Origin of the sequence: Ancylobacter sp. SL191, from assembly GCF_026625645.1 — a bacterium.
Lineage (GTDB): Bacteria > Pseudomonadota > Alphaproteobacteria > Rhizobiales > Xanthobacteraceae > Ancylobacter.
Window position 1 is genome coordinate 2233258 of record NZ_CP113056.1, and the last position, 56836, is coordinate 2290093.

Consider the following 56836-nt stretch of genomic DNA (forward strand, 5'->3'; position numbering starts at 1 on the left):
TGAGGGGGTGCTGGAACTGCTTCAGGACCAGCGTCACACCTCGCTGAAGGATCCGCGGGCCCTTGCTGCCGCCCGCGCCTGCCATGAGGCGATTTTCGCCGCGATCGCCTCTCACGATCCCGACCGCGCCGAGGCGACGATGCGCCAGCATCTGCAGGATGTGGAAACCTATTATTGGGCCGTTCGCGGCCAGACATCGTGAGGGTTCCGCAGAGAGCCCCCGACATCCAGAACACGCGTCCAAAGCGACGCGCTTGGGAGAACGCCAGATGTCCTATTTCGAGGTGGTGGACCGCCGCTTCACCCGCTTCATCATCCCGGTTTGTCAGCTTGAGAAGCTCTATACCGGCACCCTCTGGGCGGAAGGGCCGGTCTATTTCGCGGATGGCCGCTTCCTGCTGTTCAGCGACATTCCCAATGACCGGATCCTGCGTTGGGACGAACTGACGAACACCGTCGCGACGTTCCGTTTTCCGGCCAACCACACCAATGGCCATACGCGCGACCGCCAGGGGCGGCTGGTCAGCTGCGAGCATGGAGGACGGCGCGTCACGCGCACGGAGTGGGATGGCTCGATCACCGTCCTCGCGGACCGCTATGAGGGAAAGCGTCTAAACTCTCCCAACGATGTCGTCGTGAAGTCGGACGGCACGATCTGGTTCACCGATCCGCCCTATGGCATCCTCACCGACTACGAGGGCAACAAGGCCGAGAGCGAGATCGGGCGCTGCAACGTCTATCGCGTCGATCCCCGCGATTGCAGCCTCGCCATTGTCGCCGATGATTTCGACAAGCCGAACGGCCTTGCTTTCACGCCCGACGAGCAGCACCTGCTCATCGCCGATTCCGGCCGGTCGCACGGCGCGGAAAAGCCCCACCATGTCCGCCGCTTCGCTGTCTCGCCGGACAATCGCGTCACCGGCGGAGAGGTGTTCGCCGAGATTGACCCCGGCATTCCCGACGGCATCCGCTTCGATACAGAGGGCAATCTCTGGGTGTGCGCCGGCGACGGGGTTCATTGCTACGATCCCGTCGGCGATCTGCTCGGCAAGATTTTGATCCCCGAGGCGGTGGCCAACATCACCTTTGGCGGGCCGAAGCGGAACCGGCTGTTCATCGCCGCCACCACCTCGCTCTATGCCGTCCACGTCAATGCGCGCGGCGCCCAGACGCCTTGAGCAGCACTCTCAGGCTCGCGGGCGCTGATATCCGGCGATGTCGGCGCCCCGGAGTCCATATCAAAGACATGGAGCAGACGAGGCCTCACCCGTGATCGTGGCTGTGGTCATGATCGTGCCCATGGTCGTCCTGCGGCAGCGTGAGGCCGAAGACGCGGGTGAGGTCGGCGACTTGCTCGGGGGAGAGGTAGCGCGGGTTGAGGCCGCGCAGCAGCAGATAGAGCTTGGCGGTTTCCTCGAGTTCCTCGGTCGCGAAGACGGCTGCTTCCAGCGTCTCGCCGGCGACGACCGGGCCGTGATTGGCCAGCAGCACGGAGGAATAACGTCCCGCGAGGCCGCGAATAGCGTCGGCCACCGCCGGGTCGCCCGGCCGGTAATAGGGCACGAGCGCGGTCTGCCCGGCCCGCATCAGATAATACGGCGTCATCGGCGGCAGCACCGCCTTCGGGTCGATCTCGGGCAGCATCGACAGCGCCACCGAGTGGCTGGAATGCAGATGGACGATAGCGCGCGCGCTCGTGCGCGTCTCATAGAGGGCCGCGTGCAGCGGAATCTCCTTCGTCGGCGCATCGCCTGAGACCAAGCGTCCCTGCGCATCGAGCCGGGTGATCCGCGCCGGGTCGAGGAAGCCGAGCGAGGCGTTGGTCGGCGTCACCAGCCAGCCGCCATCATCGAGCCGCAGGCTGATATTGCCGGAGGAGCCGGGCGTTAGCCCGCGCTCGAACAGCGAGCGCCCGAAGCGGCAAATGTCATCGCGGAGCTTGGCGTCAGTCATGATGGGGCCTCGGGGCAGGGGAGAGGTGTGTGTCGGTCATGCCGTCGCGCCTTCGATGAGCTCGAAGCCCAGATCGACCGTCTGGGGTGGCGCGCCCGTGGCGATGAGATGCGCGCCGGTCTCGCCGATCTTCAGGCGCGGCGTGCGGATGGTCGACAGCGGCAGCGGGGTGAATCGGGCGATGTCGAGGCCGTTATAGCCGAACAGCGCCAGTTTCTCGGGAATGGCGATGCCTTTCGACTGGCACAGGAAATAGCCGCCCAGCGCCATGTCGTCATTGGAGAAGTACACCGCGTCGAGGCGTGTGCCCCGCTCCAGCAGGCGCGTCAACCCGGCCTGCCCGGCCTCCACCGAGGATGGGGCGGGGGAGATGTCATGATCGGCCAAAGAGATGCCCTGCTCGGCGAGGGCCGCGGAGAAGCCGGCGAATCGCTTGGCCGCGCGGCGGTCGCGTTCGAGATCGTGGCCGACATAGCCGATGTTGCGGTAGCCGCGCGACAGCAGGAACGCGGCGCTGGCGCGGCCGGCCTGCACGTTGGAAAAGCCCACGACGATGTCGATGCCCTCGCCGTCGATGTCCAGCAGTTCGGCGATGCGTACGCCACTGTTGCGCAGCATCGCCGTCGTGGCGGGGCTGTGCTCGAGGCCGGCGAGGATCAGTCCGGCGGGACGCCAGGACAGCAGCGAGCGAACAATGTGTTCCTCGCGCTCCTGCTGGTACTCGCTGAGACCGATGACCGACTGGAAGCCCGCCGCATCAAGCGCCCGGTTGGCGCCGCTCAGCACGTCGGAAAACACGATATTGGCGAAGGATGGCACGACGATGCCGATCAGCCGCGAGCCGGTCGAGGCCAGCGTGCCGGCGATGCGATTGGGTGTGTAGCCGAGCCGCTCGGCGGCTTCCGCCACCCGCTTGCGGGTCTTTTCCGAGAACGAGCCCTGGCTGCGCAGCACGCGCGAAGCGGTGCTTTCGCCGACCCGGGCTTCGCGCGCCACGTCGCTGAGGGTCACGGCAGCAGAAGGCCTTGCGGTCAGGCGCGCATCGTCATCGGTCATCGTCCGTCCCCGTTCCCGCACGGGCCATCGCCCCACGAGCGGACATGGTCGTAGCACGATCCCGGCCGGACCTTCGAGCCGCGCCGAGGCGCCATCCGTCCATGACAGTTCCACGAAAAATCCTGTTGGCAGCGCTGCCAATTGTTGATACTGCAAAATGGAAGCGCTGCCAAATGTCATCGCATGGAAGAAGTCCGCGTCAAGCGGTCCGGTTTTGGCTCTTACGGGCGGCATGTGATCGCCCGCGGCTCCTGGGGAGTGAACCATGAACGCCACGACGCAAGCGCTCGCCAGCGCGGGCCTGGACCAGCGCGATCTCGAGAAGCGGGCCTATGGCAAGGTCTTCTGGCGGATCGTTCCGTTCCTGATGCTCTGCTACGTCATTGCCTATCTCGACCGCGTCAATGTCGGCTTTGCCAAGCTGCAGATGTCGCAGGATCTGGGGTTCAGCGAGACTGTCTTTGGCTTCGGCGCCGGCATCTTCTTCCTCGGCTATTTCCTTTTCGAGGTGCCGAGCAACATTCTGCTGCACAAGATCGGCGCCCGCGTGTGGATCGCCCGGATCATGGTGTCCTGGGGCATCCTCTCGGCCTGCTTCATGTTCGTGACCAGCGCGCCGATGTTCTATGTGCTGCGCTTCCTGTTGGGCGTGGCCGAGGCCGGCTTCTACCCGGGCATCATCCTCTATTTGACCTATTGGTATCCCTCGCACCGCCGCGCGAAGATCATCGCCGTATTCATGTCGGCGATCCCGATCTCCGGCATTTTCGGCAATCCGCTCTCTGGCTGGATCATGGACGCCTTCCATGACAATGGCGGCATGGCCGGCTGGCAGTGGATGTTCCTGATCGAGGCGATCCCGGCCGTCCTGCTCGGCATCGCGGTCTATTTCTGGCTCGACAACAGCATCCGCGGCGCGAAGTGGCTCTCCGAGGAGGAGAAGCAGCTGCTTGAGAAGGAAGTCGCCGAGGACGCGCGCACCAAGGCGACGCCGCCGTCGGTCGGCGCCGTGTTCACCGACGGGCGCGTCTGGCTGATGTGCCTGATCTATTTCTCCTTCGTCACCGGGCAGTATGCGCTGACCTTCTGGCTGCCGACGCTGGTGAAGGCGACGGGCGTGGTGGGCAATTTCAACATTGGCCTCATCAGCGCCATTCCCTTCCTGTGCGCCGTGGTGACCATGATCCTGGTCGGCCGCAGCGCCGATCATCACCGCGAGCGGCGCTGGCATCTCATCATTCCGGCCACGCTGGGGGCGATCGGCTTCATCGTCGCGGCGACGTCGAGCAGCACGGTGATCGCGATCGCCAGCCTCTCGGTGGCGGCGGCCGGCGTCATCACCTGCGCGCCGCTGTTCTGGTCGCTGCCGACGGCGTTCCTCTCGGGCACGGCGGCCGCGGCGGGCATTGCCTTCATCAATTCGGTCGGCAATCTGGCGGGCTTCGTGAGCCCCTATCTGATCGGCTTCCTGAAGGACTTCACCGGCTCGACGCAGGTCGGGATGTATGTGCTGGCCGGCTTCCTTGTCATCGGCGTCATCGCCGTGCTGAGCACGCCCGCCAAGCTCGTCAACCGCTGATCGAGCGGGGCTCGCCCGACCCCGGTGGGCTCCGATCCTTCCCTGTATTTCCTCTTCCTGCACTTCGCGAGGATCTCATCGTGACCGACGGATTCGCTCCTTCCGCGCCGGCTGAAGCGGCCGGCTCCACCCCCGCCGCCGTGCCGCTCCGCGTCGCGGTGATCGGCCTCGGATCCATGGGCTTCGGTATGGCCACCTCGCTCCGGCGGGCCGGCTTCGATGTGACAGGTTGCGATGTCAGCGCGGCTTCTGTGGAGCGCTTCGTCGCCGAGGGCGGACGGGGCGCCCGCACGCCGGCTGAAGCGGCCGCCGGGGCTGATGTCGTGGTGTCGGTGGTGGTGAACGCCGCTCAGACTGAGGCGATCCTGTTCGGTGCCGGAGGCGTCGCGGAAACGCTGCCGGCCGGCAGCGTCTTCGTGTCCTCCGCCACCATGGACCCGGAGATCGCCCGCGCGCTCGCCGCGAAGCTTGAGGCGACCGGCCGCCTCTATCTCGACGCGCCGATCAGCGGCGGCGCCCAGCGTGCGGCCAATGGCGAGCTCACCATCCTCGCTTCCGGCACGCCCGCCGCCTTCACCCGCGCGCGCCCCGCGCTCGATGCGATGGCCGCCAAGCTCTATGAGCTGGGCGATGCCGCCGGGCACGGCGCGGCCTTCAAGATGATCAATCAGCTGCTCGCCGGCGTGCACATCGCCGCCGCCTGCGAGGCCATCGCCTTCGCCGCCCGGCAGGGGCTGGACATTGCCAAGGTCTATGAGGTCATCACCCAGTCCGCCGGCAATTCCTGGATGTTCGAGAACCGCATGCCGCATGTGCTCGACGGCGATTACACCCCGCGCAGCGCGGTCGACATCTTCGTCAAGGATCTCGGCATCATCCAGGACATGGCGCGCGGTGCGAAGTTCCCGGTGCCGGTGTCCGCTGCCGCGCTGCAGATGTTCCTGATGACCTCGGCCGCCGGCATGGGCCGCGACGACGACGCCTCCGTCGCGCGCCTCTATGCTCAGGTCACCGGGACGGCGCTTCCCGGCGACACGTCGCGCTGACACAGGCAAGGTTCCTCCGATGCCCCGTTTCGCCGCCAACCTCTCGATGATGTTCACCGAATGGGCTTTCCTCGACCGCTTCGACGCGGCGGCCGAGGCGGGCTTCACCGCGGTGGAGTATCTCTTTCCCTACGAGTACCCGCCCGAGGCGATTGCCGAGCGGCTCGCCCGCAATGGCCTGACGCAGGCGCTATTCAACCTGCCGCCGGGCGACTGGGCGGCGGGCGAGCGTGGCCTCGCGGCGCTGCCCGAGCGCTTCAAGGAGCTGGAGGCTAGCGTCGAGACCGCGCTGGTCTATGCGCAGGCGACGCAGGTGAAGCGGCTGCACCTCATGGCGGGTCTAGCCGATCGCCACGCCCCCGAGGCCTGCGCCGCCTATCGCCGCGCGGTGATCCATGCCGCCGGCCGGCTCGCCGAGCAGGGGATCGACCTCGTGCTCGAGCCGATCAACGGCCGCAACATGCCGGGCTACTTCCTCAACGACTTCAACGACGCGGCCGCGCTGATCGCGGAGCTGGCGCTGCCGAACCTGAAGCTGCAATTCGACCTCTATCACCGCCAGATCATGCATGGCGACGTGACGGTCGCGCTGGAGCGGCTGATGCCGATCACCGGCCATGTCCAGATCGCCAGCGTGCCGGAGCGCCATGAGCCGGGCTCGGGCGAGCTGAACGACGCTTTTCTGTTCGAGCAACTCGACCGGCTCGGCTATGACGGATTCATCGGCTGTGAATACAACCCGCGCGCCGGCACCGTCGCCGGCCTGAGCTGGTTCGCCCCTTACGCACGGAGTCGCAAATGACCCTCGCCCTTGGCTGCATCGCGGACGACTACACCGGCGCGTCGGACCTCGCCAACACGCTTACTCTGGCCGGCCTGCGGACGGTGCAGACCATTGGCGTGCCGGCGGATGATCTCGTCCTGCCGGAGGTCGATGCCATCGTCGTGGCGCTGAAGAGCCGGTCGATCGAGGCGTCGAAGGCCGTCGCGGCCTCGCGCGCGGCCGACCGCTGGCTGCGCGCGCGCGGCGCCTGCCATGTGCTGTTCAAGATCTGCTCCACCTTCGATTCCACCGATGCCGGCAATATCGGCCCGGTGATGGACGCGCTGCGTGCCGATTCCGGTGACGCCATCGTCCTTGTCACGCCGGCCTTCCCGCAGAACCGGCGCACCGTCTACCAGGGCAATCTGTTCGTCGGCTCCGTGCCGCTGAACGAGAGCCCGTTGAAGGATCACCCGCTCAACCCGATGCGGGACGCCAATCTGGTGCGCGTTCTCGCCCGCCAGAGCGCCTCGGCGGTCGGGCTTGTCGATCTTGCCGTCGTGCAGAAGGGGGCCGGCGCCATTGCGGCCCGGCTGGCGGAGCTTGCCGCCGGCGACGCGGGCGCGGCCATTGTCGATGTGGTGGAGGACAGCAACCTCGAAGCCATTGGCCATGCGGCGCTCGGCCAGAAGGTCTCTGTCGGGGCCTCCGGCTTCGGGCTCGGCCTGGCGCAGGCGCTGCTCGCCTCCGGCAGGGGCGCCGCCGGCGCGCCGGCAAGCGGGGCTCTGGGCGAGCCGATCGGCGGTCCCGCAGCCTGCCTCGCCGGCAGTTGCTCGCAGGCGACGCTCGAACAGATCGCCCGTGCCGAGACCTTGATGCCCGTGCTGCGTCTCGATCCCGAAGCACTGATCACCGCGCCCAACCCGGTTTCGCCTGCGTTGGCCTGGGCGCTGGAGCGCCTGCCGTCCGGCCCGGTGCTGATCGCCACCAGCGCGACGCCGGACAGCGTCGCGGCGCTGCAGGCCAAGCATGGACGCGACAAGGCGGGACACGCCATCGAGCAGGCGCTGTCGGCCATCGCCGCCGGTCTGGTGGCGGCGGGCGTGCGGCGGCTGGTCATCGCCGGCGGCGAGACCTCCGGCGCCGTCGTCGACCGCCTCGCCATCCCCGCCTTCCTCATCGGCCCGGAGATCGCGCCGGGCGTTCCCGTGCTGCGCACCGCCGGCACCGGGCAGCCGGACATGCTGCTGGCGCTGAAGTCCGGCAATTTCGGTGGGCCGGACTTCTTCGCGGACGCGCTCAAGCTGATGCCCTGAGGCTGACGTCCCGTCGCCAGCACCCGGCGGGGGCCGCGCAGCCCGCCGGTATCGGGGCATCGGAACAGGGCGCGCATGACCTCACGGCTGAGTGAACGGGCTTGCCGGAGGGCGGGTTTGCTTGCCAGTCCGGCCTTCCGCCGGTTATCCCAGCGCAGCACGAGGCCAGAGGCTGCCTGCCGGAGAGGCGTCTCCGGTTGGCCGCCGCGCATGGAAAAGTCCGACATGATCGACAGAAACGGTGAGAATGCCGGTGTGCGGGCCGCGCTGGGGCGCGACCGGGCGGTGATGCTCAGCCGCCGCTCCTTCCTCGCCGGCTCGGCCATCGGCCTCGGTGCGCTGGGGCTCGCCGGCTGCGCCAAGCCGGAGGGCATGACACTCGCCGAGGCGGCCAAGGTCTATGGCCCGGTGCCGGAGGAGAAATTCCCGATCCCGGCGGTCGATGTCACCAAGGTCAATCCGAAATATTTCCGCCGCACCGTCCGCTACGAGACGGAGGAGGCCCCCGGCACGATCATCGTCGATCCCACCAATTACTATGTCTACCGGATCGAGGAGGAGGGCATGGCGACCCGCTACGGGGCGAATGTCGGTCGCGCCGGCTTCCTGTGGAGCGGTGACGCCTATGTCGGGCGCAAGAGCGAATGGGCGACCTGGACACCCCCAAGGAGATGATCCAGCGCCAGCCGGAAGCGGCGAAATATGCCGGCGGCATGCCCGGCGGCCTCGACAACCCGCTCGGCGCGCGCACGCTGCATCTCTACCAGAACGGCGTCTACACGCTCTATACGATCTACGCGACCAGCGACCCGGAATCGATCGGCTCCGGCGTCACCAGCGGCTGCGTCGGTCTGCTCAGCCAAGATATGATCGAGCTCTATAACGAAACCCCGGTGAAGACCAAGGTCGTCGTCCTGCCGGCCTAAGGCCCGCTCCTCGCCGGATGGCGGGCGGCGACATAGGCGGCCGCATGGGCGGTGAAGCGCTCGAGAATGCGGCCGCGATGCGCGCCCGCGCGCGCCGCGAGGACGACCCCCAGCGGGCGCACCGGGTTGTCGATCTCCAGTGTCGTCACGCGGCTCCCGTCATAGGTGATCGGGGAGGGCGGGCGCATGACCAGGAGGGTGAAGCCGAAGCCGGCGCCCACCGCGCTGCGCGCCGCCTCCAGCGAGGTCGCGACATAGGCGATGCGCGGGCTGATGCCGATCTCCTGCAGCAGATCCTCGAAATAGCCCCGGCTTCCCGGCCCGTCGAGCATCACATAGGGCTCGTCCGCGAGTTCGGTGATGTCGAGGGAGGCGCGGTGAGCGAGCCGGTGGTCGGTGGGCAGCACCACATAGGGGCGGAGCGCGGCGAGTTCGGTGAAGGAAAGCCCCGCCGGATCGCCGCCGCGATCATAGGTGAGGGCGAGATCAATCGACCCGTCCCGCAGCGCGTCCGCTAGGTCGGCAAGCGGCATCTCGCGTTGGCGCACCATGACGGCCGGCGCCAGCGCGGCGAAGCCCCGGATGAGGCCGGCGGCGTAGAAGGGTGCGAGCGTCGAGAACACGCCGAGCCGTATCTCGCCCGCCGCCTCCGCCGCCAGCGCGGCGGCCTCGCGCTCCAGCTGCTGCGCCTGCTGCTCCAGACGGGTCACATGATCCAGAAAGATGCGGCCATGCAGGGTCAGCGTCAGCCCGCGCGCATGGTGACGCTCGAACAGCACGAGGCCGGTCACGTCCTCCAGCTTGTCGAGCGCCTGCGCGACGGAGGGTTGGGAGATGTTCAGCGCCCGCGCGGCCTGCGCGATACCACCCTGTTCGGCGATGGCCCGGAAATAGGCGCATTGGCGCAGCGTGTAGCGAACCATATTCTTTAAGCCTCAAACGCAGGACGAATGAGTTTTTACCGTTTTTAGAGCGGGTGCAATCTGGCGGGTGACGCGCGGGCCCCGCGGACGGCGCGTTTCACTCCCGGCACGCCAAGGATGCCCGCCATGTCGCTGATACAGCCCGTCGCCGAACTGCTCGAAGCCGCCGGCCGGCCCTTCACCGATGCCCGCGCCATGCCGCCGGGCGTCTATACGAGCGCCGATTTCCTCGCCCGCGAGATGGAGGCCATCTTCGCCAGGGAATGGGTCTGCGTCGGCCGTTCCAGCCGGCTCGCCGAGGTCGGCGACTATCTCACCTATGAGCTTGCCGGCCAGCCGGTGGTCGTGCTGCGCGACAAGGAGGGGCTGCGCGCCTTTTCCAATGTCTGCCTGCACCGCATGTCCACCCTGCTGGAAGGGAGTGGCAACCGGCGGGCGATCGTCTGCCCCTACCACGCCTGGACCTATGGCCTTGATGGCCGCCTGCGCGGGGCGCCGTTCATGGGCGAGACGACGGGCTTCTGCAAGGAGGACTACGCGCTGCCCGCGATCCGCTGCGAGGAATGGCTCGGCTGGATCTACATCACCCTCGACAAGGACCGCCCGAGCGTCGCCTCGGCCCTGGGCGGGCTGGAGGCGATGATCGCGCCCTACCAGATGGAAAACTATGTCGAGTGCTTCCGCGAGACCCATGTCTGGGACACCAACTGGAAGGTGCTCGCCGAGAATTTCATGGAGAGCTACCACCTGCCGGTCTGCCACGCCGACACGGTGGGCGGCCATTCCAAGCTCGAGGAGATGGAGTGCCCGCCCGGCCTCGCGGCGTTCAACTATCACTGGATCACCAAGGAAGCCTCGCTCGCCATTGGCAATGCGCATCCCGACAACACGCGCCTTGAGGGCCGCTGGCGCAAGACCACCGCGCTGCTCGCGCTCTATCCCAGCCATCTGATCACGCTGACGCCGGGCTATTTCTGGTATCTCTCGCTGCACCCGCGCGGGCCCGGTCAGGTTGAGATCCTGTTCGGCGGCGGCCTGTCGCCGGAGTTCATGGCGGACCCACGCGCCGACGACTATGTGACGACCCTCAAGTCGCTGCTCGACATGGTGAATCTCGAGGATCGCGGCTGCACGGAAAAGGTGTTCCGGGGCCTGAGCGCGGACACCGCGCGGGCAGGCCATCTCTCCTATCTGGAGCGGCCGATCTACGATTTCATGCATTACATCGCCGAGCGCGTCGGCGGCTTCGACCGCTCCTTCGCGCTGGCGGCGGAGTAGGGAAAGGGCCTTGGCAGCCGATCTCAAGGACGAGGCTCGTGCCGAGGTCGCGTCAGGCTCCTGCCCGCCGAACAGGCAGTGCCTGCCTCAATCTTGGCTGCCACCCATCCAACAATGGGTGCGCCCGCAGACAAGTCTTCCCGGACACGCTGCGCGACACTTTGCTCCTCAGTTCCGACCGCCGCGCCATTCGCACGCGGAAGCAGAGGAGAAGGTTCAGTGGCACTCAATCTCGACACGCATTCCAGTGCTCGTGGTGGCTCGCTCGCCGCCCGGCTGCGCGGGGCGCTCCTTGGCGTCATGGGTCTCGCGCTCGCCACCGGCGGTCTCGCCGCCGGCCTGCCGCAGAAGGCGCAGGCCGCGACCCCGGCCGCCTGCGCCGCGCTGCAGGCCAAATATCCCGAGCTCAAGGGCAAGACGCTGGTCAACGCCATCAACCCGCACACGCCGGGCTATGAGACCATCGACCCGAAGGATCCGACCAACTATATCGGCTTCGACATCGACCTCGGCGAAGCGATCGGCGACTGCCTCGGCTTCAAGCTCACCTACAAGGCGGTGACCTTCGCCGCCCTGCTGACCACGTTGCAGGCCGGCCAGGCCGACATCGTCATCTCCGACATCTACGCCACCAAGGACCGCGCCAAGGCGGCGGACTTCATCACCTATCTCAAGGTGTTCGACGGCGTGCTGGTCGCCAAGGGCAACCCGAAGAAGATCGACGGCATCAATCTCTCGCTCTGCGGCGCGGTCGCGGCCGAGAACACCGGCTATGTCGAGGTGCCGCTGATCCAGGCGCTGGAAGCCGAGTGCAAGAAGGCCGGCAAGCCGGCGCCGGAAATCCTGCTCTTCGATAACAACGCCAACTGCATCCAGGCGATCCTCGCCGGGCGCGCCGACACCTACATCAACGACGTCAACACGGTCGATGGCGCGGTGAAGGCCTATCCGGACAAGCTGGAGAAGGCGACGGCGGTGACGCTGCCCTACTCGGTCGGCATTGCCGTGCCGCGCAACAATGTTCCCTTCCGTGACGCGGTGATGGCCGCGCTCACCGAAATCCAGAAGACCGGCCTTCAGGCCGAGCTGATGAAGAAGTGGAACCTTCCGGCCGAGCAGCTTGAGAGCCCGACCCTCGTCCTCGCGGACTGACACGCCCCCGCGTTGAGGCCACGGGCGGACGCGCCGCCCGTGGCCTTGTCGGCATCACGCCCTGTGCCACAGCCCGGAAAGGCCGATGGATCTCTTCCTTCACTATCTGAGCATGCCGTATCTGATCGACGGCGTTGGCTACACGCTGCTGATCACCGTGCTGGGGCTTCTCGGCGGTCTCGCGATGGGCGTCGTTCTCGCCGCGATGCAGCTCAGCCGATTCCGCACGCTCGCCATCATCGCGCGCGGCTACTCCATCATCTTCCGCGGCACGCCGCTGATCCTGCAGATGGTGTTCTGCTACAATGCCTTGCCGATGATCGGCATCAAGCTGACGGCCATCTCGGCGGCGGGGTTGGCCCTGGCGCTCAACGAGGCGCCGTTCATCGCCGAAATCCTGCGCTCCAACGTCATTGGCGTCGATCGCGGGCAAGTGAGCGCCGGTCAGGCGCTCGGCATGACGCCGGCCGCCATCATGCGCCGGGTCATCGCGCCGCAGGCGATCCGCTCCATGGTGCCGGCGCTTGGCAATGAGGCGGTGAGCGCGCTGAAGAATTCCTCGCTCGCCTCGGTCGTCGCGGTGCAGGAGCTGACCCTGCGCTCGACGCAGCTTGCCTCCGCCACCTTCGATTTCTTCTCCATCTTTTTTGCCTCGGGGCTGATGTATCTCATCCTCACCGGGGCCCTGGCGGTGATCCAGATCGTCGTCGAGATGCTGCTCGACCTCGACCGCCCGCCGCCGCGCGAGCAGCTGCGCCGCTTCCTGCGGGCGCTCATGCCGGGCCGCGCGGAGGCCCCGGCGGCCATCCCCGGGGTGACGTCCCCAGACGTCGCTGCCGAGATACTCGCCGATGTGGCGGCCGATCCACTTCCGCCGGTCTCACCGCGGGCGGCCGTGGTGCCGGTCGATCGGGAGGCGCGCGCCCGCCGGATCGCCGGTAACAACATCGCCGTCGAGGTCGCCGGGCTGCGCAAGCGCTATGGCAACCAGACCGTGCTGGATGGCATCGACCTTACCGTGCGCGCCGGCGAGGTGGTGGCGCTGCTCGGCCCCAGCGGCTCGGGCAAGTCCACCCTGCTGCGCTGCATCAACCGGCTGGAGGGCTGGGAGGATGGTGCCATTCGCGTCGGCGGCCGCCGGCTCGGCAGCGACGAGGCCGGGCGAGCGCTCTCGCCGCGCGGCGTGGCGCAGATGCGCGCCAGCGTCGGCGTCGGCATGGTGTTCCAGCAATTTAACCTCTTTGGTCACCTGACAGCCAAGGAGAACATCGCGGGGCCTCTACGCTGGGTGCAAGGCCTTACCCGGCTCGACGCCGACCGGCGCGCGCAAGAATTGCTGGAGCGCGTCGGTCTCGCCCACCGCGCCCATGCGCTGCCGCGCCATCTCTCCGGCGGTCAGCAGCAGCGCGTCGCCATCGCCCGCGCCGTGGCACCGGGACCGAGCGTGCTTCTGCTCGATGAGCCGACTTCGGCGCTCGATCCTGAGCTGGTGGGCGAGGTGCTGGAGGTGATCCGCCGCCTCGCGGTGGAGGATGGTCTCGCCATGATCATCTCCACCCATCAGCTCCAGTTCGCCGGCGATGTGGCGGACCGCATTCTCTTCCTCGCGGGTGGCACCATCGTCGAGGAGGGCCCGGCCCAGCAGGTGCTGCGCGAGCCGCGCCACCCGCTCACCGCACGCTTTCTCAACACCATGGCCGCCGACTGACCGCCGGTCCGCTCCGTGTCCGGGCGCCTCAGCCCGGCGCCGACCTTTGCTCCATGAGGCCCGACATGACCAAGCATCACCTGCCCGCCACTCCTGACACCGTCCATTGGGGCTATTTCAGCCGGACGCTCGCGCCCGTGCTCACCATCAAGTCGGGCGATAGTGTCGTCGTCGAGAGCATCACCCACCATGCCAATGACGATTATGACCGCATGATCGCCGGCGATCCGGCCGCCGAGGAAATCTTCCTCTGGACCAAAGACCAGAAGACGATGCGCCGGCGCGGGGCGGGGGCGACGGACGGGCCGTTCACCTATGGTGCTGGCGAGGGTCTCGGCGTCCATCTGCTCACCGGGCCGATCGCCGTCGATGGCGCCGAGCCGGGCGACATTCTTGAGGTGCGCATCATCAACACCTGGCCGCGCCCGAGCGCCAACCCGGCCTATAAGGGCCGCTTCTTCGGCTCGAATCCTTCGGCCAATTGGGGCTTCCAGTACAAGGATCTGATCGAGGAGCCGAAGCCGCGCGAGGTGGTGACGATCTATGAGCTGGACATGGGCGAGGCGTCCGTCTCCGCGCTCTATTCCTACCTTTGGACGCCGCAGACCGACCCGGACGGCATCGTCCATCCCACCATCGACTATCCGGGCGTGCGGGTCGATCACGCGACCATTGTGAAGAAGGACGGTATCCTGTCCGGGATCAAAGTGCCGGCGCGGCTGCATTTCGGCACGATGGGCCTTGCCCCCGCCGAGGCGGATTTCGTCTCCACCATCCCGCCCAACTACACCGGCGGCAACATGGATGACTGGCGCATCGCCAAGGGCGCGCGGATGTATTACCCGGTCGCGGTCGAGGGCGGCCTGTTCTCCTGCGGCGACGCCCATGCCTCGCAGGGCGACAGCGAGCTTTCCGGCACCGCCATCGAGATTTCGCTCACCGGCGAGTTCGAATTCATCCTGCACAAGAAGGCGGCGCTGGAGGGGACGATCCTCGAAGGCCTGACCCATCCCCTGCTGGAAAACGACGATATCTGGTCGGTCTATGGGTTCAGTGTGGCGAACTATCTGTCCGAGCTCGGCCCCGACCATCAGACCGAGATCCTCTCGCGCGGCAGCCTCGACAGCGCGATGCGCGACGCCTTCCGCAAGCTGCGCCGCTTCCTGATGACCACGCAGAAGCTCTCCGAGGACGAGGCGATCTCGCTCATGTCGGTCGCGGCGGATTTCGCGGTGACGCAGGTGGTGGACGCCAATTGGGGCGTGACCGGCTCCATCCGCAAGAGCCTGTTCGCCGGGCGTTGACCTGCGTCCCGGCGCTTGAGATGGCATATGGCGGGGGCATGATCCTTGCCTGACTGGCCTCATGACGAGGTCCGACCGATGAATGCCGAGCCGTTCACCAGCGAGTCCTATGCCGAGGGCGCGCGCGAGCGCGCCTGGCAGGAGGTGCTCGGCGGTTTCGGGCTGCAGGCACTAGGCGCGCGGTTGGGGACGCCATCGCACGCCCGCGCGCTCTCGCGCCTATCGGCGCTCGGTGTGCGGCTGGGAACGCTGTCGGCGGACGCACAATCGCTGCGCCCGCTCGCCGGGCGCAGCGGGCTGCCGCTCCTGCTGATGCCGGTCGAGACCACGCTGGTGCTCACTCTTGCGGGCGAGACGCAGATCGTGCCCGCTGGCCATGTCGTCCTCGCCCCGCGTGCGGGCGACTGGCAGGTTCAGTTTCAGCGTGGCCTGCGGGCGCTGGTGTTGTCCGTTCCGGCGGAAGCCTTTCGCGGCCGCAAGGTCGCTCAACTCGCCGCCTGCCCGCCTCGGGTCTTCGCTCCCGAGGGGCTGGCGGATGTGCTTGCGCGGACGGTCCAGTCCGGCGCGGGCGCGCTCGACCGGCTCGGTGAGGCGGAATGGGAGACGGTGGCGCAGAGCGCCGCCGAGCTGCTGCTCGCGCTGACGGCGGAACTCGCGACCACCCGCGCGGATTCTTCCTCAAGCCGCGCTGCCCTGCTGCAGCGCATCTACGCCACTGTCGAGCGCAGCATCGGTCGGGAGGATCTGTCCATCGCCGAGGTGGCGCGGGCCGAGGGCATTTCCGAGCGCTATCTGCAGAAGCTGTTCGAGGGTACGGGGGAGAGCTTCAGCCATTATGTCCGCGAGCGGCGCCTGCAGCGCGCCTGGCACGACCTCGCCAACCCCGCCGAAGTGGCGGTGCCGATCTCCGAAGTCGCCTATCGCTACGGCTTCGCTGACTCAGCCCATTTCAGCCGGCTGTTCCGCGAACGCTTCGGCCTGCCGCCGCGCGAGTTGCGCCGGCGCGAGGCCGAGCGGCACGACCATGAGGCGCTGCCGAGCGGCCAGCGCGGTTGGCCGCAGCAGGCGCTGGTGCAATTGCGGGCGCGCCAGACCAAGGCCGAGCCGGACACGCGCCGCAATCCGGTTCTGGAGCGCACCCTGCCACCCGACGTACCCGAGGCGCCGGCGCATCACTATCTTCCGATCAATGCGCAGCATGTGCATTGGGGCTATTTCAGCCGCTCGCTCAAGCCGCTGCTGGAAATCGCGTCCGGTGACATCGTTACCGTCGAGACGCTGACCCAGCACGCCTCCGACGACCCCGAGCGCATGATCGCCGGCGATCCCGGCGCGGAAAGCGTCTTCCACTGGACAGCGACGCAGAAGGCGGTGGACCGGCGTGGCGCGGGGCCGATGGATGCCTCCGTCTTCGGGCGCGGGGCCGGGGAGGGGTTCGGCGTGCATATCTGCACCGGGCCCATCGCCGTGCGCGGTGCCCAGCCGGGCGACGTGCTGGAGGTACATATTCTCGACATTGAGCCGCGCCCCTCGCGACATCCGGCCCATGCGGGGCGCGTCTATGGCAGCAGCGTCGCCGCCTGGTGGGGCTTCCACTATTCCGAGTTCCTGAGCGAACCGCATCCGCGCGAGACGGTGACGATCTACGAGATCATCACCGACACGCCGGAACCCCATGCGCGGGCCGTCCATGCCTATCGCTGGGAGCCGCAGACCGATCCGGCTGGCGTGCGCCACGCGCTTTACGACTATCCCGGCGTGCCGGTGCGGCCGGGCACCGTGACACTGCAACAGGGCGTTCTCGAAGGGGTGCGGATTCCGCTGCGACCGCATTTCGGCGTCATCGCGGTGGCGCCGCGCGAGGCGGAGCTGGTGGATTCCGTGCCGCCGGCCTATTTCGGCGGGAATCTCGACAATTGGCGGCTCGGCAAGGGCGCCACCGTCTATCTGCCGGTCTCCGTGCCCGGCGCGCTGCTCTCGGTCGGCGATCCCCATGCGGCGCAGGGCGATGGCGAACTTTCCGGCACGGCCATCGAATGCTCGATGACCGGCACCTTCCGCGTCACGCTGCACAAGAAGGCGGATACCGCCGGCACGCTTCTCGCCGACCTCACCTACCCGCTGATCGAGACGCCGGAGGATTGGGTGCTGACCGGGTTCAGTCACCCCAACTATCTCGCCGAGTTCGGCGCGGACGGCCAGAGCGAGGTCTATTCCAAATCCTCGCTCGACCTCGCCATGCGCGACGCCTTCCGCAAGGTACGCCGCTTCCTGATGACGACGCGCGGCCTCAGCGAGGACGAGGCGATCGCCCTGATGTCGGCCGCCGTCGATTTCGGCATCACCCAGGTGGTGGACGGCAATTGGGGCGTCCACGCCATTCTGAGCAAGCGCCTGTTCGCTGACCGGAGCTGACCCGGCCGCGCCCGGATCAGGCCAGCGTGATGCCGGTGCGCGGGTCGGCCGCGAGCGTGCTCATCATCGCCGCGACCTCGTCGAGGGCGGGGCCCTCCAGATCGCGCAGCGGTGCCCGGACCTTCCCGCCGTCAAAGCCGCGCAGGTTCATTGCCGCCTTCACCATCTGCGGCTGGCCGTGCTTGCGGGCGAGCGCGCGGAACGCATACCACGCCCGGTGCAGGTCGCGGGCGGTGGCGGCATCGCCCGCCTCAAGCGCGCGGAACGTGGCGAGGATGATTTCCGGCAGTGCGCAGGAATTGGTCGAGGAAATTCCGTCAAATCCGGCCATCATCGGGCCGAGGAAGGCGAGGTCCGAGGCGCAGAACAGCTTAATGCGCCCGCCCAGCCGGTTGGCGATGCGGTCGATCGGCGTCACCGAGAGGTCGCCCTGCTTGATGCCGACGACACCCTCGATATCGGCGAGTTCCTCGATGATGTCGGGCTGCAGGGTAATGCCGATGCCCGGCGCGTTGTAGATCAGGATGCCGGTTTTCGACAGCGGCGCCATGTCCTTGAAGAAGGCGACGATCTGGCCGTCGGTGACTTCCGAGACATAGGGCGGCGTGACCATCGGCAGGCCGCCGAGATCGCCGGCCAGCGCGGTGAGGTCGCGCACGGTGCGGGCGTCCGAGCCGGCCGAGCACAGCATGACCGGCACCCGGTCGCCGACCACGGCCATGACATGGCGGAACAGATCGGCCCGCTCCTGCGTCGACATGGCGGGGAATTCGCCATAGGTGCCGCCGATGAGAATACCGTCATAGCCGAGGCCGATCACCCGCTCGACGGAACGGGCAAGGCCCGCCGTGTCGATGGAGCCATCCGCCGCGAAGGGCGTGACGGTGATGTTGAAGATGCCACCCAGGCGGGCGCGGCACTCGGCGATGTCTTTCATGGGGAAGGCCTTTCAGGGGGCAGGCGTATCAGGAGGCAAGCCGGATGCGGGTCCGGCCATGCCTTGGTGCGATGGGGGGCGCACCCGCCTCGGGCGGTTGCACCGGCAGGCAGGGTTCACTCAGGCGGCGACCTGATGCATGGCACGGTCGAGCGTTCCGAGAACCTGGCATCCGGTCTCGGTGACGACGATGGTCTCGCTCACACCCACGGTGAAGCGGCCATAGATGCGCAGCGCCGGCGGCAGGTGGAAGGCCATGCCGGGCGCAAGCTCGGTTTTCACCCCGGCGTTGAGGCTGAGAATGCCGCCCTCGCCCCAATCCGGCGCGAAGGAGATGCCGACGCTGTAGCCGAGCCGCTTGCGGAAATTGTCTGTGTAGCCGGCCGCATCGATCACCTTCTGGCAGGCGATGTGCGGCACCTCGCAGGCGACGCCCGGTTTGATCGCGTCGAGCGAGACGGCGAGTGCCTCCTGGCAGACCTTCATCATCTCGACCGCCTCGACCGGCGGCGTGCCGATCCACGCGGAGCGCATCAGCGCGGCGTGGTAGCGGTCATGCACGGCGGCCATCTCGATGAAGGCGGCATCGCCCGGTGTCAGCTCCCGGCGCTTCCAGGTGCCATGCGGCACGCCGGAGCGCGGGCCGGAGGAGACGAGTGGCTCCATGCCCATATATTCCGAGCCGGCGGCGATGGCCGCGCCCATCATGGCGGCGACGAGGTCGTTCTCGGTGTTACCCACGCGCATGGCGGCGAGGCCCGCCCTCATGCCGGCATCGACATAGGTCGCGGCGCGTACCAGCTTTTCCACTTCCAGCGGCGACTTCACCATGCGCAGCCTCTCCACCACGCCGGCGGCGTCATGGACTGTGCCGAGCGCGGCGAGCAGCGCTTCATAGGTGGTGATCGGCAGGAACCAGCCGCGCTTGTCGATGCCGACGCGCTTGGCCCTAAGCCCCTTGGCCTCGAGCTGCGCGACGAGGAAGCGCACCGGCTCGTCCGTATCCTGATAGATCGCGGCGTCGGTGATGAAGGTGTTTGCGACGAAGTTGAAATATTCGAGCTGACGGACGATGAAGACCGGATCGCCCTCGACCGGCAGCACCAGCGCCTGGAAGGTGTAATAGCCGGGCGTCTGCTGGCCGGTGAGATAGAAGATGTTCTCCGGGCCGGTGACGACCATGGCGTCGAGGCCGGCCGCGACCAGCCCATCGCGGGCGCGGGCGACGCGGGCGTCGTATTCGGCTTTCGGGAAGGCTGATTCCTGTCCCTGAACCACGCTGCTGATGGCGGTCATGTTACGAGAACTCCTTGATGAGATGCGTGGCGTTCGCATCGAAGGTCAGGCCGACGCCCGGCATGTCCGGGGCGGCGACGCGGCCATCGGCATAGGCGAGGCCGGGGGCGGGATCGTTGGTGAGGCCGTCGGCGCCGTAGAGTTCGGCGAAGCGTGGGCCGGTGGCGAGTGCCACATGCAGGGCGGCAGCGGTGGCAAGGCCGCCCTCGTTCATCTGGCCGATCATAAAAGGCACGCCAGCGGCGGTGAGGCGGCGTGCGGCGGCAAGCGTGGGAGCGATGCCCCCGAGCTTCACCAGCTTGAGATGCGCCATCAGTCCGTTGCCACTCGCGGCGATGCGGTCGACGTCCTCAAGGCCCTTCACGCTCTCATCCAGCATGATCGGCAGCGGACTGACGCGGGCGAGGCGATCGAGCGCTCCCCAGTCGCCGGGCGCGATGGGCTGCTCGACATAGGCAAGATCATGCGCGGCGAGGGCCGCGAGATGGCCGCGCGCCGCCTCCTCGCTCCAGGCGCCATTGGCGTCGGCGGCGATCTTCACCGCCTTGCCGAAGCGTGCGCGCAGCAAGGCGATGCGGCGCAGATCCTCGCCGATGTCGCCGGCGCCGATGCGCACCTTCAGGTCGCGGAAGCCGCGCGCGACATAGGCCTCGGCCTGGGCGATGAAGGTGGCGTCGTCGGAGACGAATAGGGTCTGGTTGGTAGCGTGGGCGACAGCCGTTTCCGCCGGCGCGCCGAGAAAATGGGCGAGTGGCAGGCCGGCGCGCTTCGCGGCGCGGTCATGCAGCGCGCCGTCGATCAGCATACGCACCGAGGCGCTCGCTAAGCGGAAGGCCGCTGGCGGCTCGGCGAGGAGGGTGGCGGCGTCCGGGCTGAAATCCAGCGCGCCGACGACGTCGACCGCTTCCGCCAGCACCTGCTCGGGGTCGAGGCCATTGAGATAGGCGATGTTGAGGCGCACCTCGCCCACCGCGACCGTCTTGCCGTCGTCGAGGCGTAGATAGAGGGTGTCCAGCCCGTCGATGCGGCCGGAGGAGGCGGTGTGGAGCACCAGCCCCCCGCCATAAGTCAGCAGCGCGCGATGAAGCGAGACCCGCATCTCAGGCACTCAACATATTGCGGGCAATGTCGCGGTAGATCAGCGCCGAGAGCTCGAACTCGTCCACCGGCACGAACTCGTCCGCCTTGTGGGCGACGGAGAGCGAGCCGGGGCCGATCACCACGCCTTCCGCCCCCGTGGAGCGGAAATGCACGAGGTCGCAGGCGCCCTGGAAGCCGAAGGGGCCGGCCTCGCTGATGCCGTGGGCGCGGCAGGCGGCAAGGCTGGCCTGCACAATGGGGCGATCCGGCGCGGTTTCGGTGGCGCCGCCGGTGGTCGGCTTCCACTCAAGGATTTCCGCCCGCAGGCCGAAACGCCGATGCGCTTCCGTGAGCAGCGCGGCAATGTCCGCCTTTACGGCCGCTTCATCCTCGCCGGGCACGAGGCGGCGGTCGAGCAGCAGGTCGCAGGCGCCGGGCAGCACATTGTCGGCATGCCCGCCCTGGATGCGGGTAACAGTCAGGCTGGCGCCGCCCACCAGCGGGTGGGTGCGGTGGCGCACATCGCTCTCATGGGTCTGCGCGATCAGGCCGAGCAGTTCCCCCGCGCGCAGCACGGCATTCTCGCCCAGATGCGGCGAGCCGGAATGGGCGGGCACGCCGAGCACCCGCACCAGCGGGCGCAGGCTGCCCTTATGGGCGGAATAGACGGTGTTGGAGGTCGGTTCGCCCACCACGGCAAAGTCGATGGTTGGCTTGCGCGAGGCATAGAGCTTGGCGCCTTCGCTGGCGACTTCCTCGTCGGCGACGAAGACAGCGAGCAGGGTGCCCGACCAACTCGCGCGGTCCGCCGCGAGAAGGCGCACCGCCTCCAGCATGGCGGCAAGTGGGCCCTTGCAGTCACAAGCCCCACGGCCGAACAGCTTGCCGCCCTCGGCGCGCAGCATGAAGGGGTCGGAATTCCAGCCCTCGCCGGCCGGCACTACGTCCATATGGGTGTTGAAAGCGAAGACCGGGCCGGGGCCGTTCACCAGCTTCGCTTCCACATTCACCCGGCCGGGCTTGTACTCGTCGAGGCTGACCTCGAAGCCCAGCGGCGCGAGAGCATCGCGGATGTAATGCGCGACCTCGATCTCGCGGCCGGCTGGGTTCTCGCTGCGGATGGCGACGAGGTCGGCCAGCGCGCGCGTCATGCGGGCGGCGTCGAGGGCGGGGGCAGACACCATGAGGGGCACTCGTCAGTGAAGGATCTGGTCGAGGAAGCGGCGGGCGCGCTCATTGACGGAGCCGCCGAAGAAGGCCTCGCTCGAGGCGGTCTCGACGACCTGACCGTTCTCCATGAACACGATCTTGTCGGCGGCCCGGCGGGCGAAGCCCATCTCATGGGTGACGACGAGGCTGGTCATGCCTTCCGCCGAGAGCTCGGCCATGACGTCGAGCACCTCGCGGATCATTTCCGGGTCGAGCGCCGAGGTCGGCTCGTCATAGAGCATCAGCTTCGGCTTCATCGCCAGCGCGCGGGCAATGGCGACGCGCTGCTGCTGGCCGCCCGAGAGTTCGTCCGGGAAGGCGTCCGCCTTGTCGGGGATGCGCACCTTGCCGAGCAACTCCAGCGCGAGATCATGCGCGTCGGCGCGCGACAGGCCGTTCACTTTCATCGGCGCGAGCATGATGTTCTCGGCGGCCGAGAGGTGCTGAAACAGCTCGAAATTCTGGAACACCATGCCGATGTCGCGGCGGATGCGGGCGGCGTGCTTGCGTTCGCGGGTGATGTTCGCGCCCTCGAAGAAAATGTCGCCGCCATCGGCTGGCTCCAGCAGGTTCACGCAGCGCAGCAGCGTCGATTTACCTGAGCCGGACGGGCCGATGAGCACCACCGTCTCGCCACGCGCGACGTCGAGGGAGCAGCCTTTCAGCGCGTGGAAGCTGCCGAAATGCTTGTCGATGCCGATGATCTCGAGCAGCTTCTCGCCGGTAGGGGATCGGGGCGCGACGGGCGTGGTGTCAGCGGACATCGGCGCTCTCCGTGGCCAGCAGCAGCCGGTCGACCAGCGGGCGTTTTTCGCGGCGGCGGTGCTTCTTGGGGTCGAGGCTGCGCTCCATCATCGCCTGCAGGATCATGAAGATGGTGGTGAGCGCGAGGTAGTAGACGCCGGCGGCGGTCAGCGCTTCGAGATAACGGAACGAGGCGCTGGCGGTCTGGTTGGCGACCAGCAGCAATTCCTCGACGGCGATCACCGAGACCAGCGCGCTGGTCTTCAGCATGCCGATCATCTGGTTACCCATGGGCGGGAGCACGATACGGGCGGCCTGCGGCAGCACGATCCAACGCATGACCTGCCCGGTGGTGAGTCCGAGCGCGAGTCCGGCGGTGCGCTGGCCCTTCTTCACCGCGTCGAGGCCCGAGCGCAGGATCTCCGCCATATAGGCGCCCTCGTTCAGGGCGAGGGCGATCACCGCGCTGAGAAAGGCCGACAGGCGAATGCCGAAGGTCGGCAGCACGTTGTAGATGAAGATGATCTGGAACAGCACCGGCGTGCCGCGGAACAGCCAGACATAGATCAGGGTGAAGATCTGCAGGGGACGTATTCGCGTCTCCTGCAGCAGGGCAATAACGAGGCCGGCCAGCACGCCGAAGAACAGCGCAGTGACCGTGATCAGCAGCGTCAGCAGCGCGCCGTGGAAGAAGGCGGGCGAGACGATGTAGTCGAGGACGATATCGAACGACATCATGCGCGTCTTCTCCGTGTGCTGGCGGCCTCGATAGCGGGTGGGGCGATCAGTTGAAGATCGACACCGAGGCCGGCAGGCTCCACTTCTTGATCAGCGTCGCATAGGTGCCGTCGGCGACGATTTCCTTCAGCGCGGCCTTCAGCGCTTCCTGCATCGCGGTGTCGCCCTTGCGGGTGGCCATGCCGATCGAGGTGTTGGATTCGAATTCGGTGCCGGCAGTTTCGAAGGCGCCCGGCATCTTCTGCAGGATCTCGGCCGCGCCGGGGGTGGAGTCGTAATAGGCGTCGGCGCGGCCTTGGCCGAGCGCCAGAGCGGAATCCTGCGCGGTCGGGAAGGTGAGCACCTTCACGGCGGCAAGGCCCTTGTCCTTGCAATTCTTGTCGTCGGCGCGGGCCTGGCTTTCCTGGATGCCGCCCAACGTCACGGCGATGCTTTTGCCGCACAGGCTGTCGTCGCGCCCGGTGATCTTGGCGGGGTTGCCGGCCTGCACCATCACCATGTTGCCGATCTTGAGATACGGCACGAAGTCGACCTGCTCGGCCCGGGCCGGGTTCATGTACATGGCCGAGTTGATGATATCGATGCGGCCACCCTGCAGCGCGGGAATAAGGCCCTTGAACTCCATGTTCAGCGGCTTGGGCGTGGCGCCGAGCTTCTTGCCGAGAGCCTCGATCATGTCGATGTCGAAGCCGGTCAGCTTGCCATCCTTCTGGAACTCGAACGGCGCGAAGGTCGCGGCGACGCCATAGGTGAGCGCGCCGGCCTCGACGAGGCCGGTCTTGGGCAGCTCGGCAGCCGCGGCGGCGTGCATCAGGCCGAGCGGGATAATGAACGCGGCAACCACTTTGCGGAACATGCGGATCCCCTGTGCGATCTGGATGAGGTTGGATTGGGCCGGCACTGATTGCACTAATTGATGCGGTTTATACAAAATGGCTGCGGCGCGTGAGTCAAGCTTTGGCTACTCCTTAAGCTGCACAAACTATGGGCGGCGATTGCCCAAGAGCTAGCGTCTTTGGGGTTTGTGAGGCTAGGATCGAAGGGTGGTCGTGCATTATCAGGATGAGTGATAGTGGCAAGGCCGCTTCTGTCGGCTTGTCGAAGCGTCATCTCATATTGTATGGATCGGCATATTTCATACAAATTCGGTGTTCTATGGCGCGCACGTCACGTCCGAACCGGGTTCGCCTGGCGAATCAGATCCTGGAGACCATCCGGGGCGGTCGCTTTGAGGTCGGCCATCATCTGCGCGAGCAGCAGATGGGGGACCTGCTGCAGGTCTCGCGGACCCCGGTGCGCGCGGCGCTGGCACTGCTTGCCGAGCACGGCGTGGTGGAGGCCCGGCGCAATCAGGGGTTCTTCCTCAAGGCGACGCCGGAGGAACTGCATCGCCTCAGCCTGGAAGTCCCGCTGACCGCCGATCAGGATCTCTACAGCGACATCGTCAATGATCGCCTCGCCGATCGTCTGCCGGTGTCCTTCACCCAGGCCGAGATCGCGCGGCGCTATGATGTCGACCGCATGCTGCTCCAGCGCACGCTCTCGCGCCTTGTCGACGACGGCCTGCTGGAGCGCAATGCCGGGCGCGGCTGGACCTTCCTGCCGACGCTGGATACCGGCCTTGCCCTGCAGAACAGCTATGACTTCCGCCGGACGCTGGAACCGCAGGGCCTTCTGCTGCCGACCTTCCGGCTCGATGCGGGGGCGCTGGAGCGGCTGCGCATCCAGCACCACTATCTCGAATCCCACCCTCGGATCGCTTCGGTCGATGCCCGCCAGCTCTTCGACACCGACGCCCATTTCCACGAGACCATCGCCGGCTTCAGCGGCAACATCTTCTTATTGCAGGCGATTCAGCAGCAGAACCGCCTGCGGCGCCTGCTGGAATTCGGTGGCTATGTGAACCGGCGCCGCGTGCGTGACTGGTGCCGCGAGCATCTCGCCATCCTTGATGCGCTGGCCGCCGGCGATAATCCTCGGGCGGCGGAGCTGATGCTCGCCCATCTCGGCAATGCCTATCGCGCGGTGCCGGCCTTTACCGGCACGGCGGCGGGGAGTGTTGCGCCATGACGCTGCTGCTGGTTCGCCATGCGACGCTATTGCCGGCGCTGGACGGCATGATCGCCGGGATGTTTGCGGCCGCCCGCGGTGCAACGCTGGTGTCGCTCACCAGCGGTGGGGCGGGTCATGGCCGTTTCGACTGCATGCAACATGTTCTGGCGCATGGCGAATTAGCTCCCAATGGCCTGATCTGGGCCGAGCGGGCGAGCGGGCGGGCTGTGCCCCCGCCAGTCGATCGCGGTGCGGTGGTGCGGCTGCCCGGAACGGTGGTCGTGCCGCTCAATCCGGCGCTGCCGGCCCATGAGGAGGCGCAGGCTCGCCTGCTCGCCACCGCCGCCCGCGCGGGCCGTCCGGTCGAGCTTTTCGTGGTGAGTGAGGTGGACGATGTGTACATCTTGCGCACCGCCACGGACGAAAGCGTGGTGGGGCACTGGCGCCTCGATGCCTATGGTCGCCCGGTCGCCGCCGACGCTGTGACGCCGGGCGGTGAGGCTCTGCGGGTGCTGCTGGTGGGGCCGGAGGATCACCAGCGCGAGGTGTACCCCGCAACCATCGCCGCTCTCGGCGATGCTGCCGACGCGCTGGGCGTCCCGCTTGATCTGCGCTTCATCGATCCGCGCGAGGAACCGGACTGGGACCGGGTGCTTAGGGACGCTGACGGCCTGATCCTGCCCGGTGGCTCGGACATGGAGCAGGTGCGCGGCCAGATCGACGCCGCCCGCGCCGCCATCCGCCGCGACCTTCCCACCGTCGGGCTCTGCCTAGGCATGCAGACCATGGCGACGGCGGTGGCGCAGGAGATCTGCGGCCTCAACGACGTGAACCTCGCCGAGGCGGACCCCGACGCGCAAACCAAGAGTTTCGTGCGGCTGCATGATGAGCATGACCGGCCGCTGCATCGTCTCGGCCTCCAGTCCTGCCGCCTCACGCCCGGCAGTCGCCTGGCCGCCCTGGCGGGCGTCGAGAGCCTCGACGTGCTGTGCAACCACCGTTTCGTGCTCGACCCGGCGCTGGAGCCGCGCCTTGTTGAAGCGGGGCTTGTCGTCTGCGCCCGGCAGGCCGGGAACGACCATGCCGATGCCATCGAGGTGCCGGCGCTGCGCTTTTTCCTGGCCATGCAGGGCCATCCCGAACTGTCGAGCCGCCCGGGCGCTCCGCATCCTCTGCTCGCCGGCTTCCTCGCGGCGATCCGGGGCGTCTGACCCGCTAACCAGTCGTGGCGGTTTGTTTAGTGATCCGCCGTCCCCGGTGCCGCCCATAAGTCGATCTGGCATTACATATACTGGATGATGTCTTTGCCGCAGCGGCTGGAACGCTGCGTTGCAGCATCGAATTGCGCTTGCATTGTTGAGTGATGCCCATTTAACTAAACACAAAGCTAAACGTGACCGGCCGCGCCGGAACGCGAAGGCCAACCGAGGGGGCAAAGACCCACCTCGATCTCTGGGAGGAGAGCATGCTGAAGAAGTGGATACCCCTTCTCGGGGTCGCGGCCCTATGCGGGTCGCTGTCCGTGCCGCAGGCCGCCAAGGCGGAACAGTTGACGCTGTGCTGGGCGGCGTGGGATCCGGCCAATGCGCTGGTCGAGCTCTCCAAGGGCTTCACCGCCAAGACCGGCATCGACATGAAGTTCGAGTTCGTGCCGTGGACCAGCTATGCCGACCGCTTCCTCAATGAGCTGAATTCACGCGGCAAGCTGTGCGATCTCATCATCGGTGACAGCCAGTGGATCGGCGGCGCCGCCGAGAACGGTCATTACGTCAAGCTGAACGACTTCTTCGCCAAGGAAGGCATCAAGATGGATGACTTCGTGCCGGCGACGGTGGTCGGTTATTCCGAATGGCCGAAGAATACGCCGAACTACTGGGCGCTGCCGGCGATGGGCGACGTCGTCGGCTGGACCTACCGCAAGGATTGGTTCGAGCGGCCGGAACTGCAGAAGGAATTCAAGGCCAAGTATGGATGGGATCTCGCCGCGCCCAAGACCTACACCCAGCTCAAGCAGATCGCCGAGTTCTTCCAGAAGCGGCAGATCGACGGCAAGACCGTCTATGGCGCCTCGATCTACACCGAGCGCGGCTCGGAAGGCATCACCATGGGCGTGACGAACGTCCTGTATGACTGGGGCTTCATGTATGACAACCCCAAGAAGCCCTATGACATGCAGGGCTATGTCAACTCGCCTGAGGCGGTGAAGGGGCTGGAGTTCTACAAGGCGCTCTATGATTGCTGCACGCCGCCCGGCAGCTCCAACGTCTATATGGTGGAATCGGCCGACGCGTTCAAATCCGGCCAGGTGGCGATGCAGATGAACTTCGCCTTCACCTGGCCCGGCCTCTACAAGGACGAGAAGGTCGGCGGCAACCGCATCGGCTTCTTCCCCAACCCGGCCGAGAAGTACCATTTCGCCCAGCTCGGCGGGCAGGGCATCTCTGTCGTGTCCTATTCGAGCAAGCGCGATGCGGCGCTCCAGTACATCAAGTGGTTCGCCCAGCCGGACGTGCAGGCCAAGTGGTGGGAGCTCGGCGGCTATTCCTGCCTGAAGTCGGTGGTCGACGCGCCCGGCTTCAAGAGCAGCCAGCCCTATGCGACAGCCTTCCTCGAATCCATGGCCATCGTGAAGGATTTCTGGGCCGAGCCGAGCTATGCCGAGCTCCTCCAGGCCATGCAGAAGCGGGTGCATGACTATGTCATCGCCGGCAAGGGCACGGCGAAAGAGGCGCTGGACGGCCTCGAGAAGGACTGGACCAAGATCTTCAAGGACGACGGCAAGATCTGATCCGCGCCGGCGGGGGCGCCCAAGCGCGGGCGCTCCCTGCCACGCCGACCAGCCTCACGCCGCTCATGCGACGGGCCTCCTTCGGCCCCTCCCTGGGGCGGGACCGCCGGCAGATATCCCCGCTCTTGCCGCGTCCCGCCTCTTTTTCTCATCGGCCGGCGTCACCCAGGGTGACGCGGCCCGACGGCCGGGATGCGCCTCCCGCCCCGACTAAGCTCTCATCACACCGGGTATGCTTGTGACCGCTTCCCACGAGACCCTTACAGACAAAATGACCGAGGCCGCCGTGCGTGCGACGCCGCAGGCTGTCGCCCTCCGGGTGCGCGGCCTCTCCGACAGGGCCATCGCCTGGCTCTTCATCGCCCCGACCATCGTGCTCCTGCTGGCGATCAACATCTTCCCGCTGTTCTGGGCGATCTATCTGTCCTTCACCAATTACCGGGCCAACCGGCCCAACGCGGTGGTGCAGAATGTCGGGCTCGGCAATTACGAGCGGGTGCTGAACGACCCGGACATCTGGGCGTCGATGCAGACGACGGCGCATTTCGTGTTCTGGACCATCGTGCTGCAGACGGTGATCGGCTTCAGCCTCGCCTTTCTGCTCGACCGCAAGTTCCGCGGCCACGCCTTCTGGACCACGCTCATCCTCATTCCGATGATGCTGTCGCCGGCGGTGGTCGGTAATTTCTGGCGCTTCCTCTACGAGCCGCAGATCGGGCTGTTCGCCTATGCGGTGTCGTTCCTCACGGGTATTCCGACCTCCGAGATCCAGATGCTCGGCAGCGTCAATCTCGCGCCCTGGGCGATCATCATCGTCGATACCTGGATGTGGACGCCCTATGTGATGCTGATCTGCCTCGCCGGGCTGCGCTCCATTCCCGATTACATCTATGAGGCGGCCGAGGTCGACCGCGCCTCCAACTGGCGGCAGTTCTGGTCGATCACCGTGCCGATGGCGCTGCCCTTCATCATGCTGGCGGTGCTGTTCCGCGGCATCGAGAACTTCAAGATGTTCGACATGGTGAACCTGCTCACCGGCGGTGGGCCCGGCTCCACCACCGAGGTCGCCTCCATCGCGCTGAAGCGCGCCGCCTTCGAGGCGTGGGCCACCGGCCGCTCCTCGGCCTTCGCCATCATCCTCTTCGTCGCGGTGTTCGGCCTCGCCAACATCTATGTGAAGGCGCTCAACAAGGTGAAGCAGAGATGAGCCAGTCGCCTGCATCATCCGCCAAAACGCCCCCGATGACGGCGGCCCATTCCGTCGTCGAGCCGAGCCGCACCTCCAAGCGTGTCGCCGCGACGCTGGTGATCCTCTATGCGCTGATCACCATGGTGCCGCTGGTGTGGATTTTCCTCACCAGCATCAAGTCGCCGCCGGACTCGATCTCCTACCCGCCCAAGATCCTGTTCACGCCGTCGCTCGAAGGCTATTGCAACCTCTTCACCACCCGCACGCGGCAGACGCCGGACTACATCGCCAACCTGCCGCCGCCGTCGAACCTGTGCGATGAGGTGACGCGCGAGCGCAATATGGTCATCGCCGGCCCGTCGAACTTCCTGCCGCGCTTCGCCAATTCGCTCATCATCGCCTTCGGCTCGACTTTCCTCGCGGTCGGGCTCGGTACGCTCGCGGCCTATGGCTTCTCGCGCTTCAAGGTGCCGCTGGCCGATGACCTGCTGTTCTTCATCCTGTCGACCCGGATGATGCCGCCGATCGCGGTCGCCATCCCGATCTACCTGATGTACCGCCAGCTCGGCCTGTCCGACACCGCGCTCGGCATGATCCTGCTCTACACGGCGGTGAACGTGTCGCTCGCGGTCTGGCTGCTCAAGGGGTTCATCGACGAGATCCCGCGTGAATATGAGGAAGCCGCGATGATCGATGGCTACACGCGGCTTCAGGCCTTCCGCAAGGTGGTGCTGCCGCAGGCCACCACCGGCATCGCCGCTACCGCGATCTTCTGCCTGATCTTCGCCTGGAACGAATACGCCTTCGCCGCGCTGCTCACCTCCGGCACCGCCCAGACCGCGCCGCCCTTCATCCCCACCATCATCGGCGAGGGCGGGCAGGACTGGCCGGCGGTCGCGGCGGGCACGACGATCTTCCTGGTGCCGATCCTCGTCTTCACCATCCTGCTGCGCAAACAGCTGCTGCGCGGCATCACCTTCGGGGCGGTGCGCAAATGAGCGACATCTCACGCGACGAGCCGCGCCGGCGGCGCCCGGTCTTCCTGCGGCGCGGGCCGATGGAAAACCTCGCCGTCATGGTGATCGGCATCGGCTTCCTGATGCTGTTCCAGCCCTTTTTGATCGAGCTCTACACCTATTCCTTTGTCACCCTGCTGGCGGGCACGTTCATGTTCATGATCGTGTCCAAGTTCCCGGAGTAGCCGCGATGGCGGAGATCCGAGTCGATCATTTGCACAAGGCCTTTGGCGAGTTCGTCGCGGTGCGCGATTCCACCTTCACGGTGGAGGATGGCGAGTTCCTCGCGCTGCTCGGCCCCTCCGGCTGCGGCAAGACGACGACGCTGCGCATGATCGCCGGGCTCGAGCTGCCGACCAGCGGCACCATCCGGCTCGGTGGCGAGGACGTGACCTTCAAGCGCGCCAGCGAGCGCGACATCGCCTTCGTGTTCCAGCTCTTCGCGCTCTACCCGCATATGAATGTGCGCAAGAATATCGGCTTCCCGCTGCTATCGCAGGGCGTGCCGCGGGCCGAGATCAAGCGGCGAGTGGAGGAGACGGCGAAGCTCCTGCAGATCGACCACATCCTCGACAAGTCGGTCTCGGGCCTTGCCGGCGGCGACCGCCAGCGCGTGGCGCTCGGCCGCGCCATCGTGCGCCGGCCGAAATGCTTCCTGATGGACGAACCGCTCGGCACGCTCGACGCCGAGTTCCGCGATGTGATGGTGCGGGAGCTGCGCGAGCTGCACAACCGCATCGGCGCCACCACGGTTTATGTCACCCATGACCAGATCGAGGCCATGGCGATGGCCGACAAGATCGCGGTGATGAACCATGGCGTGATCGAGCAGTTCGACACGCCGCAGGAGATCTATGACCGCCCGGCCTCGATGTATGTCGCCGACTTCATCGGCTCGCCGCCGATGAACTTCATCCGCTTCAACGCCGGCCTGCCCAAGGGCGCGCGCATTGCCCGTATCGGCGAAGCCGATGTCGTCATACCCGAGCTGCGCACCGACGTGGCGCCGGGCGAACTCGCGCTCGGGGTCCGGCCCGAGCATGTGCGCTTCTCCGACGCCTCACCGCTGCGCGGGGCGATCTATGGCAGCGAATATCTCGGCACGACGCAGATCGTCACCATCGAGACCGGCGGCGGGCGGGTGCGGGCCCGGCTTCCGGCGGAACACAGCTACACCATTGGCGAGCCGGTCGGCCTCGTCTTCGCCAGCGAGCGCCTGTCGCTGTTCGACTGTGGTTCGGGCCGGGCCGTCCGGTCGGCCCTGCATGAGGGCGCGCGCATCCGGGGGAACCATCATGGCTGATGTCACGCTCACCGGCGTCACCAAGAATTTCGGCGACAAACGTGCCGTCGACAGCCTCGACCTCACCATTGCCGATGGCGAGTTCGTCGTCCTGCTCGGCCCCACCGGCGCGGGCAAGACCACGACGCTGCGCCTCATCGCCGGGCTGGAGGCTCCCGATGCCGGCACCGTCAGCATTGGCGGGCGCGTGGTGAATGGCGAGGCCCCGGCCCTGCGCGACGTCGCCTTCGTCTTCCAGCAATACTCGCTCTACCCGCATCTCACCGTCTACGAGAACCTCGCCTTTCCCCTGCGCTCGCCGGCACGGCGGCTCGACAAGGCGAGCATCGACGCCCGCGTGCGGCAGGTGGCGGCGATGGTGCGCATCGACCACAAGCTGGAGAACCGCTCCACCCGGCTTTCCGGCGGCGAGATGCAGCGCGTCGCCATCGGTCGGGCGCTGGTGCGGCGGCCCTCGATCTATCTCATGGACGAACCGCTCTCCTCGCTCGACGCCAAGCTGCGCGGCGAATTGCGGCTGGAGCTGAAGCGCATCCAGAAGGAGATGGGCTCGACGCTTCTCTACGTCACCCACGACCAGATCGAGGCCATGACCATGGCCGACCGCATCGGCATCCTCGCCGATGGCAGGCTGGTGCAGATCGGCACGCCGCGCGAGATCTACAGCAATCCCGCCAATCTCCACGTCGCCGCGCGCCTCGGCCAGCCGCATATCAACCTCTTGCCGGCCGATCTCCTGCCCGGCCCGACACCGCCGGCGGGCACCCGCACCATTGGCGCGCGCACCGAGCATCTGGAGATCGCCCGCACGGCGGGCGGCAATGCGGCGGTTGATTGGGTGGAGCATCTGGGTGACCAGAACCACCTGCACATCACCGTGCGCGGCCACAAGATTACCACGCTGGCGGACCCCGATCTGCCCGTCGAGGCGGGCGACCAGATCAGCCTGAGCTTGAGGCGCCCGCTCTATTTCGGGCAAGACGGGCAGCGTCTCGCGTGACATGACACCGGCGTGAGCGCGCCCGGCGCCTTCAAAACGTGCCGACAGAAATCGGAAGGCAGCGATGAAACACTTCTTCAACCGCCGCGAAAGCATCGTCACCGAGGCGTTGGACGGCCTGCTGCGCACCTCGCCGCCCGGCAAGCTCGCCCGGCTCGACAGCTATCCCGACATCAAGGTCGTGCTGCGCGCGGATTGGGACAAGTCCAAGGTCGCCGTGGTCTCGGGCGGCGGGGCCGGCCATGAGCCGTCCCATGCCGGCTTTGTCGGGCGTGGGCTGCTCACCGCCGCCGTCTCGGGCGATATCTTCGCCTCGCCCAGCGTCGAGGCGGTGCTGGCGGCCATCCGTGCCGTCACCGGTGCGCCCGGCTGCCTGCTGGTGGTGAAAAACTACACCGGCGACCGCCTGAATTTCGGCCTCGCCGCCGAACGTGCCCGTGCCGAGGGTTTTGACGTCGAGATGGTCATTGTCGCCGATGACATCGCCCTGCCGGAGATCGACCAGCCGCGCGGCGTCGCCGGCACGCTGTTCGTCCACAAGATCGCCGGTCACCATGCCGAGGCGGGCGATGACCTTGCCACCGTCGCGCGCGCCGCCCGTGCCGCCGCCGCCGACATCGCCTCGCTCGGCGTCTCGCTCGCCTCCTGCTCCATTCCTGGCCAGCCGCATGAAGCGCGGCTGGGCGCGGAGGAGGGCGAGCTCGGCCTCGGCATTCACGGTGAGCCGGGTGTCGAGCGCATCGCGTTGCAGGGGGCCGAAGCCATCACCGCTCTGATGGCGGAGCGCCTTGCGGCGAAGCTCACGCCCGGTGCCGCCTATGCGCTGCTCATCAACAATCTCGGCGCCGTGCCGCCGCTGGAAATGAGCCTGATCGCCGATACGGTGCTGCGCTCGCCGCTGGGATCGCAGACGCGGCTGGTGATCGGCCCGGCGGCGCTGATGACCGCTCTCAACATGAACGGCTTCTCGCTCTCGCTGCTGCGCCTCGACGCCGCCCGCGAGCTGGCGCTGAGCACGGCGGTGGAACCGCTTGCCTGGCGCCCGGCGGTCGAGTGCGGCCCGGTGCGGGTCGTCCGCGCCCCGGCCGACCCGCGCGCGGCCACGCCGCCAGCCAGCGCCGATGCGGCCGCCGAGGCAGTGATCCGCACGGCCTGCGCGACGCTGATCGCGCTGGAGGAGGAACTGAACCGGCTCGATGCACGGGCGGGGGATGGCGACACCGGTTCCACCGTCGCCACCGGGGCGCGGGCGATCGAGGCCCGCCTTTCCACCCTGCCGCTCGCCGACCGAGCGGCGACGCTGCACGCCATTGGTGAGACGCTCGGCCAGGCCATGGGCGGATCGAGCGGCGTGCTGATGTCGATCTTCTTCACCGCCAGCGCCAAGGCGCTGCGCGAGAATGGGGATCTGCCCGCCGCGCTTCTTGCCGGGCTCGACCGCATGACCTTCTATGGCGGGGCGAGCCTCGGTGCGCGCACGCTGGTGGATTCGCTCGATCCCGCGCTCAAGGCGCTGGCCACAGCGGATGTCACCGAGGCGGCGCGGGCGGCCCATCAGGGCGCGGAGGCGACCAAGGCAATGACACGGGCCCGCGCCGGCCGCGCCTCCTATGTCGGGGCGCGTGATCTTGAGGGCTCGCCCGATCCTGGCGCGGTCGCCGTGGCGCGGGTGTTCGCAGCGCTAGCGGGTAGGGGCTAAGGGCGCGGCGGCGCGACGGGGAGGGGAGAGGATGCGGCTCGACGCCGGCGACATCGCCGAACTGATCGCGCGCTGCCATGCCGCGATTGACCGGCATGGCGACCATCTCGGCGTGCTCGACAGCGCCATCGGCGATGGCGACCACGGCGCCAATATGCGCCGGGGGCTCGAGGCCGTCTTCGCCGAGCGCGCGACCATCGCTGCCCTTCCTCTGCCGGCCGCGCTGGAGCGCATTGGGCTCGTTCTGGTGATGAGCATTGGCGGCGCCGCTGGTCCGCTCTACGGCACGCTGCTCATGGAGCTTGGGCGCGGCCTTGCCCCCGATGCCGACACGGACGCCTTCGCCGCGACGCTGGAACAGGCCATCGCCGCCGTGGCGCGCCGGGGCCGTGCCGGGCCCGGCGACAAGACGCTGCTCGACGTGCTCTATCCCGTGCAGGCGGAGATCATGCGGCATGCGGCGCCTGAGCGCATCGCGGCCTGCGCCCGGTCCGCCGCGCAGGCGACCGAGGCCATGCAGGCCCGGCGTGGGCGCGCGGCCTATCTTGGGGCGCGCTCGGTCGGCCATGAAGACCCCGGCGCCTCGAGCTGCGCGTTGCTGGCGGCCACGATTTGCGTCTATCTCGCGGAGCATCGCCCCTCATGAGCGAGACCGGCACCCCGACGCGCCCCGCCAATGTGGGCATCGTCATCGTTTCCCATTCGCCCTTGGTGGCGCGCGGCGCGGCCGACATGGTGCGCCAGATGGTCGGCGATTGCGTGCCGCTGGCGTGGACCGGAGGGAACGCGGAAGGGGGCCTCGGCACCCATGTCGCGGGCATCCAGGCGGCCATCGAAGCTGCGTGGTCGGAGGCGGGGGTCGCCATCTTCGTCGATCTCGGCGGGGCCGAGACCAATAGCGAGACGGCCGCCGAACTGCTCGGCGCCTCCCGCGCCGGGCGCATCGTGGTGTGCAACGCCCCGCTTGTGGAGGGCGCGGTGATCGCGGCGGCGGAAGCCTCCGGTGGCTCCAGCCTTGCCAAGGTCGTGGCGACGGCCGAGGAGCTGTCGCCCTGATGAGCGAACGTCACGCCCGCCTTCCGCGCGAACGCTCCGGCACGAGCTGGCAGACCGAGGTCGAGGTGACCCACGGCATCGGCCTGCATGCGCGCCCCTCGGTCACCTTCACCCGCCTCGCCAAGAGCTTTCCCTGCTCGATCGAGGTGGCGGTGGATGGCTCGGGCGAGTGGCTGAACGGCAAGAGCATCGTCAAGATCATGGGCGCGCGCATCCGGCGCGGGGCGCGGCTGCGCATCCGGGCGGATGGCTCGCGGGCCGAGGAAGCCATCGTCGCGCTCGGCGAACTGGTCCGGCGCAATTTCGACGAGGACCGCAAGCTGGGGCGGGTCGATGGCCGTGCCGGTTGAGCCGCGCCCGCGGGATCATCGCGGCACGCCGGCGTCGCCCGGTCGCGCGCGGGGGCCGGTGCATAGCGCGCGCCGTGCCGATGCCGCACTCGACGATCCCGTTTCCGGCGACCCCCGCGCCGTGCTCCGGCAGGCCGTGGCGGTGGCGGTGGACGATCTGCGCCGGCTGGCGGCCGAGGCCGCGCCCGACAGCGCGGGTATTCTCGACTTCCAGATCGAGATGCTGCTCGACGAGGAAATTCTCACCCCCGCTCTTGTTCGCATCGACGCGGGAGAGGGAGCTGTGCTGGCCTGGGCTGGCGCGATGACCGCCTATATCAATTCCTTCGTTCCCGATGACCGGGACGACGACGCCTTTGCCGCGCGTGTCGCCGACCTGACGGATCTGCGCCAGCGCGTGCTCGATGCGCTCGCCGGCCGGCCGATAGCGGATTTTCCGGCCGGGGCGATCTATGTCGGCGCGGACATGCCGCCGAGCGTCTTCCTCGCGCATGACTGGTCGGCCGGCGGGGGCATCGCGCTGGGCGCCGGAAGTGCGATCAGCCATGTCGCGCTGCTTGCCCGCGCTCGCGGCGTGCCCATGGTGGTCGGCCTCGGCGAGCTCGCGCTCGCGGATGGCGAGGGCGCCGTGATCGACGGCGATGAGGGGCTGCTGCGGCTCGCTCCGCCGGAGGTGGAGCCCGTCTCGCCAGTAATGGCTGCGCGGCTGACCGCCCCGCCTGTCGCACCGATGCCGACCGGGGGAACCTTCACGCTGGGCGTGAACATCAATTCGCTGGCGGATCTCGAGGCGTTCGATGTCGCGGCGGTGGATGGTGTCGGGCTCGTGCGCACCGAATTCCTGTTCCCGACAGCGGCCGATGCCTTGAACGAGGAGCGCCATGTCACGGCCTATGTGCAGATACTCGCCCGCCTCAAGGGGCGGCCGGTGACGGTGCGGATGCTCGACCTCGGCGGCGACAAGGCCCTCGCCGGCGTGGCGGAAGGCGGCGCGGCCTCGCTGCTCGGCCTGCGCGGCATCCGCCTCTTGCTCGCCTATCCCGAGCTTGCCCGCGTGCAGGCGCGGGCGCTGCTGCGGGCGGCCGCGCTGGGGCCGCTCAGCGTGCTCCTGCCGATGGTCACGCTGCCCGGTGAAGTCACCGCCATGGCGCAGATCTTCGCGGAGGAGGAGGCGCGGCTGGCCGCACGTGGCGTGTCCGTCGCTCGCCCGCCGCTCGGCATCATGGTCGAGGTGCCGGCCGCCGCGCTGACGCTCGACCTGTTCGGCGCCGCCGCGTTCTTTTCGGTGGGGACCAACGACCTGATGCAGTATCTCTCGGCGGCGGCGCGGGACAACCCGGCCGTCGCCCCGCTCACGGCCGGATCGGAGATCGCCTTGTTCCGCCTGCTGGATCAGGTCAGCGCGAGCGCCCGCGCGCTCGCCAAGCCGCTGTCGGTCTGTGGCGACCTCGCCGGAGAGCCGCAGGGCCTCGCGCGATTAATCGCGGCGGGTTTTCGCGACATCTCCGTCGCTCCCTCGCGGCTGGCAAGCGTGCGGGAGCTGTTGCGCGGCGCGGTCAATGCCGATGCCTGCGCTGGGGTAGCGCATGGCCCGTGAACCCAGCGACGAGGCGGTGATCGCCTACAAGACCCTGCTCGCAAGCCTGCTCGACAACCGCCCCTCCGGCACGCGGCAGCGGCTGGCGACGGCACTCGGCAAGCACCGCAGCTTCGTCACGCAGGTCACCAGCCCGACCTATGATACGCCGCTGCCCGCCCGCCATCTGCCGACGATCTTCCGCGTCTGCCATTTCAGCCCCGGCGAGCAGGAGCGCTTCCTCGCCGCCTATCAGGCCGCCCATCCCGGCCGGTTGCCGGAGCTCGGCGGGAGCGACAAACTGCGCCCGCTGACGCTGATGGCGCCGGACTTCGGCGACGAGAAGAAGAACCGTCAGTTCGACGACGCCATTGCCGAGCTGGTGCAGAAGATGGCCACGCTGATGAGCGGAGAGGAGTGACGTGAGCGCGCCCACCATCCTCCCCCGCATAGGCGCCGCGCCTCCTCGGAGGGCTGGCCGGTGAAGCGGGTCATGAACGCGCCCGACGCCTTTGTCGCCGAGGGCCTGTCCGGCTTCGTGCGCGCGCATTCCGGGCTGGTGATGTTCGGCGAGGGTGGCAAGTTCATCCGGCGGCGCGACCTCGCCTCGGCCAAGGTGGCGTTGATCGCCGGCGGCGGGGCAGGGCATGAGCCGCTGCATGCCGGCTTCATCGGCCGAGGGATGCTCGACGCCGCCTGCACCGGCCATGTCTTCACCTCGCCGACCCCGGACCAGATCGTCGCGGCGATGGACGCGACCGACACCGGCGCCGGCTGCCTGCTCTTGGTAAAGAACTATGACGGCGACGTGATGAATTTCGAGATGGCGGCGGAGATGGCGGCCGCCCGCCACGCCGTCGAGATGGTCGTGGTCGAGGACGACGCGGCGACCGGGCCGGCCGTGCGCAGCCGCGGGCGGCGGGGCGTGGCGGGCACCGTCATCGTCGAGAAGATACTCGGCGCCGCCGCCGAAGAGGGCGCAAGCCTGCCGGCATTGAAGGCGCTGGGCGATGACCTCAACACCCGCATTCGCTCCATGGGTGTCGCGCTGCGCGGCGTAACCGTGCCGAACAATGCGCGCGAGACCTTCTCGCTCGGACCGGACGAGATGGAGATCGGCGTCGGCATACATGGCGAGCCGGGGCTGGAGCGGATCGGCTTCGTCGCGGCCGACGAGATGATCCGCCTGCTCGGCGAGCGCGTGCTGGCCGAACTGCCGGCTCATCTTGTCGCGAGCCCGTTGCGGCCGCTTCTGCTGGTCAATGGCTTTGGCGGCACGCCGCCGATCGAGCTTTATCTCGCGCAGGGCATCGCGCATCGCTTCTTCGAGGCGCGTGGCATCGCGCCGGCGCGCAGCCTCACCGGCACCTTCGTCACCTCGCTCGACATGGCGGGCTTCTCGATCACGCTCGCTCTGCTCGATGAGGCGCAATTCGCGCTGTGGGGCGCCCCGGTGGCGACGGCCTGCTTTACCTGGTGAGGGCCCGGGCTCTCATTCGCCGCGTGGAAAGCGCTGCGAGTCTTCCAGAATGTTCAGGTCCATGTGGTTGCGCATATAGCGCTCGGACGCCTTTTGCAGCGGCTGGAAGTCCCAGGGGTAATAGGCCCCGTTGCGCAGCGCCGCGTAGACGACATGCCGGCGGGCCTGGCTCGCCCGCACATCCGCGTCGAAGCGGGCGAGATCCCAGCGCTCCCGCATCGCCGCCTGCAAGGTGGCGAGGACACCCGCACAGACCGGATCGGACGCGCGGTTGACCCGCTCCTGCGGGTCGTCGTCGAGATGGGTCAGGATCGGCGGGTCGAGGTCGCACAGGACGAGCTTCCACGGCCCGTCGCGCAGCGCCACGAGGGGCGCCTCGGAGCCCTCCGCGGCATATTCCATCGGCACAGGGGAGCGCGTTCCGCGCCCCTGTGCGAGCGGTACGAGGCTCTCGCCATCGGTCCACGGCATGACGCTGGAGAGGTCGATACCGGCCAGTTCCGCCAGCGTCGGCAGCACGTCGAGCGTCGAGACGGGGTGGTCGATGCGGCCGGCCGGCAGGCCCGGCGCGGCGACCATCAGCGGCACGCGCGCCGAGCCCTCGAAAAAGTTCATCTTGAACCACAGGCCACGCTCGCCGAGCATGTCGCCATGGTCGGAGACGAACAGGACCACCGTGTTCTCCGCCATGCGGCAGGTCTCGAGAATGGCCAGCAGCTCGCCGATTTTCTCGTCGATGTAGGAGATGTTGGCGAAATAGGCGCGGCGGGAGCGCCGGACATCCTCCGCCGTCACATGGCTCGCGGCATGGTCGCTCGCGCGCATCAGGCGTTGCGAATGCGGATCCTGCGCCTCGAACGGGATGGGCGGGACCACGGGATCGAGGGCCGGGCAATCCTCGTAGAGATCCCAGAAGCGTCGGCGTGCGACATAGGGATCATGCGGGTGGGTGAAGCTCACCGTGAGGCACCAGGGGCGGCCCTCGTGCCCACGCGCGAGATCATAGAGCTTTCGCCCGGCGTGGTAGGCGACCTCGTCGTCATACTCGAGCTGGTTGGTGATCTCCGCCACGCCCGCCCCGGTGACCGAGCCGAGGTTGTGGTACCACCAGTCGATGCGCTCGCCCGGCCGCGTATAGTCCGGCGTCCAGCCGAAATCGGCTGGGTAGATGTCGGTCGTTAGCCGCTCCTCGAAGCCGTGAAGCTGGTCGGGCCCGACGAAGTGCATCTTGCCGGACAGCGCGGTGTGATAGCCGGCGCGGCGCAGATGGTGGGCGAAGGTCGGGATGTCCGAGGTGAACTCGGCGGCGTTGTCATAGACGCGGGTGCGGCTTGGCAACTGGCCGGACATGAAGGAAGCCCGTGCCGGGGCGCAGAGCGGGCTCGCCGTGTAGCTGTTGGCGAAGCGAGCGGAACGGCCGGCGAGCGCGCGCAGATGCGGGGCGTGCAGGAAAGGGGCGGGGCCGTCGGGGAACAACGTCCCGTTCAGCTGGTCGACCATCAGGATGAGGATGTTAGGACGCGTCATCGCCGGCTCCGCCGTGACAGATAGGCGAACGGACACGCCGGGGCGCGCCCGTCCGCAGGTTTCAGGTGGCAGAGATCAGAGCCCGAGCGCGGCCTTCACGGCCGGCAGGCCCGGCTTGCCATCAAAGGTGGTGACACCGGCGAGCCACGGGCCGAGGACATCCGGCTGCGCCTTGAGCAGCGCCTTGGCGGCAGCGGTGGGCTCCAGCCCGTCGTCGAGGATCTTGCCCATCATGGTGTTTTCCATGGCGAGGTCGAATGTGAGGTTCCTGAACAGGGTCGCGGCGTTGGGGCACTGCGCCGACCAGCCGGTGCGGGCGAGGGTGCGCACATCCGCACCGCCAAAGTTCGGACCGAAATAGGCGTCGCCGCCGGAGAGATAGGTGATGGCGAAGGTCTCGTTCATCGGGTGCGGGGCCCAGGCGAGGAAGACGATCCAGTCCTTGCCATTCGAGGCCCGCTTCACCTGCGCCAGCATCGCCTGTTCGCCAGACTCCACCACCTTCCAGCCCTTCAGGCCGAAATCATTGGCGTCGACCATCTTCTGAATGTTGGCATTGGCCGGGGCGCCGGGCTCGATGCCGTAGATCTGGCTTCCGAACTTGTCGGCATTGGCGGCGAGATCCTTGAAGTCCTTGACGCCGGCGTCCGACACATAGCTCGGCACGGCGAGGGTGAACTTGGCGCCGGTGAGGTTGGTGCCGAGCACCTCCACCGCTTTCGCCTCGTTCAGCGCGTCGGTGAATTTCTGTTGGGCCGGCATCCAGTTGCCGAGGAAGACATCGACATTGCCGTTCTTCATCGACTCGTAGCCGATGGGCACGGAGAGCGTCTTCACGTCCTGAGCGTAGCCGAGGCCGGCGAGCACCACGCCGGCGAGGGCGTTGGTCGAGGTGATGTCCGTCCAGCCGGGATCGGACATGCGGACGGTCTTACAGCTGGGCGCATCGGCGGCCGAGGCGGCGCCGGCGGCGAAGAGGACAGAAAGGGCGCAGGCGGCCCTTGCGAAGCGATTCATCACGGAACCTCCAGAAAGGGTGAGACACACAATCGCAAGAGGCTGCCCGTCATCGGGTCTGTGGCCAGCTTGCCCCCACGGACATCAGACAGTTAAATGCTTGCCGCTGTGAAGCGGTGCATTTTCAATAGCTGACCCAATATAGGCTTATGGCTGAGCGCCTTCTCGATCTTGGCTGGATGCGGATATTCGAGGCGGTGGGACGGCGCGGCAGCCTGACCGCGGCGGCGAGTGAGCTCGGCCTGTCGCAGCCCGCGGTCAGCTACACGGTGCGGATGCTGGAGCAGCAGCTCGGCGCGGCGCTGCTGGAGCGCGGCCATCGCGGCAGCACGCTCACCGCGGCCGGCGACCGATTGCACCGCGCGGCGACCGCAGCTCTCGGCGAGATCGACGCATCGGCGCGTGCCATTCGCCGGATGAACCGCCAGCCGGTGGTGCGGCTGTTCACCGATTATGGCTTCGCCTCGTTCTGGATGATGCCGCGCGTGGCGCAGTTTCGCCGGGTGCGGCCGGATACCGAGGTGCACATCATCGCCTCGGCCGCCGCCGATCCCGGCACCGACGAGGCCGAGGATGTCGCCGTACTGTTCGGCACGCGAGCCGACTTCGGCGCCGGCGCGACGCAGCTTGTCGAGGAGCGGGTTTACCCCGTGTGCAGTCCTGGCTTTGCCGCGCGGAATGACCTGTCGGCGCAAGGGGTTGTGGCCGATGATCCGGCCAATGATCCTCGGCGCCTTGCCGGATTGCCGCTGCTGCATCTCGACAGCACGCCGCGCCCGCGCTGGTTCGGCTGGCACGACTGGTTCTCGGCCATGCGCGTGCCGCGCGAGCCTGGGTCGGGCGATCTCAGCCTCAACACCTATGGCCTCGTCGTGCAGGCCGCTATGGCGGACCAAGGTGTCGCGCTGGGGTGGGAGGGGTTGATCGACGGGGCGATTGCCGACGGCACGCTGGTCGCCGTCGGCCCACCCATCGTCCGGCCGGAGAGCGGCTACTGGCTGCGGCCCGGGCGCGAGCCCTCGGCGGCGGCGTGGGACTTGATCAACTGGATCATCGCCCAGCCGCGCTGAGGCATTTAGCGTGTTCTGATAAGGGGTTGGTAGTGGTGGGGCTGGCGCATGAGGACGAGATCCTTGCGGCGGACCACATTGGTCGGGTAGCGGCTGTCGAGATTGGTGGTGTCGACCATCGCCGCGGCAACGCCCGTTCCCTCGGCGATGATCGCCTCGCGGCGGGGGAACTCGAACGTGTCCGGGCCGAACACGCCGCTCTTTCCCTCATAGCCCCTGGCGGGATCGAAGACATTGGCGAAGGCGAAGAAAACGTTGTTTTCTCCGGCCCTTGCGCGGAAGTGGTGCCAATGGTGCGGGTCGGCGCCGGTCGGGATCGGGTAGCTCTGGGTGACTTTTGAGCCGGCATGGGCGCCGGTGAACGGGCCCCGGATCGCCGCCGGGCAGGCGATGAGGTCGCAGCCGCGCAAGGCCAGCACGCGGCCGGCTTCCGGGAAGCTGGCGTCGTGGCCGATGAGGAGTCCAATCCGGCCAATCTGTGTATCAAAAACGCTCCAGTCGTCCCCCGCGCTCGCCCAATTGCCGTCGGCCGCATCGAGGTGAAGTTTGCGGTGCGTGCCGATCAGCCCCTCGGGGCCGAGCAGCAGGGCGCTGTTGTAGAGCTGCCCGCCCGCCTCCTCGGCGAGGCCGACGACGAGATAGATGCCGAGCCGGCCCGCCAGCGTCTGAAGACGGGCGGTCGCGGGGCCGTTTACGGGCTGGGCGTTGGGCAGGTCGAAGCCGGTGAGGGCGCGTTCGGGGAACACGACCATCTCGGCCCCCTCGCTCCGGCGCGCCTCGGTGGCCAGCGCCTCGATCTGGGCGAGGTTGGCGGCGATGTCGGCGGAGGGCGTGAACTGCGCCACCGCGACGCGCGACTGACGGCCGGGCGGCAGAGGCCGGTGGCCGTAGAGGCCGAAGAAGTCGAGCGGGTTCCAGGCATAGGTGGTGGTGGGCAGCTCCATATAGAGCTCCGGCCGGCGCTGCTCGAACACCGGCTCGCCGAACATCTGGCGGGCGCGGGCACGCTCCAGGTCGATCTCTGTCACGGCCACGCCGTCGCCGCCGTCGATGACGGCCGCGAGCGTGCCGTCCGGCTCGATGACACAGCTGCCGCCGGAGAACTGCACGCCGCGCTCCAGCCCCCAGCGATTGCTCTCGATGAGGTAGCAGCCATTCTCCACCGCCCGGCTGATCCAGTAGGGCGCGGGCGTGCGTTCGGCGAGCCAGTTGGAGATGTGGCAGATGATGTCGGCCCCGCCCAGCGCGGCGAGGCGGGCGGTTTCGACGAAATGGATGTCCATGCAGATCAGGAGCGCGATGCGCCCGATCGGCGTGTCGAACACCTGATGGCCGAGATCGCCCGGCGCCGACCATTTGGGCTCGGAAATGTAGGGATGCGTCTTGCGGTGAGTGCCGACGACGCCCTCCGGCCCGATCAGCACGGCTGAATTGTAATAGAGCCCGGTCGCGGCATCGACCTCGGGCATGCCGATGACGATGTAGCAATCCTGCTGCTGGGCCAGCGCCGCGAAGCGCGCGGTGGTCGGGCCGGGGATGGTCTCGATGAAGGGCGCCACTTCCGCGCGGTCGAACCAGCAATAGCCGGTGGTGCCCATTTCCGGCGTCACGATGAGCTTGCCGCCCTCGCCGGCGGCCTCTGCGACCAGATCGAGAAGCCGCGTGATGTTGCGCTCCTTCTCGAACAGGGTCGGCTCGAACTGGACGGTGGCGACCTTCAGCGGGAGGGTCATCGCGGGACTCCGGGCAAAGGGGAGGTGTCCGGCGTCCCGCTGGTGCGGAACGCCGTGAGGGTACGAACGGAAGGGTGGGATGCGCCGTCCTGCCCGGCCCTTCGGCCGGATATGACGGCTGGCCGGCGCTCAGGGCGTCAGGTAGGACTTCAGGATCGAGGCGCCCATCGTGTATTTCGGGTCGACCATGTTGCCGAGCCGCACGCGCCCGCACTGGGTGAGCAGCATGTAGGCTTCCACCTCGTCGAAGCCGTAATCCGACGCCATCCAGCGGATGAGGTCGCGATAGGCCATGCGGGTGGCGTCTTCCATCGGGCGGGTGGAGCCGATGGACATGATGAAGTCCTCGGTCTCAAGGCGCGGCGTGTGGATGGTCCAGCCCTTGATGAGGTCGATCTGGAGGGTGGTGACGGTGGGGTGCTCCAGCGCGACGCCGCACAGCTCGCCATCGCCCTGCGTGGCGTGGCAGTCGCCGAGATAGAGCAGGCCGCCCTTGATGTTGACCGGCAGGTAGATCACCGCGCCGATGCCGACATCCGGCAGGTCCATGTTGCCGCCATAATAGTCCGGCTGCAGCGAGGTAATGGCCTCGATCTCCGGCGAGGTGCCGATGGTGCCGATGAAGGGCACATAGGGCAGGGTGATCTTGTCGCTCCACTTCGTGCCGGTCTCGGCATCGACATGCAGCTTCTTGACCTTGATCGGCAGCGGCGCGTTGAGCATCGCCGTGTCCTTGGTCGGCACGAGGCCGCCGAACTCCGGCATGATGAGCGTGGTGCCGCGAGGCTGCTCGCCGCGCGGAACGATGTTCTTGATGTAGACCGCGAGCGTGTCGCCCTTCTCCGCGCCATTGACGTAGATCGGGCCGTTCTGGGGGTTCAGATAGGGGAAGTTCAGGATGTCGAGCGGGTTGTCGGTCTCGTTCTTGATCGCGCCCTCGAAGGCGTCATGCGTCTCGGCTGAGACCACCGCGCCGGGGTCGACGGCGATCACCGGATCGACATAGGGGCCGTAGACGTAATGATACTTGCCCTGCACCTCTTCGGTGATGGCGTGGGTCGACCCCGCCTGGCCCTTGGCGAGGCCTTTGCGTGCCATGATGGACGTCTCTAGCCAGGACATTTGCTTTCTCCTTTTGGCTGTCTCGGTTCGGCAGGGGGCGTCAGACCGCCAGATGACGACGCATGGCCTCGCCATCGGCCAGGGCTTCGCGATCAAGCTCGGCGACGATGCGGCCCTTGTCCATGACGTAGCAACGCTGCGCCATGGCGCGGATCATGTCGATGTTCTGCTCCACCAGCATGATGGTGACGCCGGTGGCGCGGTTCAGCTCCACCATGATGCGGGCGATGTCCTGCACGATGTTGGGCTGGATGCCCTCGGACGGCTCGTCGAGCAGGATGAGGGAGGGATCGGCGATGAGCACGCGGCCAATGGCGAGCTGCTGCTGCTGGCCACCGGACATGGTGCCGGCGCGCTGGGCCCAGCGCTCGCGCAGGATGGGGAAGTAACCCAGCACGCGCTCTCGGTCCGCCGCTGTCACGCCCGCCTTGAGCATGGCGCCGACCGCGATGTTCTCAGCCACGGTGAGGCGCGGGAACACGTCGCGGCCCTGCGGCACATAGCCGACGCCGAGCCGGGCGCGCTTGTGGGCGGGCAGATGCTCGACCGCCTCGCCGCGATAGACGATGGAGCCCTCCATCGCGGGAACGAGGCCGATGAGGCTCTTCATCAGCGTCGATTTGCCGACGCCGTTGCGCCCGATCACCGCGACGATCTCGCCCTCGCGCACGGTGAGGTCGAGGCCCTGGAGCACCGGCTTGCCGCCATAGCCGGCGCGCAGGCCGAGGGTGGAGAGCAGCACTTCCTTACGCATGGGCGGCCTCCGGCGCATGACCGAGATAGATGGCGGCGACCCGCTCGTCGGCGACGATGGCGTCGATCGAGCCTTGAGCGAACACCTGGCCGAGATGCAGCACCGTGACCTTGTGGGCGACCTGGCGGACGAAGGCCATGTCGTGCTCGACCGCCAGCACCGTCATGCCCTCGGCGTTGAGGCGCTGGATCATCGCGCCGGTGGCGAAGGTCTCCTCCGGCGACATGCCGGCGGTTGGCTCGTCGAGCAGCAGCAGGCGCGGCTTGAGGCTGATCGCCATGCCGATCTCCAGCCACTGCTTCTGGCCGTGGCTGAGATTGCCGGCGAGCTGTTTTGCTTCCGCCGTGAGCTTGAGGAAATCGAGCAACCGGTCGATCTCGCCATGAAGTTCGGCGGGCGCGTAATGGTGCTGCATGGCGATTTCGAGGTTCTGCCACACGCTCAGCGCCTTGAAGATGCCGGGCACCTGGAACTTCACGCTCATGCCCCGGCGGATGCGCTGATAGGATTTCAGCGCCGTGATGTCCTCGCCGCCGAACAGGATCTGCCCGCTGCTCGGCTGGTGCTCGCCGAGGATGAGGCGGAACAGCGTGCTCTTGCCGGCGCCGTTGGGGCCGATGAGGCAGTGGATCTCGCCGGGCTCCAGCGCCAGATTGACGTTGTTGGTAACGTGCAGGCCGCCGAAATGCTTGTTGAGCGCGCGCGCTTCGATGAGGGCCATCAGACGCCTCCCCGCTTCGAGGTCAGCCGGCCGATCAGGGCGGCGGCAGAGAGGATCAGCCCGCGCGGGGCGAGGAGTACGGTGAGCACCAGCAGGATGCCCATCACCACCAGCGCGTACTGGCTGCCATGGATGGTGAGCGCCTGGAAGGCGGAGAGCACCACCAGCGTGCCGATCAGCGTCGCCGTGATGTCCGAGCGCCCGCCGACCGCGACCCAGACGATGGGCAAAGCGGCGGCCGTCATGCCCATGCTGGAGGGGGTGATGTACTGGCCCCAGCTCGTGTAGAGCACGCCCGACAGCCCCGCCAGCGCCGCGCCGATGACGAAGGCGCCGAGCTGGTACTTGCGGATGTCATAGCCGAGCATCTCGGCCCGTTCCGGGTTCTCGCGGATGGCGACCAGCACATTGCCGAAGCGCGAATTCACCAGAATGCGCAGAGCGAGATAGACCAGCACGAGCAGGCCGAGCACGACGTAATAGAGCTGCACGTCGGGGAACAGCACGATGTCGCCGCCCGGCCAGGGAAGGGTGAGCGGGGGCATGTTGCTCATGCCGTTGAAGCCGTTCAGCCGGGCGCTGCCGATCTTCCATTCCGGCCCGGCGGTCTGCGCCATGAAGCGTTCCAGCACCAGCGTCACCGACAGGGTGACGATGCCGAGGAACACGCCGGAGATGCGCCCGAAATAGAGGAAGTAGCCGAGCAGCACCGCGAACAGCGCGGCGATCGCGATGGCGAGCACCAGCGCCACCAGCGTGAAGCCATAGGCGGCGCCGAAATTGATGGTGAGGATGCCATAGCTGTAGCCGGCAATGCCGAAGAAGGCGGTCTGGCCGAAGGACAGCGCGCCGCCATAGCCCCAGATGAGGCTGAGGCCGAGCGCCATGAAGACCCAGGTGAAGAAGTAGACGGTATTGCCGACCGTGTAGCCGTCGCTGAACAGCGGGTAGCCGCAGGCGGCCAGAAGGACGACGAGGAAGCCGACCCAGAACCAGGGGCCGCGGCCCATGGTCTGCGGACCTTCCAGCCGGGCGAAGAAGCGGGCGAGAGCGTTCATGGGTGAGGGTTCCGAGGCTCAGGCGCGTTCGCGCAGCAGGAAGCCGGAAATGCCCTTGGGCAAGACCCGGATGACGACGATGACGGCGACCAGAAGGCCGATCTGGCCGAAGAGCTGGCCATAGAGCGAGGTCATGGTGGCCTTCACCACCGCCAGCACGGCGGCGGCCGGCGCGGTGCCGAGGAACACGTCGGCGCCGCCGACGACCACGGTCACGAAGGCTTCCATGATGAAGGTGGTGCCCATGGTCGGCACCAGCGTCATGGTCGGGGCGTAGAGCCCGCCCGTGAGCCCGGCGAGGCCCGCCCCGAGAGCGAAGGTGAGGCTGTAGACGCGCCGCGTATCGACGCCCAGCGCCGCCGCCATGTGCGGGACTTGGATGGTGGCGCGGGCCATGACGCCGAAGCGCGTCCAATTGAACAGCGCGTAGAGCCCGGCGAGCACCACCAGAGCCATCACGAACAGCACCAGCCGGTAGAGCGAGTAGGAATAGGCGCCCATCTGGAAGCTGCCGAAGGGCGTGCCCACGCCCGCCATGGTCGAGCCGAGGATAATCAGCGTGCCCTGCGTGGCGATGAGGCTGAGGCCCCAGGTCGCGACGATGGTGTCGAGCGGCCGGTCATAGAGATGCCGGATCACCAGCATCTCCACCAGCGCCCCGACCATCCCGGCGACCAGCGCGCCGCAGAGAATGGCGAGCGGCAGCGGCAGGCCGGCATGGGTGGCGGAGACGGTGACATAGGCCCCGCACATGATGAACTCGCCATGGGCGAGGTTGATGACGCCCATCATGCCGAAGATCACGGCGAGCCCGCAGGCGGACAGCACCAGAAAGGCGAAGGCATCGCCGAACTGGTAGAGGGCGGAGAAGGCGAGGGTTCCGAGATCCATGGGCGGGCAGGGCCTTCCATCCGTCAGGACGATGGGGAGGTGTGCCCCGGCGCGGAAGGGGGCCGCGCCGGGGCGAGTGACGGATGCCGCCGAAGGGGGAAGCGGCATCCGCAAGGGGTCAGCCCGCGATCAGGGCTTCGGCGGCGGGTTGGACGGGGTGTACTGCGCGCTCGGGTCGCTCTTGGTCAGGTCGCAGCCCGCCTCGCCCAGCCAATAGGGCTTGATGTCCTCCCAGACCTTCGGGAAGGAGATCGAGTGATCCGCACCCACCTTGGCGAGATAGATGGTGTGCGACATGTGCTGGCTCTTCGGGTCGAGGCAGACCTTGCCCTCCGGCGCGTCCATGCAGACATCGCCCTTGGCGATCTCCTTGCGCAGGTCGTCGCGCTTGGTGGACTTCGCCCGCTCCACCATCTGCTTGTAGAGATAGACCGCGAGGTAGGAGTTCTCGGCCTCCTGGTTCACATAGGGCTCGTTCGGGAACTTCGCCTTGAACTTGGCGAGGAACGCCTTGGAGGCCGGCGTGTCGATTTCCTCGATGTAGTTGGTGGTGACGTACATGTCCTTGAGCGATGGCGGCTTGAAGCGCTTGTGCTCATAGCCCTGGCCGACATTGACCGAGGAGGCCATCGGCAGGTTCACATTGGCGGAGGCGGCCTGCTCGTAATAAGAGGCCTGCGCCGTGCCGACCAGCAGCGTCACCACGAAATCCGGCTTCGCCTTCTGGATGTTCTGGATGTTCTGCGAGAACTGCGACACGCCGAGCGGGATGAAATCCTCGCCGACCATTTCGCCGCCATTCTCCTTGACGATGTTGCGCACCCATTCGGCGGAGATCTGTCCGAAATTATAGTCGGCGGCGAGCGTGTAGACCTTCTTGCCGTACTTCTCCATCATCCACGGGATGAGGGTGGAGAACTGCTGCTCGGGCACCGCGCCGGTCACGATCATGTTGGCGTCGCAGACGCCGCCTTCATACTGGTTGTTGTAGAAGGCGAGGCCGTCGAACTGGTTGACGATCGGCCGGTAGGCCTCGCGCGAGGCCGAGGAGAAGCCGGCGAACACCACGTCGACCTTGTCGCGCTGGAGCACGCGGCGCATGAACTCCTGATAGCGCGTATTGTCGGACTGGGTGTCGTAGATCACCAGTTCCAGCGGGCGCCCGTCGATGCCGCCGGCCTTGTTGATCTCTTCCGCCGCCAGCTGGATGGCGTGTACCTTGCCGATGGTCGCGGCGGCGAAATCGCCGGACTGGTCTTCCAGCACGCCAAGCTTGATGGGATCGGCCGCAAAGGCCGCCCCGGCGCCGAGCGCAAGCGTCCCCGTGAGGGCCGCGGCACGCAGCCCCCGCATCAGTCGTCCAGACATGTGGTCTTCTCCTCTGAAGGTTTATGTTCGGTCGGCGTGCCGCAAGGAAAGCTCTCCTGCCGGTGCCGTCCGGTCGGGCGTTGGCGCCCTGGTGGCGAGATAGGTCTCGCAATGCTCTTCCAGGCTCCGGCGCAGGCGCATGCTCTCGCGCCTGAGCCGGTCATAGGCGGCATCGTCGTCGATGCCGGCATCGGCCATCAGGGCGACGATTGCCTTGACGACCGAGCGCCGCCCGCGTCGGCGGCGCTCCATATCTTCCAGCCGCGCACTCATGTCGGTGCGCAGCAGGAACTGGTTGATCCCGAGGAACAGCGCCGTGTAGACAGCCGCCCCATGCACCGGCTTCCTCAGGAAGGCGGTGGCCCCGAGATTGATGAGGTTCTTCAGGCGGCTGGGCGCCTCGACGCCGACCAGCCCGATCACCGGCACGGGCGGCAGGCGCGAGGCCTCGCCCGGCTCGCCGGCGATGGCGATGTCAAGATCGCCGTCGATGAACAGGATGTCGCGCTCGGCATTCAGCCCGGCAAGGTCGATCTCCGTGCGCGTTTCGGTGACCGGGCGGTACTCTGCCGCCACGCCGAGCTTGGCGAGCGTGACGTCCAGCGCTTCCACCGCACTGCGGTTCGCGGTGGCGATGACCGCCCGACCGCCGTTGAAATTCTGAAGCAGTCGAGGAGACATCACCTTACCACTCTCAGATTGGGAGTACGGGACGCCATGGCGTAGCGTGGCGAGGACTGGATGAGATACGGATCGGGCCGCACCGGGGCGGACTCCTCGACGATCACATCGAAGCGCGCCTGCGCGGTGGAGCGGCCGATGCGCGGGGTCAGCCAGGCATGCAGCGTTTGCGGGTCGATCCAGACATCGCCCTGCGGCGCCTGAAGACGCTGGCGCGTCACCGCCTGCTTCACCGCCGCGACCTCGTCCGTGCCGGCGTCAGTGAGCGCGCGGGCGAGCAGCTTCACCGCGATATAGGAGGCTTCCGCATCCGCGGAGGTGGACGGCCCTTGCGGGAAGGCGGCGCGGTAGTCATGGGTGAAGGCGGTGTTGGCCGGGTTCGCCAGCGAGGAGAAATAGACGCTGGAGGACAGGTGACCATCCACCGCCCCGGCGCCGATCTCCTCAAGCTCGGGTTCGGAGAGGGTGCAGGAGGCAATCGGGATCTGCCGCGCCTGATCGATGCCGCGCGCCGCGCAGGCGGCACGGAACAGGCGGAAGAAGGCATAGGCACTGGTGCCGATCAGGTTGTTGAAGACGAAATCCGGCTTCGCCTCCAGAATGGCGTCGACCAGCTTCTCGAAGCTCGTATCGCCGACAGCGGCGTAACGCTCCGCCAGCACCTGCCCGCCGCGCGCGGTCATCGCCTCGCGGAAGATGCGGGTATTCTCCCACGCCCAGATATAGTTGGAGCCGACGCAGAAGGCGCGCGGGCCGACATGGCCGAGCATGTGATCGACCAGCGGCAGGACGTGTTGGTTGGGCGAGGCGCCGGTGTAAATGACGTTGCTGGAGCTCTCGAAGCCCTCATAATGCGAGGGATACCAGAGCAGCGCGTCATGCTTCTCGAAGCAGGGGATGACTTCCTTGCGGCTTGACGAGGTGTAGCAGCCGACGACATGGCGGATGCCGGATGCGGTGAGTTCCTGGCTGAGCTCGGCATAGCGGGCGAGGTCGCCGCCCGGGTTCACCACCACCGGCTCGAGGGTCACGTTCTCCGCCGCCGCGGCTTCCCGGAAGGCCAGCAGGGCGCCGTTCAGCATTGAGCGGGCCACCACGCTGTAGGGCCCGGTCGTGGAGAACATGACGCCGACGCGGTAGTGCTGACTGGCCATTCCCGTTCCAAACACAAAAAAGCCCGTCGGCAGGTCTGCCGCGGGCGTCGTTGCCGCCAGCCTGATGCGCATCTCGATGCACATTCGCTGGAAATGTCACTAATGGGTTGACGCTTTCATGAGCAGCCTCGCTCAGCGCCGTAAAAATAGGCTCGCGCGAAAAGCGGGCCGTGTCAAGCGGCCCTTACGCTTTTCATGCGGTAACCTTGGGTGGGTGGTGAGCGACGGACGAAAAATCCAGTCCGCTCAATCGACTGCGATGAGGTGGCGCACCACAGGCTTGTCCGCCTCGCGGTGGAAGGCGTGGATCGCCGCCTGCACCTCCGCATCCGCATGGGACACGCGATGGTGCTGGCGCAGGTGCTCGGCCCAGGATTCGACCATGAACCATTCGGTGACGAGGGTCGGATCCGCCGCATCCTCCATCACGCCCCAAGTATAGGCGCCGTCGCGGCGACGGGCGTCGGCGAGGCGCCGGAGCGCGGTGAGGAAGGCGGAACGGTCCTTAGAATCAATGCGATACTCGATCTGGACGAGCACCGGGCCACGGTCGCCGGGCACGGGTTCGGCGAGGATCGGCTCCGGCCAGTGGTTGGACGGCGCGAGGTCCGCCTCGCCTTTGGGCAGGCCGATGTGGTGGACGATCAGGCCAGTGAGGGTAAGTCCCGCCGCCGAGACCAGCAGCGTGCCGGCGAGCCCGAGCTCCTGCGCGATGAACCCCCAGCCAAGGCTGCCGCCGGCCATCGCGCCGTTGAACACGGTGAGGTAGACCGCGAGCGCCCGGCCGCGCACCCAGTTCGGCAGGATCGCCTGCGCGGTGGCATTGAGCGTCGTCAGCGCGACGATCCAGGCGGCGCCCATCAGCATGAGGATGACCAGCGCCAACGCCTTCGGCGGGCCGGCCGCCAGCGCGGCGGAGGCCGTCGCCGTGGCGATGGCGGCGGCGAGCATCAGCCTGTCCGCGCTCAGCCGGTCGCGCAGGCGCGGCAGCAGCAGCGCGCCGATAATGGCGCCGACGCCGACCGAGCCGAGCAGGATGCCGTAGAACGCCGCGTCGCCTTTGAGGATCTCCCGCGTCACCAGCGGCAGCAGCGCCCAGACCGCGCTGGCGAAGGCGAAGAACACCGCCGCGCGCAGCAGCACGACATGCAGTTCGCGGCTGGAGCGGGCATAGCGCAGCCCGGCGCGGAAGGCGCCGCCGAAACGCTCGCTCAGCTCGTCCTGCGTGGCCGCCGGGCGCTTCCACCACAGCAGCGCCGAAACCACGATGAAGTAGCTCGCGACATCCGCGCCATAGGTCACGGCCGCGCCGAAGGCGGCGAGCAGCAGGCCGCCCACCGCCGGGCCGATGGAGCGGGCGATGTTGATGCCGAGCGAGTTGAGCGCCACCGCGCTCTTGAGTTCGCCGCGCGGCACCAGCTCGGGCACGATGGACTGCCAGGTCGGCCCCATCAGCGCCGCGCCGATGCCGCCGACGAAGGTGAGCATGATGAGCGCCGAGACGGTGACGAGCCCGGAGGCCGAGAGCAACATCAAGGTCGCGCTCACCGCGCCGAGCAGGATCTGGATGAAGATCAGGAACTTGCGGCGGTCGAGAATATCCGACAGCACGCCGGCCGGGATCGCCAGCAGGAAGATCGGCAGCATGCCGGCGGCCTGCACCGCGGCGACGGCGGTCGGCGATGCCGAGAGGTCGGTAACCAGCCAGGCGCTCGCCACGTCGCGCATGAAGGTGCCGGTGTTGCCGAGCACGGTCGCCGCCCACAGCACGGCGAAGACCGGCCGGCGCAGCGGGGCGAAGCTGCCGGGGGAGGGCGTGGCGGCGGGCGCGGCGGCGTGGGGCGGCTGGCCCGTCTCTGGCTGGCGCATGTCGGTTCCTTCGCGGTTCAGACGGCCCAGCAGGCGCAGCCGAGCGCGCCCCAGAAGCTGCCGGCATCGCCCGCCGGCACGCTGCTGCCCCAGGCGGCCGCATGATTGTGGCCGTGCACGCCGCAGTCCTTGGCGCAGCCGCACAGCCGTGCGAACCGGCTACCCGGCTTGCTGGCCTGCGCCCGCTGCTGGTAGCCGCCAAAGGTCCGCACCGGCGACCAGTCGGGCATGGCCGGCGGCAGGTCGGGGGCGAGGTCGGCGAAATCCCCATTGCCATGGACCGGGCGGCCGCCGAGCAGGGTCAGCGCTGCGGTGATGTCCATGATCGCGTCATCCGGCACGGTGAAGTAATCGGCATTGAGCACGACGAGGTCGGCGAGTTGGCCCGGCGCGATCTGCCCCTTCTTGCCCGGCTCGTTGGAGAACCAGGTGTTCGCTTCCGTCCACAGCCGCAACGCGGTTTCGCGGTCGAGGCGGTTGGACGCGGGATAGAGCGCGAGCCCGCCCAGCGTGCGGCCGGTCACCAGCCAGGACAGCGACACCCACGGGTTGTAGGAGGCAACGCGCGTGGCGTCGGTGCCGGCGCCGACCGGCACGCCCATATCGAGCATGCGGCGGATCGGCGGCGTGCGCTCGGCGGCCTTGTGGCCATAGCGCTCGGTGAAATACTCGCCCTGAAACGCCATGCGGTGCTGCACGGCGATGCCGCCGCCAAGCGCGGCGATGCGTTCGATGTTGCGGTCGGTAATGGTCTCGGCGTGGTCGAAGAACCAGTGGATGCCGTCGAGCGGGATGTCGCGATTGACCGTCTCGAACACGTCGAGCGCGCGGGAGATGGTCTCGTTATAGGTGGCGTGCAGGCGCCACGGCCAGTGGTTCTCGGCCAGGAGGCGGATGACCGGTTCGAGATCGCCTTCCATGGAGGGCGGCATGTCCGGCCGTTCGACGCGGAAATCCTCGAAATCGGCGGCGGAATAGACCAGCATCTCGCCGGCGCCATTGGCGCGGTAGAGGTCGTCGCCCTGGCCAGGCGTGACCTGCGCCGACCAGCGGGTGAAGTCCGCCAGCTCCTCTTTCGGTTTCTGCGTGAACAGGTTGTAGGCGATGCGCACGGTGAGGTCACCCTCGCGGTGCAGTTCCTCGATGATCGCGTAATCGTCCGGGTAATTCTGGAAGCCGCCGCCAGCGTCGATCACGCCGGTGACGCCCAGCCGGTTCACCTCGCGCATGAAGTGGCGGGTCGAGTTCTTCTGGTAGTCGGGCGGCAGCTTCGGGCCTTTGGCCAGCGTGGAATAGAGGATGGTGGCGTTGGGCTGGGCGAGCAGCAGCCCGGTTGGGTTGCCGCGCGCGTCGCGCACGATCTCGCCGCCCGGCGGGTTCGGCGTGTCCTTGGTGTAGCCGACCACGCGCAGCGCCGCGGCGTTCAGCAAGGCGCGGTCATAGAGGTGGAGGATGAACACCGGCGTGTCCGGAGCGACCGCGTTGATTTCCTCGATGGTCGGCAGGCGCTTTTCGGCGAACTGATGCTCGGTGAAGCCGCCGACCACGCGCACCCATTGCGGGGCAGGGGTGTTGTCGACCTGACGCTTCAGCATCTCCATGGCATGGGTGAGCGAGCGCACCCCGTCCCAGCGCAGCTCCATATTGTAGTTCAGCCCGCCACGGATGATGTGCATGTGGCTGTCGATCAGGCCGGGAATGACGCGCCGCCCGCCGGCATCGATGGTCTGCGTCATGGGGCCGGCGAGTGCCATCACCTCCGCCACGCTGCCGGCGAGCAGCACCTTGCCGTCCTTCACGGCCACGGCCTGCGCTTGCGGGTTCGCACGGTCGAGCGTCGTCACGCGGGCGTTGATGAGCACGAGGTCGGCGGTGCCGGGCGCATGGCTGGGCGCATTCATGGCTGTCGTCTCCGCATGGGTGGGGCGCGGCAGGCCGGCGGCGAGGGCACCGGCGATGAAGGCGCGGCGGCTGGGCGTTCCGGCCATGGGAGGTCAGCTCCGGTGCGCGGCATCGTCGTCGGCGTCCCTCATGCGGCCCGGCAGGCGGCCGAGCACATGGTTCGAGCAATCGGCAAGGCCGATGGCCGTCTTCAGCCCGTCGCCCTTCCACAGATGGCGGGCCACCGGCACGATCTGCTCGCCGATGAGGATGCCGAGCAGCCCGATGAGCGCCACGACGGGCGGGGCCGGCGAGCGCACATTCACGAGGCTGTAGACGATGCCGACAAGCACCCCGGCGGCGAGGGAGGCGAGATAGAGCTTCATCGGCGGATGTCCCGGTGCCGGGAAGAGAAAAGCCGGCGCGTGTCGCGCGCCGGCAGGTGCCCGGAGGATCAATGGCCCTCGGAAGCGCCGAACATCGTCTTGGCGTAGATGATGCCGAGGCCATAGGCGCCGCCATATTTCTTGGCGATGCCGGTGGTCAGCTCATAGGTCTCGGTGCGCGCCCAGTCGCGCTGGAGTTCGAGCAGATATTGCAGCGAGGTCATCGGCCGCACGCCGGCATGGATCATCCGCTCCATGGCGCGCTCATGCGCCTCGTCGGAGACGTCGCCGCAGGCATCGGCGATGACATAGACCTCGAAGCCCTGATGCAGCGCCGAGAGCGCCGGGCCGACGATGCAGACGCTGGTCCACAGGCCCGCGAGCACGATGCGGCCCTTGCCGATGCGGTTCACCTCGTCGATGACGGCGGCGTCTTCCCAGGTGTTCATCGAGGTGCGGTCGAACAGCTTCTGGCCGGGGAAGGCCTCGGTGATCTCGCTGAACATCGGGCCGGAGAAGCTTTTCTCGGCGACCGTGGTGAGGATGGTCGGCACCTTGAAGCCGGCGGCAGCGTGGGAGATCAGCGCCGCATTGTTGCGCAGGGTGACGGCGTCGATCGACTTGGTGGCGAAGGACATTTGCGACTGGAAGTCGATCATCACCAGCACATGA

General features: G+C 67.5%; 52 protein-coding genes and 1 pseudogene (2 of these 53 running past the window's edge). 28 read left to right on the forward strand and 25 right to left on the reverse strand.

Going from position 1 to position 56836, the window contains the following annotated elements; all coding sequences use genetic code 11:
* Together OU996_RS10065 and OU996_RS10070 are read left to right on the forward strand one after the other, a co-directional pair.
* On the forward strand, window positions 1-202 hold the final stretch of the coding sequence (locus tag OU996_RS10065; RefSeq protein ID WP_267585458.1) for an FCD domain-containing protein. The gene continues 518 nt to the left of window position 1, outside the view; 202 of the gene's 720 nt are visible here — the last part of the coding sequence; its start codon lies off the left edge, out of view; the stop codon is at window positions 200-202.
* A gap of 67 nt (window positions 203-269) precedes the next feature.
* Window positions 270-1178: an SMP-30/gluconolactonase/LRE family protein gene (locus OU996_RS10070; protein ID WP_267585459.1), complete on the forward strand. Its 909-nt coding sequence runs from the start codon at window positions 270-272 to the stop codon at window positions 1176-1178.
* 85 nt (window positions 1179-1263) lie between these two features.
* On the opposite strand, the gene OU996_RS10075 is transcribed toward OU996_RS10070, so the two are convergent.
* Entirely contained in the window at window positions 1264-1953 is a 690-nt protein-coding gene (locus tag OU996_RS10075; protein ID WP_267585460.1) for an aldolase, read from the reverse strand.
* A 36-nt stretch (window positions 1954-1989) separates the two neighbouring features.
* Window positions 1990-2988 carry a LacI family DNA-binding transcriptional regulator gene (locus OU996_RS10080; protein WP_420712756.1) on the reverse strand — a complete coding sequence of 333 codons (999 nt, stop codon included), beginning with the start codon at window positions 2986-2988 and terminating at the stop codon, window positions 1990-1992.
* Window positions 2989-3274: 286 nt separating this feature from the next.
* On the opposite strand from OU996_RS10080, the gene OU996_RS10085 reads away from it, so the two are divergent.
* The 5 genes and pseudogenes from OU996_RS10085 to OU996_RS10105 all read left to right on the forward strand — a co-directional run bounded on the left by OU996_RS10085 (window position 3275) and on the right by OU996_RS10105 (window position 8639).
* Window positions 3275-4588: an MFS transporter gene (locus OU996_RS10085; protein WP_267585461.1), complete on the forward strand. Its 1314-nt coding sequence runs from the start codon at window positions 3275-3277 to the stop codon at window positions 4586-4588.
* Window positions 4589-4728: 140 nt separating this feature from the next.
* On the forward strand, window positions 4729-5634 hold the full coding sequence (gene ltnD, locus OU996_RS10090; protein WP_267585670.1) for an L-threonate dehydrogenase: 906 nt from the start codon (window positions 4729-4731) through the stop codon (window positions 5632-5634).
* Between the two features lie 19 nt (window positions 5635-5653).
* Window positions 5654-6436, forward strand: a complete 783-nt coding sequence (gene otnI / locus OU996_RS10095) for a 2-oxo-tetronate isomerase (protein WP_267585462.1) — start codon at window positions 5654-5656, stop codon at window positions 6434-6436.
* Window positions 6433-7713, forward strand: a complete 1281-nt coding sequence (otnK, locus tag OU996_RS10100; protein WP_267585463.1) for a 3-oxo-tetronate kinase — start codon at window positions 6433-6435, stop codon at window positions 7711-7713. The genes otnI and otnK overlap by 4 nt, the downstream gene beginning before the upstream one ends.
* Window positions 7714-7938: 225 nt before the next feature.
* Window positions 7939-8639 (forward strand): annotated as a pseudogene (locus OU996_RS10105) (L,D-transpeptidase family protein).
* Here the strand turns inward: OU996_RS10105 and OU996_RS10110 are convergent.
* Complete coding sequence (locus OU996_RS10110; protein ID WP_267585464.1) at window positions 8636-9562, reverse strand: LysR family transcriptional regulator; 927 nt, start codon at window positions 9560-9562, stop codon at window positions 8636-8638. The pseudogene OU996_RS10105 and the gene OU996_RS10110 overlap by 4 nt on opposite strands.
* A gap of 126 nt (window positions 9563-9688) precedes the next feature.
* Here OU996_RS10110 and OU996_RS10115 point away from each other — a divergent pair, with 126 nt between their 5' ends.
* The 5 genes from OU996_RS10115 to OU996_RS10135 all read left to right on the forward strand — a co-directional run bounded on the left by OU996_RS10115 (window position 9689) and on the right by OU996_RS10135 (window position 17419).
* Window positions 9689-10840: an aromatic ring-hydroxylating oxygenase subunit alpha gene (locus tag OU996_RS10115; RefSeq protein ID WP_267585465.1), complete on the forward strand. Its 1152-nt coding sequence runs from the start codon at window positions 9689-9691 to the stop codon at window positions 10838-10840.
* Between the two features lie 300 nt (window positions 10841-11140).
* Window positions 11141-11992 carry an ABC transporter substrate-binding protein gene (locus OU996_RS10120; protein WP_267585671.1) on the forward strand — a complete coding sequence of 284 codons (852 nt, stop codon included), beginning with the start codon at window positions 11141-11143 and terminating at the stop codon, window positions 11990-11992.
* An 85-nt stretch (window positions 11993-12077) separates the two neighbouring features.
* Window positions 12078-13700, forward strand: a complete 1623-nt coding sequence (locus OU996_RS10125) for an amino acid ABC transporter permease/ATP-binding protein (RefSeq protein WP_267585466.1) — start codon at window positions 12078-12080, stop codon at window positions 13698-13700.
* Window positions 13701-13765: 65 nt separating this feature from the next.
* Window positions 13766-15004: an acetamidase/formamidase family protein gene (locus OU996_RS10130; protein WP_267585467.1), complete on the forward strand. Its 1239-nt coding sequence runs from the start codon at window positions 13766-13768 to the stop codon at window positions 15002-15004.
* Between the two features lie 78 nt (window positions 15005-15082).
* A complete protein-coding gene (locus OU996_RS10135; protein WP_267585468.1) occupies window positions 15083-17419 on the forward strand; it encodes an acetamidase/formamidase family protein in 2337 nt (778 codons plus the stop codon).
* A gap of 16 nt (window positions 17420-17435) precedes the next feature.
* Here the strand turns inward: OU996_RS10135 and OU996_RS10140 are convergent, their stop codons facing one another.
* The 7 genes from OU996_RS10140 to OU996_RS10170 all read right to left on the reverse strand — a co-directional run bounded on the left by OU996_RS10140 (window position 17436) and on the right by OU996_RS10170 (window position 24279).
* Entirely contained in the window at window positions 17436-18356 is a 921-nt protein-coding gene (locus tag OU996_RS10140) for a dihydrodipicolinate synthase family protein (protein WP_267585469.1), read from the reverse strand.
* Window positions 18357-18476: 120 nt separating this feature from the next.
* Window positions 18477-19652 carry a M24 family metallopeptidase gene (locus tag OU996_RS10145; protein WP_267585470.1) on the reverse strand — a complete coding sequence of 392 codons (1176 nt, stop codon included), beginning with the start codon at window positions 19650-19652 and terminating at the stop codon, window positions 18477-18479.
* Window position 19653: 1 nt separating this feature from the next.
* Window positions 19654-20751, reverse strand: coding sequence for a mandelate racemase/muconate lactonizing enzyme family protein (locus OU996_RS10150; protein ID WP_267585471.1), 1098 nt, complete (start codon window positions 20749-20751; stop codon window positions 19654-19656).
* 1 nt (window position 20752) lies between these two features.
* Complete coding sequence (locus OU996_RS10155) at window positions 20753-21916, reverse strand: M20 family metallopeptidase (protein WP_267585472.1); 1164 nt, start codon at window positions 21914-21916, stop codon at window positions 20753-20755.
* A gap of 12 nt (window positions 21917-21928) precedes the next feature.
* Window positions 21929-22705: an amino acid ABC transporter ATP-binding protein gene (locus OU996_RS10160; protein ID WP_324290750.1), complete on the reverse strand. Its 777-nt coding sequence runs from the start codon at window positions 22703-22705 to the stop codon at window positions 21929-21931.
* Window positions 22695-23423: an amino acid ABC transporter permease gene (locus tag OU996_RS10165; RefSeq protein ID WP_267585473.1), complete on the reverse strand. Its 729-nt coding sequence runs from the start codon at window positions 23421-23423 to the stop codon at window positions 22695-22697. Before OU996_RS10165 ends, OU996_RS10160 begins: the two co-directional genes overlap by 11 nt.
* 46 nt (window positions 23424-23469) lie before the next feature.
* Window positions 23470-24279: an ABC transporter substrate-binding protein gene (locus OU996_RS10170; protein WP_267585474.1), complete on the reverse strand. Its 810-nt coding sequence runs from the start codon at window positions 24277-24279 to the stop codon at window positions 23470-23472.
* Between the two features lie 299 nt (window positions 24280-24578).
* On the opposite strand from OU996_RS10170, the gene OU996_RS10175 reads away from it, so the two are divergent.
* From OU996_RS10175 to OU996_RS10245, 15 genes are all read left to right on the forward strand, one after another.
* Window positions 24579-25493: a GntR family transcriptional regulator gene (locus tag OU996_RS10175; RefSeq protein ID WP_267585475.1), complete on the forward strand. Its 915-nt coding sequence runs from the start codon at window positions 24579-24581 to the stop codon at window positions 25491-25493.
* The gene (locus OU996_RS10180; RefSeq protein WP_267585476.1) at window positions 25490-26686 is read left to right on the forward strand and encodes a glutamine amidotransferase-related protein; all 1197 of its coding nucleotides are present in this window, start codon (window positions 25490-25492) and stop codon (window positions 26684-26686) included. The genes OU996_RS10175 and OU996_RS10180 overlap by 4 nt, the downstream gene beginning before the upstream one ends.
* 254 nt (window positions 26687-26940) lie before the next feature.
* Window positions 26941-28263 (forward strand): ABC transporter substrate-binding protein, encoded by a 1323-nt coding sequence (locus OU996_RS10185; protein ID WP_267585477.1) that lies wholly within the window; start codon window positions 26941-26943, stop codon window positions 28261-28263.
* A 271-nt stretch (window positions 28264-28534) separates the two neighbouring features.
* Window positions 28535-29470 (forward strand): carbohydrate ABC transporter permease, encoded by a 936-nt coding sequence (locus tag OU996_RS10190; protein WP_420712733.1) that lies wholly within the window; start codon window positions 28535-28537, stop codon window positions 29468-29470.
* A gap of 35 nt (window positions 29471-29505) precedes the next feature.
* Entirely contained in the window at window positions 29506-30450 is a 945-nt protein-coding gene (locus tag OU996_RS10195) for a carbohydrate ABC transporter permease (RefSeq protein ID WP_267585673.1), read from the forward strand.
* Window positions 30447-30653, forward strand: a complete 207-nt coding sequence (locus OU996_RS10200) for a hypothetical protein (protein WP_267585479.1) — start codon at window positions 30447-30449, stop codon at window positions 30651-30653. Before OU996_RS10195 ends, OU996_RS10200 begins: the two co-directional genes overlap by 4 nt.
* A gap of 5 nt (window positions 30654-30658) precedes the next feature.
* Window positions 30659-31771, forward strand: coding sequence for an ABC transporter ATP-binding protein (locus tag OU996_RS10205; protein ID WP_267585480.1), 1113 nt, complete (start codon window positions 30659-30661; stop codon window positions 31769-31771).
* On the forward strand, window positions 31764-32771 hold the full coding sequence (locus OU996_RS10210; protein ID WP_267585481.1) for an ABC transporter ATP-binding protein: 1008 nt from the start codon (window positions 31764-31766) through the stop codon (window positions 32769-32771). The genes OU996_RS10205 and OU996_RS10210 overlap by 8 nt, the downstream gene beginning before the upstream one ends.
* Window positions 32772-32835: 64 nt before the next feature.
* Entirely contained in the window at window positions 32836-34470 is a 1635-nt protein-coding gene (locus OU996_RS10215) for a dihydroxyacetone kinase subunit DhaK (RefSeq protein WP_267585482.1), read from the forward strand.
* Between the two features lie 31 nt (window positions 34471-34501).
* On the forward strand, window positions 34502-35116 hold the full coding sequence (dhaL, locus tag OU996_RS10220) for a dihydroxyacetone kinase subunit DhaL (protein WP_267585483.1): 615 nt from the start codon (window positions 34502-34504) through the stop codon (window positions 35114-35116).
* Window positions 35113-35526, forward strand: coding sequence for a dihydroxyacetone kinase phosphoryl donor subunit DhaM (gene dhaM / locus OU996_RS10225; RefSeq protein WP_267585484.1), 414 nt, complete (start codon window positions 35113-35115; stop codon window positions 35524-35526). The genes dhaL and dhaM overlap by 4 nt, the downstream gene beginning before the upstream one ends.
* Window positions 35526-35876, forward strand: coding sequence for an HPr family phosphocarrier protein (locus OU996_RS10230; protein ID WP_267585485.1), 351 nt, complete (start codon window positions 35526-35528; stop codon window positions 35874-35876). Before dhaM ends, OU996_RS10230 begins: the two co-directional genes overlap by 1 nt.
* Window positions 35860-37473, forward strand: a complete 1614-nt coding sequence (locus OU996_RS10235; RefSeq protein ID WP_267585486.1) for a putative PEP-binding protein — start codon at window positions 35860-35862, stop codon at window positions 37471-37473. Before OU996_RS10230 ends, OU996_RS10235 begins: the two co-directional genes overlap by 17 nt.
* The gene (locus OU996_RS10240) at window positions 37463-37873 is read left to right on the forward strand and encodes a hypothetical protein (protein ID WP_267585487.1); all 411 of its coding nucleotides are present in this window, start codon (window positions 37463-37465) and stop codon (window positions 37871-37873) included. The genes OU996_RS10235 and OU996_RS10240 overlap by 11 nt, the downstream gene beginning before the upstream one ends.
* A gap of 60 nt (window positions 37874-37933) precedes the next feature.
* A complete protein-coding gene (locus OU996_RS10245; protein WP_267585488.1) occupies window positions 37934-38932 on the forward strand; it encodes a dihydroxyacetone kinase subunit DhaK in 999 nt (332 codons plus the stop codon).
* A gap of 12 nt (window positions 38933-38944) precedes the next feature.
* Here the strand turns inward: OU996_RS10245 and betC are convergent, their stop codons facing one another.
* Window positions 38945-40459: a choline-sulfatase gene (gene betC / locus OU996_RS10250; RefSeq protein ID WP_267585489.1), complete on the reverse strand. Its 1515-nt coding sequence runs from the start codon at window positions 40457-40459 to the stop codon at window positions 38945-38947.
* A gap of 75 nt (window positions 40460-40534) precedes the next feature.
* Window positions 40535-41476, reverse strand: coding sequence for a choline ABC transporter substrate-binding protein (gene choX, locus OU996_RS10255; RefSeq protein ID WP_267585490.1), 942 nt, complete (start codon window positions 41474-41476; stop codon window positions 40535-40537).
* A 149-nt stretch (window positions 41477-41625) separates the two neighbouring features.
* Between choX and OU996_RS10260 the strand changes: the two genes are divergently transcribed.
* Window positions 41626-42546: a LysR family transcriptional regulator gene (locus OU996_RS10260; protein WP_267585491.1), complete on the forward strand. Its 921-nt coding sequence runs from the start codon at window positions 41626-41628 to the stop codon at window positions 42544-42546.
* Window positions 42547-42551: 5 nt separating this feature from the next.
* Here the strand turns inward: OU996_RS10260 and OU996_RS10265 are convergent, their stop codons facing one another.
* The 13 genes from OU996_RS10265 to OU996_RS10325 all read right to left on the reverse strand — a co-directional run.
* Complete coding sequence (locus tag OU996_RS10265; RefSeq protein ID WP_267585492.1) at window positions 42552-44279, reverse strand: nitrilase-related carbon-nitrogen hydrolase; 1728 nt, start codon at window positions 44277-44279, stop codon at window positions 42552-42554.
* Window positions 44280-44408: 129 nt separating this feature from the next.
* Window positions 44409-45401 carry an acetamidase/formamidase family protein gene (locus OU996_RS10270; protein ID WP_267585493.1) on the reverse strand — a complete coding sequence of 331 codons (993 nt, stop codon included), beginning with the start codon at window positions 45399-45401 and terminating at the stop codon, window positions 44409-44411.
* A gap of 40 nt (window positions 45402-45441) precedes the next feature.
* A complete protein-coding gene (locus tag OU996_RS10275; protein ID WP_267585494.1) occupies window positions 45442-46155 on the reverse strand; it encodes an ABC transporter ATP-binding protein in 714 nt (237 codons plus the stop codon).
* The gene (locus OU996_RS10280) at window positions 46148-46876 is read right to left on the reverse strand and encodes an ABC transporter ATP-binding protein (RefSeq protein ID WP_267585495.1); all 729 of its coding nucleotides are present in this window, start codon (window positions 46874-46876) and stop codon (window positions 46148-46150) included. Before OU996_RS10280 ends, OU996_RS10275 begins: the two co-directional genes overlap by 8 nt.
* Window positions 46876-47934 (reverse strand): branched-chain amino acid ABC transporter permease, encoded by a 1059-nt coding sequence (locus OU996_RS10285; protein ID WP_267585496.1) that lies wholly within the window; start codon window positions 47932-47934, stop codon window positions 46876-46878. The genes OU996_RS10280 and OU996_RS10285 overlap by 1 nt, the downstream gene beginning before the upstream one ends.
* Window positions 47935-47952: 18 nt before the next feature.
* On the reverse strand, window positions 47953-48825 hold the full coding sequence (locus OU996_RS10290; protein WP_267585497.1) for an ABC transporter permease subunit: 873 nt from the start codon (window positions 48823-48825) through the stop codon (window positions 47953-47955).
* A 129-nt stretch (window positions 48826-48954) separates the two neighbouring features.
* Entirely contained in the window at window positions 48955-50193 is a 1239-nt protein-coding gene (locus OU996_RS10295; protein WP_267585498.1) for an urea ABC transporter substrate-binding protein, read from the reverse strand.
* 21 nt (window positions 50194-50214) lie between these two features.
* Complete coding sequence (locus tag OU996_RS10300; RefSeq protein ID WP_267585499.1) at window positions 50215-50874, reverse strand: ANTAR domain-containing response regulator; 660 nt, start codon at window positions 50872-50874, stop codon at window positions 50215-50217.
* Window positions 50874-52028 carry a transporter substrate-binding domain-containing protein gene (locus OU996_RS10305; protein ID WP_267585500.1) on the reverse strand — a complete coding sequence of 385 codons (1155 nt, stop codon included), beginning with the start codon at window positions 52026-52028 and terminating at the stop codon, window positions 50874-50876. Before OU996_RS10305 ends, OU996_RS10300 begins: the two co-directional genes overlap by 1 nt.
* Window positions 52029-52274: 246 nt before the next feature.
* Window positions 52275-53897 carry an MFS transporter gene (locus OU996_RS10310; protein WP_267585501.1) on the reverse strand — a complete coding sequence of 541 codons (1623 nt, stop codon included), beginning with the start codon at window positions 53895-53897 and terminating at the stop codon, window positions 52275-52277.
* A gap of 17 nt (window positions 53898-53914) precedes the next feature.
* On the reverse strand, window positions 53915-55885 hold the full coding sequence (locus tag OU996_RS10315) for an amidohydrolase (RefSeq protein ID WP_420712734.1): 1971 nt from the start codon (window positions 55883-55885) through the stop codon (window positions 53915-53917).
* A 6-nt stretch (window positions 55886-55891) separates the two neighbouring features.
* Window positions 55892-56164 (reverse strand): XapX domain-containing protein, encoded by a 273-nt coding sequence (locus OU996_RS10320; RefSeq protein WP_267585502.1) that lies wholly within the window; start codon window positions 56162-56164, stop codon window positions 55892-55894.
* 68 nt (window positions 56165-56232) lie between these two features.
* Window positions 56233-56836, reverse strand: the 3' portion of a protein-coding gene (locus tag OU996_RS10325; protein ID WP_267585503.1) for a hydrolase. The gene runs 50 nt beyond the window's last position; only the last 604 of its 654 coding nucleotides appear in the window; its start codon lies beyond the right edge, outside the window; the stop codon is at window positions 56233-56235.

Coding starts and splice junctions, on each gene's coding strand:
- OU996_RS10070 (WP_267585459.1), top strand. CDS start 270: ATGTCCTATTTCGAGGTGGTGGACCGCCGCTTCACCCGCTTCATCATC.
- OU996_RS10075 (WP_267585460.1), bottom strand. CDS start 1,953: ATGACTGACGCCAAGCTCCGCGATGACATTTGCCGCTTCGGGCGCTCG.
- OU996_RS10085 (WP_267585461.1), top strand. CDS start 3,275: ATGAACGCCACGACGCAAGCGCTCGCCAGCGCGGGCCTGGACCAGCGC.
- otnI (WP_267585462.1), top strand. CDS start 5,654: ATGCCCCGTTTCGCCGCCAACCTCTCGATGATGTTCACCGAATGGGCT.
- otnK (WP_267585463.1), top strand. CDS start 6,433: ATGACCCTCGCCCTTGGCTGCATCGCGGACGACTACACCGGCGCGTCG.
- OU996_RS10110 (WP_267585464.1), bottom strand. CDS start 9,562: ATGGTTCGCTACACGCTGCGCCAATGCGCCTATTTCCGGGCCATCGCC.
- OU996_RS10115 (WP_267585465.1), top strand. CDS start 9,689: ATGTCGCTGATACAGCCCGTCGCCGAACTGCTCGAAGCCGCCGGCCGG.
- OU996_RS10120 (WP_267585671.1), top strand. CDS start 11,141: ATGGGTCTCGCGCTCGCCACCGGCGGTCTCGCCGCCGGCCTGCCGCAG.
- OU996_RS10125 (WP_267585466.1), top strand. CDS start 12,078: ATGGATCTCTTCCTTCACTATCTGAGCATGCCGTATCTGATCGACGGC.
- OU996_RS10130 (WP_267585467.1), top strand. CDS start 13,766: ATGACCAAGCATCACCTGCCCGCCACTCCTGACACCGTCCATTGGGGC.
- OU996_RS10135 (WP_267585468.1), top strand. CDS start 15,083: ATGAATGCCGAGCCGTTCACCAGCGAGTCCTATGCCGAGGGCGCGCGC.
- OU996_RS10140 (WP_267585469.1), bottom strand. CDS start 18,356: ATGAAAGACATCGCCGAGTGCCGCGCCCGCCTGGGTGGCATCTTCAAC.
- OU996_RS10145 (WP_267585470.1), bottom strand. CDS start 19,652: ATGACCGCCATCAGCAGCGTGGTTCAGGGACAGGAATCAGCCTTCCCG.
- OU996_RS10150 (WP_267585471.1), bottom strand. CDS start 20,751: ATGCGGGTCTCGCTTCATCGCGCGCTGCTGACTTATGGCGGGGGGCTG.
- OU996_RS10155 (WP_267585472.1), bottom strand. CDS start 21,916: ATGGTGTCTGCCCCCGCCCTCGACGCCGCCCGCATGACGCGCGCGCTG.
- OU996_RS10160 (WP_324290750.1), bottom strand. CDS start 22,705: ATGTCCGCTGACACCACGCCCGTCGCGCCCCGATCCCCTACCGGCGAG.
- OU996_RS10165 (WP_267585473.1), bottom strand. CDS start 23,423: ATGATGTCGTTCGATATCGTCCTCGACTACATCGTCTCGCCCGCCTTC.
- OU996_RS10170 (WP_267585474.1), bottom strand. CDS start 24,279: ATGTTCCGCAAAGTGGTTGCCGCGTTCATTATCCCGCTCGGCCTGATG.
- OU996_RS10175 (WP_267585475.1), top strand. CDS start 24,579: ATGGCGCGCACGTCACGTCCGAACCGGGTTCGCCTGGCGAATCAGATC.
- OU996_RS10180 (WP_267585476.1), top strand. CDS start 25,490: ATGACGCTGCTGCTGGTTCGCCATGCGACGCTATTGCCGGCGCTGGAC.
- OU996_RS10185 (WP_267585477.1), top strand. CDS start 26,941: ATGCTGAAGAAGTGGATACCCCTTCTCGGGGTCGCGGCCCTATGCGGG.
- OU996_RS10190 (WP_420712733.1), top strand. CDS start 28,535: ATGACCGAGGCCGCCGTGCGTGCGACGCCGCAGGCTGTCGCCCTCCGG.
- OU996_RS10195 (WP_267585673.1), top strand. CDS start 29,506: ATGACGGCGGCCCATTCCGTCGTCGAGCCGAGCCGCACCTCCAAGCGT.
- OU996_RS10200 (WP_267585479.1), top strand. CDS start 30,447: ATGAGCGACATCTCACGCGACGAGCCGCGCCGGCGGCGCCCGGTCTTC.
- OU996_RS10205 (WP_267585480.1), top strand. CDS start 30,659: ATGGCGGAGATCCGAGTCGATCATTTGCACAAGGCCTTTGGCGAGTTC.
- OU996_RS10210 (WP_267585481.1), top strand. CDS start 31,764: ATGGCTGATGTCACGCTCACCGGCGTCACCAAGAATTTCGGCGACAAA.
- OU996_RS10215 (WP_267585482.1), top strand. CDS start 32,836: ATGAAACACTTCTTCAACCGCCGCGAAAGCATCGTCACCGAGGCGTTG.
- dhaL (WP_267585483.1), top strand. CDS start 34,502: ATGCGGCTCGACGCCGGCGACATCGCCGAACTGATCGCGCGCTGCCAT.
- dhaM (WP_267585484.1), top strand. CDS start 35,113: ATGAGCGAGACCGGCACCCCGACGCGCCCCGCCAATGTGGGCATCGTC.
- OU996_RS10230 (WP_267585485.1), top strand. CDS start 35,526: ATGAGCGAACGTCACGCCCGCCTTCCGCGCGAACGCTCCGGCACGAGC.
- OU996_RS10235 (WP_267585486.1), top strand. CDS start 35,860: ATGGCCGTGCCGGTTGAGCCGCGCCCGCGGGATCATCGCGGCACGCCG.
- OU996_RS10240 (WP_267585487.1), top strand. CDS start 37,463: ATGGCCCGTGAACCCAGCGACGAGGCGGTGATCGCCTACAAGACCCTG.
- betC (WP_267585489.1), bottom strand. CDS start 40,459: ATGACGCGTCCTAACATCCTCATCCTGATGGTCGACCAGCTGAACGGG.
- choX (WP_267585490.1), bottom strand. CDS start 41,476: ATGAATCGCTTCGCAAGGGCCGCCTGCGCCCTTTCTGTCCTCTTCGCC.
- OU996_RS10260 (WP_267585491.1), top strand. CDS start 41,626: ATGGCTGAGCGCCTTCTCGATCTTGGCTGGATGCGGATATTCGAGGCG.
- OU996_RS10265 (WP_267585492.1), bottom strand. CDS start 44,279: ATGACCCTCCCGCTGAAGGTCGCCACCGTCCAGTTCGAGCCGACCCTG.
- OU996_RS10270 (WP_267585493.1), bottom strand. CDS start 45,401: ATGTCCTGGCTAGAGACGTCCATCATGGCACGCAAAGGCCTCGCCAAG.
- OU996_RS10275 (WP_267585494.1), bottom strand. CDS start 46,155: ATGCGTAAGGAAGTGCTGCTCTCCACCCTCGGCCTGCGCGCCGGCTAT.
- OU996_RS10280 (WP_267585495.1), bottom strand. CDS start 46,876: ATGGCCCTCATCGAAGCGCGCGCGCTCAACAAGCATTTCGGCGGCCTG.
- OU996_RS10285 (WP_267585496.1), bottom strand. CDS start 47,934: ATGAACGCTCTCGCCCGCTTCTTCGCCCGGCTGGAAGGTCCGCAGACC.
- OU996_RS10290 (WP_267585497.1), bottom strand. CDS start 48,825: ATGGATCTCGGAACCCTCGCCTTCTCCGCCCTCTACCAGTTCGGCGAT.
- OU996_RS10295 (WP_267585498.1), bottom strand. CDS start 50,193: ATGTCTGGACGACTGATGCGGGGGCTGCGTGCCGCGGCCCTCACGGGG.
- OU996_RS10300 (WP_267585499.1), bottom strand. CDS start 50,874: ATGTCTCCTCGACTGCTTCAGAATTTCAACGGCGGTCGGGCGGTCATC.
- OU996_RS10305 (WP_267585500.1), bottom strand. CDS start 52,028: ATGGCCAGTCAGCACTACCGCGTCGGCGTCATGTTCTCCACGACCGGG.
- OU996_RS10310 (WP_267585501.1), bottom strand. CDS start 53,897: ATGCGCCAGCCAGAGACGGGCCAGCCGCCCCACGCCGCCGCGCCCGCC.
- OU996_RS10315 (WP_420712734.1), bottom strand. CDS start 55,885: ATGGCCGGAACGCCCAGCCGCCGCGCCTTCATCGCCGGTGCCCTCGCC.
- OU996_RS10320 (WP_267585502.1), bottom strand. CDS start 56,164: ATGAAGCTCTATCTCGCCTCCCTCGCCGCCGGGGTGCTTGTCGGCATC.